General features: G+C 59.8%; 46 protein-coding genes and 2 pseudogenes (2 of these 48 cut by a window edge). 17 read left to right on the top strand and 31 right to left on the bottom strand.

Annotation, left to right across the window (positions count from 1 at the left end; all coding sequences use genetic code 11):
- Positions 1-121 carry the 5' portion of an EAL domain-containing protein gene (locus tag ACWXTG_RS03180; RefSeq protein WP_480221201.1) on the bottom strand. 2,303 nt of this gene lie to the left of the window's left edge, so only the first 121 of its 2,424 coding nucleotides appear in the window; its start codon is at positions 119-121; its stop codon lies beyond the left edge, outside the window.
- Between the two features lie 291 nt (positions 122-412).
- On the opposite strand from ACWXTG_RS03180, the gene ACWXTG_RS03175 reads away from it, so the two are divergent.
- Together ACWXTG_RS03175 and dapC are read left to right on the top strand one after the other, a co-directional pair.
- On the top strand, positions 413-1,507 hold the full coding sequence (locus tag ACWXTG_RS03175; RefSeq protein WP_407996580.1) for a PilT/PilU family type 4a pilus ATPase: 1,095 nt from the start codon (positions 413-415) through the stop codon (positions 1,505-1,507).
- 69 nt (positions 1,508-1,576) lie between these two features.
- Positions 1,577-2,767 carry a succinyldiaminopimelate transaminase gene (dapC, locus tag ACWXTG_RS03170; RefSeq protein WP_480220661.1) on the top strand — a complete coding sequence of 397 codons (1,191 nt, stop codon included), beginning with the start codon at positions 1,577-1,579 and terminating at the stop codon, positions 2,765-2,767.
- Here dapC and miaA read toward each other — a convergent pair.
- The 6 genes from miaA to tsaE form a co-directional block, all read right to left on the bottom strand.
- Positions 2,764-3,711: a tRNA (adenosine(37)-N6)-dimethylallyltransferase MiaA gene (gene miaA / locus ACWXTG_RS03165; RefSeq protein WP_309565216.1), complete on the bottom strand. Its 948-nt coding sequence runs from the start codon at positions 3,709-3,711 to the stop codon at positions 2,764-2,766. The genes dapC and miaA overlap by 4 nt on opposite strands.
- A gap of 39 nt (positions 3,712-3,750) precedes the next feature.
- Positions 3,751-5,598 (bottom strand): DNA mismatch repair endonuclease MutL, encoded by a 1,848-nt coding sequence (gene mutL / locus ACWXTG_RS03160; protein ID WP_480220660.1) that lies wholly within the window; start codon positions 5,596-5,598, stop codon positions 3,751-3,753.
- Positions 5,599-5,680: 82 nt separating this feature from the next.
- Complete coding sequence (locus ACWXTG_RS03155; protein ID WP_309565214.1) at positions 5,681-6,046, bottom strand: putative quinol monooxygenase; 366 nt, start codon at positions 6,044-6,046, stop codon at positions 5,681-5,683.
- 117 nt (positions 6,047-6,163) lie between these two features.
- Complete coding sequence (locus ACWXTG_RS03150) at positions 6,164-7,528, bottom strand: MBL fold metallo-hydrolase RNA specificity domain-containing protein (protein WP_480220659.1); 1,365 nt, start codon at positions 7,526-7,528, stop codon at positions 6,164-6,166.
- A gap of 2 nt (positions 7,529-7,530) precedes the next feature.
- Positions 7,531-8,817: an N-acetylmuramoyl-L-alanine amidase gene (locus ACWXTG_RS03145; protein ID WP_480221200.1), complete on the bottom strand. Its 1,287-nt coding sequence runs from the start codon at positions 8,815-8,817 to the stop codon at positions 7,531-7,533.
- Positions 8,818-8,834: 17 nt separating this feature from the next.
- Entirely contained in the window at positions 8,835-9,305 is a 471-nt protein-coding gene (gene tsaE / locus ACWXTG_RS03140; RefSeq protein WP_407994798.1) for a tRNA (adenosine(37)-N6)-threonylcarbamoyltransferase complex ATPase subunit type 1 TsaE, read from the bottom strand.
- Between tsaE and queG the strand changes: the two genes are divergently transcribed.
- The 5 genes from queG (at position 9,306) to ACWXTG_RS03115 (ending at position 14,295) form a co-directional block, all read left to right on the top strand.
- Positions 9,306-10,373 (top strand): tRNA epoxyqueuosine(34) reductase QueG, encoded by a 1,068-nt coding sequence (queG, locus tag ACWXTG_RS03135; RefSeq protein ID WP_480220658.1) that lies wholly within the window; start codon positions 9,306-9,308, stop codon positions 10,371-10,373. It begins immediately after the preceding gene.
- A 91-nt stretch (positions 10,374-10,464) separates the two neighbouring features.
- Positions 10,465-12,078: an ArnT family glycosyltransferase gene (locus ACWXTG_RS03130; protein ID WP_480220657.1), complete on the top strand. Its 1,614-nt coding sequence runs from the start codon at positions 10,465-10,467 to the stop codon at positions 12,076-12,078.
- Positions 12,079-12,111: 33 nt separating this feature from the next.
- Positions 12,112-13,083, top strand: coding sequence for a glycosyltransferase family 2 protein (locus ACWXTG_RS03125; RefSeq protein WP_480220656.1), 972 nt, complete (start codon positions 12,112-12,114; stop codon positions 13,081-13,083).
- Positions 13,080-13,475: a GtrA family protein gene (locus ACWXTG_RS03120; protein WP_407996570.1), complete on the top strand. Its 396-nt coding sequence runs from the start codon at positions 13,080-13,082 to the stop codon at positions 13,473-13,475. The genes ACWXTG_RS03125 and ACWXTG_RS03120 overlap by 4 nt, the downstream gene beginning before the upstream one ends.
- A 1-nt stretch (position 13,476) precedes the next feature.
- On the top strand, positions 13,477-14,295 hold the full coding sequence (locus ACWXTG_RS03115) for a ChbG/HpnK family deacetylase (RefSeq protein WP_480220655.1): 819 nt from the start codon (positions 13,477-13,479) through the stop codon (positions 14,293-14,295).
- 44 nt (positions 14,296-14,339) lie between these two features.
- Here the strand turns inward: ACWXTG_RS03115 and ACWXTG_RS03110 are convergent, their stop codons facing one another.
- Positions 14,340-14,864, bottom strand: coding sequence for a hypothetical protein (locus ACWXTG_RS03110; RefSeq protein WP_309565206.1), 525 nt, complete (start codon positions 14,862-14,864; stop codon positions 14,340-14,342).
- A 243-nt stretch (positions 14,865-15,107) separates the two neighbouring features.
- On the opposite strand from ACWXTG_RS03110, the gene ACWXTG_RS03105 reads away from it, so the two are divergent.
- Together ACWXTG_RS03105 and ACWXTG_RS03100 are read left to right on the top strand one after the other, a co-directional pair.
- Positions 15,108-16,715: a glycoside hydrolase family 17 protein gene (locus tag ACWXTG_RS03105; protein ID WP_480220654.1), complete on the top strand. Its 1,608-nt coding sequence runs from the start codon at positions 15,108-15,110 to the stop codon at positions 16,713-16,715.
- A gap of 42 nt (positions 16,716-16,757) precedes the next feature.
- Positions 16,758-19,334, top strand: coding sequence for a glycosyltransferase (locus ACWXTG_RS03100; protein ID WP_480220653.1), 2,577 nt, complete (start codon positions 16,758-16,760; stop codon positions 19,332-19,334).
- A gap of 90 nt (positions 19,335-19,424) precedes the next feature.
- Here ACWXTG_RS03100 and ACWXTG_RS03095 read toward each other — a convergent pair whose 3' ends face one another.
- From ACWXTG_RS03095 to glgC, 7 genes are all read right to left on the bottom strand, one after another.
- On the bottom strand, positions 19,425-21,899 hold the full coding sequence (locus ACWXTG_RS03095) for a TonB-dependent siderophore receptor (protein ID WP_480220652.1): 2,475 nt from the start codon (positions 21,897-21,899) through the stop codon (positions 19,425-19,427).
- 82 nt (positions 21,900-21,981) lie between these two features.
- Entirely contained in the window at positions 21,982-22,962 is a 981-nt protein-coding gene (locus ACWXTG_RS03090; protein ID WP_480220651.1) for a FecR domain-containing protein, read from the bottom strand.
- Positions 22,963-22,965: 3 nt separating this feature from the next.
- The gene (locus tag ACWXTG_RS03085; protein ID WP_480220650.1) at positions 22,966-23,478 is read right to left on the bottom strand and encodes a sigma-70 family RNA polymerase sigma factor; all 513 of its coding nucleotides are present in this window, start codon (positions 23,476-23,478) and stop codon (positions 22,966-22,968) included.
- 82 nt (positions 23,479-23,560) lie between these two features.
- The gene (locus tag ACWXTG_RS03080) at positions 23,561-24,475 is read right to left on the bottom strand and encodes an ROK family protein (RefSeq protein ID WP_480220649.1); all 915 of its coding nucleotides are present in this window, start codon (positions 24,473-24,475) and stop codon (positions 23,561-23,563) included.
- A 47-nt stretch (positions 24,476-24,522) separates the two neighbouring features.
- On the bottom strand, positions 24,523-26,547 hold the full coding sequence (locus tag ACWXTG_RS03075) for an alpha-amylase/4-alpha-glucanotransferase domain-containing protein (protein ID WP_480220648.1): 2,025 nt from the start codon (positions 26,545-26,547) through the stop codon (positions 24,523-24,525).
- Between the two features lie 32 nt (positions 26,548-26,579).
- Positions 26,580-28,328, bottom strand: coding sequence for a glycoside hydrolase family 57 protein (locus ACWXTG_RS03070; protein WP_480220647.1), 1,749 nt, complete (start codon positions 28,326-28,328; stop codon positions 26,580-26,582).
- Between the two features lie 59 nt (positions 28,329-28,387).
- Entirely contained in the window at positions 28,388-29,671 is a 1,284-nt protein-coding gene (glgC, locus tag ACWXTG_RS03065) for a glucose-1-phosphate adenylyltransferase (protein ID WP_309565197.1), read from the bottom strand.
- A gap of 195 nt (positions 29,672-29,866) precedes the next feature.
- On the opposite strand from glgC, the gene glgB reads away from it, so the two are divergent.
- The gene (glgB, locus tag ACWXTG_RS03060; protein ID WP_480221199.1) at positions 29,867-32,044 is read left to right on the top strand and encodes a 1,4-alpha-glucan branching protein GlgB; all 2,178 of its coding nucleotides are present in this window, start codon (positions 29,867-29,869) and stop codon (positions 32,042-32,044) included.
- Positions 32,045-32,248: 204 nt separating this feature from the next.
- Positions 32,249-32,620 carry a hypothetical protein gene (locus ACWXTG_RS03055; protein WP_309565196.1) on the top strand — a complete coding sequence of 124 codons (372 nt, stop codon included), beginning with the start codon at positions 32,249-32,251 and terminating at the stop codon, positions 32,618-32,620.
- On the opposite strand, the gene ACWXTG_RS03050 is transcribed toward ACWXTG_RS03055, so the two are convergent.
- A complete protein-coding gene (locus ACWXTG_RS03050; RefSeq protein ID WP_407994786.1) occupies positions 32,617-33,207 on the bottom strand; it encodes a LysE family translocator in 591 nt (196 codons plus the stop codon). The genes ACWXTG_RS03055 and ACWXTG_RS03050 overlap by 4 nt on opposite strands.
- 178 nt (positions 33,208-33,385) lie before the next feature.
- Between ACWXTG_RS03050 and ACWXTG_RS03045 the strand changes: the two genes are divergently transcribed.
- Entirely contained in the window at positions 33,386-34,147 is a 762-nt protein-coding gene (locus tag ACWXTG_RS03045) for a lipopolysaccharide kinase InaA family protein (RefSeq protein WP_480220646.1), read from the top strand.
- Between the two features lie 333 nt (positions 34,148-34,480).
- Positions 34,481-35,050: a manganese efflux pump MntP gene (locus ACWXTG_RS03040; RefSeq protein WP_480220645.1), complete on the top strand. Its 570-nt coding sequence runs from the start codon at positions 34,481-34,483 to the stop codon at positions 35,048-35,050.
- Here ACWXTG_RS03040 and ACWXTG_RS03035 read toward each other — a convergent pair.
- Complete coding sequence (locus tag ACWXTG_RS03035) at positions 35,047-35,682, bottom strand: TetR family transcriptional regulator (RefSeq protein WP_480220644.1); 636 nt, start codon at positions 35,680-35,682, stop codon at positions 35,047-35,049. The genes ACWXTG_RS03040 and ACWXTG_RS03035 overlap by 4 nt on opposite strands.
- 150 nt (positions 35,683-35,832) lie before the next feature.
- On the opposite strand from ACWXTG_RS03035, the gene ACWXTG_RS03030 reads away from it, so the two are divergent.
- The 4 genes from ACWXTG_RS03030 (at position 35,833) to ACWXTG_RS03015 (ending at position 42,879) form a co-directional block, all read left to right on the top strand.
- Entirely contained in the window at positions 35,833-36,984 is a 1,152-nt protein-coding gene (locus ACWXTG_RS03030) for a MexX/AxyX family multidrug efflux RND transporter periplasmic adaptor subunit (RefSeq protein ID WP_480220643.1), read from the top strand.
- 21 nt (positions 36,985-37,005) lie between these two features.
- Entirely contained in the window at positions 37,006-40,119 is a 3,114-nt protein-coding gene (locus tag ACWXTG_RS03025; protein WP_480220642.1) for a multidrug efflux RND transporter permease subunit, read from the top strand.
- Entirely contained in the window at positions 40,116-41,501 is a 1,386-nt protein-coding gene (locus ACWXTG_RS03020) for an efflux transporter outer membrane subunit (protein WP_480220641.1), read from the top strand. The genes ACWXTG_RS03025 and ACWXTG_RS03020 overlap by 4 nt, the downstream gene beginning before the upstream one ends.
- A 253-nt stretch (positions 41,502-41,754) precedes the next feature.
- Positions 41,755-42,879 (top strand): porin, encoded by a 1,125-nt coding sequence (locus tag ACWXTG_RS03015; RefSeq protein ID WP_480220640.1) that lies wholly within the window; start codon positions 41,755-41,757, stop codon positions 42,877-42,879.
- A 703-nt stretch (positions 42,880-43,582) separates the two neighbouring features.
- Here the strand turns inward: ACWXTG_RS03015 and ACWXTG_RS03010 are convergent.
- The 14 genes and pseudogenes from ACWXTG_RS03010 to ACWXTG_RS02945 form a co-directional block, all read right to left on the bottom strand.
- The gene (locus ACWXTG_RS03010) at positions 43,583-43,924 is read right to left on the bottom strand and encodes a hypothetical protein (RefSeq protein ID WP_480220639.1); all 342 of its coding nucleotides are present in this window, start codon (positions 43,922-43,924) and stop codon (positions 43,583-43,585) included.
- 47 nt (positions 43,925-43,971) lie between these two features.
- Positions 43,972-45,125 (bottom strand): IS3 family transposase gene (locus ACWXTG_RS03005; protein ID WP_480219770.1). Its coding sequence is split into 2 segments (ribosomal slippage): positions 43,972-44,891 and positions 44,891-45,125, totalling 1,155 coding nucleotides; the frame shifts between segments, so codons are not numbered across the junction.
- Positions 45,126-45,650: 525 nt separating this feature from the next.
- Positions 45,651-46,439: pseudogene (locus ACWXTG_RS03000) on the bottom strand (branched-chain amino acid ABC transporter permease); the annotation flags it as partial.
- 25 nt (positions 46,440-46,464) lie between these two features.
- The gene (locus ACWXTG_RS02995) at positions 46,465-47,238 is read right to left on the bottom strand and encodes an ABC transporter ATP-binding protein (protein WP_480221198.1); all 774 of its coding nucleotides are present in this window, start codon (positions 47,236-47,238) and stop codon (positions 46,465-46,467) included.
- Positions 47,238-48,380, bottom strand: a complete 1,143-nt coding sequence (locus tag ACWXTG_RS02990; protein ID WP_480220638.1) for an AMP-binding protein — start codon at positions 48,378-48,380, stop codon at positions 47,238-47,240. Before ACWXTG_RS02990 ends, ACWXTG_RS02995 begins: the two co-directional genes overlap by 1 nt.
- A 339-nt stretch (positions 48,381-48,719) precedes the next feature.
- Positions 48,720-49,820: pseudogene (gene sfnG, locus ACWXTG_RS02985) on the bottom strand (dimethylsulfone monooxygenase SfnG).
- A gap of 66 nt (positions 49,821-49,886) precedes the next feature.
- The gene (locus ACWXTG_RS02980) at positions 49,887-51,113 is read right to left on the bottom strand and encodes an acyl-CoA dehydrogenase family protein (RefSeq protein ID WP_480220637.1); all 1,227 of its coding nucleotides are present in this window, start codon (positions 51,111-51,113) and stop codon (positions 49,887-49,889) included.
- A gap of 43 nt (positions 51,114-51,156) precedes the next feature.
- Positions 51,157-51,936, bottom strand: coding sequence for an ABC transporter ATP-binding protein (locus ACWXTG_RS02975; protein ID WP_480220636.1), 780 nt, complete (start codon positions 51,934-51,936; stop codon positions 51,157-51,159).
- A gap of 1 nt (position 51,937) precedes the next feature.
- Positions 51,938-53,281, bottom strand: a complete 1,344-nt coding sequence (locus ACWXTG_RS02970) for an ABC transporter substrate-binding protein (protein ID WP_480220635.1) — start codon at positions 53,279-53,281, stop codon at positions 51,938-51,940.
- Between the two features lie 65 nt (positions 53,282-53,346).
- On the bottom strand, positions 53,347-54,684 hold the full coding sequence (locus ACWXTG_RS02965) for an ABC transporter substrate-binding protein (RefSeq protein WP_480220634.1): 1,338 nt from the start codon (positions 54,682-54,684) through the stop codon (positions 53,347-53,349).
- 32 nt (positions 54,685-54,716) lie between these two features.
- Complete coding sequence (locus ACWXTG_RS02960) at positions 54,717-55,805, bottom strand: branched-chain amino acid ABC transporter permease (protein WP_480220633.1); 1,089 nt, start codon at positions 55,803-55,805, stop codon at positions 54,717-54,719.
- Between the two features lie 2 nt (positions 55,806-55,807).
- The gene (locus tag ACWXTG_RS02955) at positions 55,808-56,689 is read right to left on the bottom strand and encodes a branched-chain amino acid ABC transporter permease (protein ID WP_457135863.1); all 882 of its coding nucleotides are present in this window, start codon (positions 56,687-56,689) and stop codon (positions 55,808-55,810) included.
- A 13-nt stretch (positions 56,690-56,702) separates the two neighbouring features.
- Positions 56,703-57,491, bottom strand: a complete 789-nt coding sequence (locus ACWXTG_RS02950; protein WP_480220632.1) for an ABC transporter ATP-binding protein — start codon at positions 57,489-57,491, stop codon at positions 56,703-56,705.
- On the bottom strand, positions 57,488-57,671 hold the 3' portion of the coding sequence (locus ACWXTG_RS02945) for an AMP-binding protein (RefSeq protein WP_480220631.1). 749 nt of this gene lie beyond the right edge of the window; 184 of the gene's 933 nt are visible here — the last part of the coding sequence; the start codon falls outside the window, past its right edge; its stop codon occupies positions 57,488-57,490. Before ACWXTG_RS02945 ends, ACWXTG_RS02950 begins: the two co-directional genes overlap by 4 nt.

The following is a 57,671-nucleotide window of genomic DNA, read 5'->3' as shown; positions in this document are numbered from 1 at the left end:
GCAGGAGTTCCTGGTCGTGGTCGCAAGGGAACGCCAGCACCACAGGCGACGCTCCCTGGGAGGCATGCGCTTCGGAGGCTGATTGCAAGGGGCTGTTCAAGAGTTTTATATAGAGCTGCATGGCCTGTTCATACGCAAAAGTGGGGAAATTCTGCATGAGGCAATGCAATCCTTATGCCAACGACATGACGTGATGATGCTTTTGTCCATTTTTTGCAGAACCGCCCTGTCATTCATGGAAATCTGGCCTGCAATCCTGTTTCGCCATGCCGGCCCCCCGCTCAATGCGGGGGGCATGCCAGGAATGGCGCCTTGAATTGGTGCGCGCGCCGGGCTGCGGTGCAATGGGCGCACCAGCATGGAGCCTGCGCCTTGTGATACAGTAGGCACAAACAAAAATCAGGAAAGCAACATGGCGGCAATCGACATCACCCCCATACTCAAGTTCATGGTCGAGAAAAACGGCTCCGACCTATTCTTCAGTACCGGCACCGCCATCCATATCGACATCGAAGGTCAGACCATCCCGATCAATGCCCAGGTCATGGCCCCGGGCATGGTGAAGGAAATTGCCTATGCCCTGATGTCGCCAGCCCAGCAAAAGGAATTCGAACAGACGCTGGAGATGAATTTTGCCCTCAGCCTGCATGGCCTTGGGCGCTTCCGCATCAATGTCTTCCGCCAGCGCGGCGAGGTGGCGATGGTGGTCCGCTATATCAAGCACATCATCCCCAGCCTGCAAAGCCTGGGGCTGCCTCCCGTATTGAACGAGCTCATCATGCGCCAGCGCGGACTGATCCTGGTGGTGGGTGCGACCGGCTCGGGAAAATCCACGACGCTTGCCTCCATGATCGACCATCGCAACGCCAGCCGCGATGGCCACATCCTGACACTGGAAGACCCGATCGAGTTTATCCACGACCATAAGAAATCCGTCGTGGACCAACGCGAAATCGGCATCGATACCCTGAGCTTCGAGAATGGCCTGAAGAACGCCATGCGGCAAGCGCCTGACGTCATCCTCATTGGCGAGATCCGCGACATGGAAACCATGAAGCACGCGATTTCGTATTCCGAGACCGGCCACCTCTGCCTGGCTACATTGCATGCCAACAACGCCAACCAAGCGCTCGAGCGCATCCTGTCGTTCTTCCCGCCGGACGGCAAGCAAGGCATACAGCTCAGCCTCTCGCTCAACCTGGCGGCGATCATTTCCCAGCGCCTGGTTCCCGGGATCAAGGCCAAGCGCGTCGTCGCCACGGAAGTGCTCATCAATACGCCCTACATTGCCGAGCTTATCCTCAAGTCCAAGCTGGAAGAGGTGAAGGAAGTCATGGCCAACAACCAGGACATCGGCATGCGCACCTTCGACCAGTCCCTGTTCGAGCTCTTCAGCCAAGGCGACATCTCGGAAGGCAATGCGCTGGCAAGCGCCGATTCGCGCAACGACTTGTCGCTCAAGATCAGGTTCACGAACGAAAGCGCGAAGGGGGAATTCGGCGCCTAGCGCCGGTGCGTACGGCTATTGCCCGCGCACAACTATTGCCAAAGAGCGTCAGGGTTTATAATGCTCCCCATGAATCCTGACCTCTACAAACTGCAGCCCTATCCTTTCCAGCGCCTGCGCGACCTGTTTGCAGGCACTGCTCCCAACCCGGAATACCAGCCGATCAATTTATCCATTGGCGAACCCAAGCATGCCACGCCGGCCTTGGTTTCCTCGGCGCTGGCCGACAACCTGGCCGGCCTTGCCACCTACCCCACCACGCTCGGCATTGCCAAGCTGCGCGAGGCGATTTCCAGCTGGATCGCGAAACGCTACCAGATCCCTGCACTGAACCCGGAGACTGAGATCATCCCGGTCAACGGCAGCCGCGAAGCCCTGTTCGCATTCGCGCAAACCGTGATCGACAGCAGCCTGCCGCAGCCCGTAGTGATCAGCCCCAATCCCTTCTACCAGATATACGAAGGCGCGGCATTGCTGGCGGGAGCGGAGCCCTATTTCCTCAACACCCTGCCCGGCAACGATTTCGGCATGGCGTTCGAAACCGTGCCGGAAAGCGTCCTGCAACGCACGCAGCTCGTGTACGTCTGCTCGCCCGGCAACCCATCCGGCAAGGTATTGAGCCTGGAGCAATGGAAAGAGATATTCGCCCTCTCCGACCGCTACGGCTTCGTGATCGCCGCTGACGAATGCTATTCGGAAATCTATTTCGACGAAACCGAGCCGCCCTTGGGGGCCTTGCAGGCCGCGCGCCTGCTCGGACGCGACTACAGCCGCCTGGTGGTGTTCAGCTCGCTATCCAAGCGCTCCAACGTGCCGGGCATGCGCTCGGGCTTCGTCGCGGGCGATGTGAAAATCCTCGAGAAATTCCTGCTCTACCGCACCTACCACGGCTGCGCCATGAATCCTGCCGTGCAGGCCGCCAGCGTCGCAGCCTGGCAGGACGAAGTGCACGTGGTGGAAAACCGCCGCCTGTATGCGGAGAAATTCGCCGCCGTCACGCCGGTATTGCAGGAGGTATTGGATGTGGAACTGCCGGACGCCGCCTTCTACCTCTGGGCCTATACCGGCCAATCGGATACGGACTTCGCGTTACGGCTATACCGCGACTATAACGTCACGGTTCTGCCGGGCAGTTTCCTCGCGCGCGAGGCGCACGGCGTCAACCCCGGGCATGGCTTCATCCGCATTGCGCTGGTCGCGTCACTGGCTGAATGCATGGAAGCCGCCGAGCGCATCCGCCAGCTAGCGAAGTCCTCCTAGACTGCCGACAGGAACTCGCTGATCGCGCGATGCGCCTGGCCGTACAAGTCCGGCGCCAGGCAGTCCAGCATCAAAGTGTCGTCCATGCCGCGCAGCCAAGTGAGCTGGCGCTTGGCAAGCTGGCGCGTGGCGGCGATGCCCTGCGCTTTCCACCCATCGTGGTCAATATTGCCCGCGATATATTCCAGCGTCTGCCGGTAGCCCACGCAGCGCATGGAGGTCATGTCCGGGCGCAGGCCTGGGTATTTTTTCAACAGCCCCTGCACTTCCTCCAGCAAGCCGCCCTGTATCATGGCAGTGAAGCGATCGGCAATCCGCGCATGCAGCACGGAGCGGTCAGAGGGCTGCAGGGCGATCTTGAGCAGGCGGTAAGGCAGGGTTTCGGCAGCCTGCTGCCGGTGCAGGGCCGTCATGGTCTGCCCCGTCAACCGGTATACTTCCAGCGCGCGCTGTATGCGTTGCGAATCCGCAGGCTGCAAGCGCGCGGCGGTTTCCGGGTCAATGGAGGCAAGCTTCGCATGCATGCCAGGCCAGCCGATTTGCTCCGCTTCCCTGTCCAGTTCGGCGCGTATGTCAGCATCCGCCTCAGGCAAACCACCCAGGCCTTGCTGCAAGGCGCGGAAGTACAGCATGGTACCGCCGACCAGCAACGGCACCTTGCCCCTGGCGGTAATCTCCGCCATCAGGCGCAAGGCATCAGCGCGGAACTGCGCGGCCGAATACACCTGCATGGGGTCGATCACATCGATCAAGTGATGAGGCGCCTGCTGCAGTATGTCCGCCTCCGGCTTAGCCGTACCTATGTCCATATCCTGGTAAACCAGGGCCGAATCGACGCTGATGATTTCCAGCGGCATGGATTGCACCAGCTCCACCGCGAGGCCGGTTTTGCCGCTGGCAGTCGGCCCCATGAGGAAGATGGCGGGAGGATGGGAAACGGGCATGCTCAATGCGGTACTTATGAACTTAATAAACGCAGCAAGCTATTTGCCGCGCATGAACATCTTGTCCAGCTCGCCCATGGTCATCTGGAACCAGGTGGGCCGGCCATGGTTGCACTGCCCGGACCGCTCGGTAGCCTCCATGTCGCGCAACAGCGCGTTCATTTCGGGAATGGTGAGGATACGGTTGGCCCTTACCGCGGCATGGCAGGCCATGGTACCGAGCAGTTCATTGCGGCGCTCGGTGAACGCGCGGCTGGCGCCGTATTGCCGCAAGTCCGCCAGCACGTCTCTCGCAAGAGCGACTGCATCGGCATCCTTGAGCATGACCGGGATGGCACGCACTGCCAGCGTCGCCGGCGACAGCACGGCAATGTCGAATCCAAGCTGGGCCAGGCCATTGTCAGCAAGCGACTGCTGCTCCTGTACGGTCGCAACCTCCAGCCGGTCGGCATGAAAACTCACTGGCAGCAACAAGGGCTGCATGGCGACACGGCTGGCATCCAGCGCATTCTTGAGTTTTTCGTACATGATGCGCTCGTGCGCGGCATGCATGTCCACGACGATCAGCCCCAGCTTGTTCTGGGCGAGGATATAAACGCCATGGATCTGCGCCACGGCGAATCCCAGCGGGAAATCTTCCGCTTCAGCCCCGGCTTGGACCGTAGCGGCCAAAGGAGACGGCTGCGACGCGCCGTCGCCATCAACGGCCAGCTCTGCAACGGGCGTTGCCTGTTGCTGCAAATCGCCGAACAGGGTTTGGTAAAAATGGCTGGAAGCCTCGTTGGCACGAAGGTCGATATTGCTCTGGAAGCGCGGATAGCTGGCCACAGGCGTCGACTCCGCCGTTTGCCCGCCGGCTGTGGGAGGGGCAATGCCAGGGACCAGGGAGCCGGGAAGCCCCACAGGCGTTGCCAGTGACTTATTGAGCGCGTGGAAAATGAAACGGTGCACCGACTGTCCGTCGCGAAAGCGCACCTCGGTCTTGCTCGGATGGACGTTGACGTCCACCAGGGCCGGGTCGAGCTCGAGAAAGAGAACGAATGCCGGGTGGCGGTCATGATGCAGCACATCCTGGTAAGCCTGTCGTATGGCATGGCTGATCAGTTTGTCGCGCACGAAACGCCCGTTGACGTAGACATACTGCGTATCACGCGCATGGCGCGAGAAAGTGGGCTTCGCGGCCATGCCCCAAAGCCTGAGCCCGGCGGCCGATTCGTCGAGGTAAAACGCCTCGGAGGCAAAATCCCGGCCCAGGATATCCTCGAACCGCTTCTCTGCGTTGCCTGCGGCAAGCCTGGCGACGGCACGGCCGTTATGCTGCAGGAGCATATTCACATCCGGACGCGACAGCGCCACGCGGCGGAACGCTTCTTCGCAATGGCCGAACTCGGTGTTTTCAGTCTTGAGGAATTTGCGCCGCGCGGGCGTATTGAAATACAGGTCCTGGATATCGACGATGGTGCCGGCATCCAGTGCCGCGGGCTCGATATCTGTCAGAAAGGAGCCTTCGGAAGCAATGCGCCAGGCATGCTTTTCATCTGGGTGGCAACTGGTGATCTGGGTACGGGAAATCGCGGCGATGCTCGCCAGGGCCTCGCCGCGGAAGCCCAGACTGGCGACGCATTCAAGGTCTTCCAGGCTGGCAATCTTGCTGGTGGCGTGGCGGGTCAATGCCAGGCGCAGCTCGTCGTGCGCGATGCCCCCGCCGTTGTCTGTGACCTTGATCTGCTTGATGCCGCCCGACTGCAATGCCACGGCAATATCGCTGCTGCCTGCATCCAGGCTGTTTTCCAGGATTTCCTTGAGCGCGGACGCTGGCCGCTCGACCACTTCGCCCGCGGCGATCTGGCTGATTAACTGGTCTGGTAATAGCTTGATGGACGGCATACTGGGATGAGGCAGGCTTCAAGGACAATCAAGCTGCCTATTCTACCCCGGCATGCCCGTGCCAGGCTAATGTCTCAACCGTTCAAAGGCCGTCGATGAAGCGTAATCCGTATTTCTTGACGTCGGTATCGCCCACCACTTCCGTCTCCAGGCCGACTTTCTGCGCGAGCAGATCGACCGGCACGAACTCGGGAGGACGCACCAGCAGGTCGTCCGACACCTGGCGCAGCGCCTCCACCGCCTTGCCCTGCAAATGGGCATCGCGGCCGTACTGGCTACTGAAGGTGTCGAAAATCACATAAATGTTTTCCGCCGCCTTGAAGGCATACCAGGTCTTGGTTTCATCCTCTTCCTTGACCACGGGCAGGGTTTTTTTCAGAAAAATTTCAAGCTCTTGCCGCTTTTCCGGGCGTGCTTCCAACTTGATGTACAGCGCATATTTACTCATTGCATCGTTCCTCGGTTACCGCATTCACGTACTTTTGGTACGCACCTTTTGTGCCAGCCTGGGTTTGCCGGCTAGGGCCTGTCGTGCCGCTGGTCGGTGGACCCGGCAGCAAAGCCCCTATTTGCCATTGAGTTCCACGGTTTGCAAATACTCGGGAACCATGACATTCCATTGCTTTTCCTCTTCTATCCTGTGTCTGAGTGCATCCGCGGCGACAGGTTCACCGTGCACGATAAAGGTCTGCTTCGGCGGATGCGGGCATTGCGACAGCCATTGCATGATCTCCTGATAGTCGGCATGCGCGGACAGGTTGTCTATCGAAGCTACCTCGGCGCGCATCGGCACGTACTCGCCATGGATCTTGACGCTTTCCGCCCCGTCGAGCAGCGCCGCGCCCCGGGTCCCGGCCGCCTGGAACCCGGCGAACAGCACGGTATTGCGCGGGTCGGGACCTAGCGCCTTGAGGTGGTGCACCACGCGCCCGCCGGAAGCCATGCCGCTGGCGGCCAGGATGATGGCAGGTTCCCGCAATTCGTTCAAGGACATCGACTCCTCGATGGTGCTCACTACCTTGGCGACCTTCGCCAGCTCCCGGCACTGCGCCGCATTGAGCTTGTGCTGGGCATGGTGGGTAAGGAAAATCAGCGTCGCATCCACCGCCATCGGGCTGTTCAGGTAAACCGGGAGGTCGGGGATCAGCCCCTCCTGCTTGATCTTGTGTATGTAGTACAGCACTTCCTGCGCCCGCCCGACGGCAAACACGGGCACCAGCACAATGCCGCCGCGCTTGGCGGTACGGTTGATGACCTCTGCCAACTGGGTTTCGGGCGCGGCTTTCTCGTGCAGCCGGTTGCCATAGGTGGATTCCACCACGAGGTAGTCCGCCGCCTCGGGCGGCGTGGGCGCATAAAGCAACGGGTCTTCCATGCGCCCGAGGTCGCCCGAGAACAGGACGGAGGTCTGCTCGTCCTTCAGCAGCACCGTGCACGCGCCGAGGATATGTCCCGCAAGCTGTAGCTTGACGGTGATACCGTCCAGGATTTCGGTATCTTGTCCCAAAGGTATGGCAACCAGGTGCTCCAATGCCGCCTCGGCGTCTTCCTTGGTGTAGAGCGGCAAGGCCGGCTTGTGCTTGGAATAGCCGCGCTTGTTGGCGTAGCGCGCCTCCTCCTCCTGCAGGTGGGCCGAGTCGCGCAGCAACAGCTGGCACAGCGACAAAGTGACTTCGCTGCAATAGACCTTGCCGCGGAAGCCTTGCTTGACCAGCAGCGGCAGGTAACCCGTATGGTCGATGTGCGCATGGGTCAACACCACCGCGTCTATCGTCGCCGGGTCGACCGGCAGCCTGGCCCAGTTCTTCAGGCGCAGCACCTTCAATCCCTGGAACAATCCGCAATCGACCAGAATGCGGCGGTTGCCGCTGGTCACGAGGTGCTTGGAGCCTGTCACTGTCCCGGCGGCGCCAAGAAAACTGATTTGCATGTTTATTTTTCTACTATTCTGGTTTTGGCCAAGGGCGGGTTCGCCGCGAAATATTTCTTGATTCCCGAGAGGATGGAGCTCACCAGCTTGTCCTGGTGCGCGCCGTCGTTGAGCTTGCGCTCTTCCTCGGGGTTGGTGATGAAGGCGGTTTCGACCAGGATGGAGGGAATATCCGGGGACTTCAGCACCGCGAACCCGGCCTGCTCGACATGGCGCTTGTGCAGGGTGTTGATGGTGCCCATATGGTCCAGCACCAGCTTGCCGAGCTTGAGGCTGTCGTTGATGGTGGCGGTCTGAGAGAGATCGAGCAAGGTGCGGGCCAGGTTGGGGTCCTTGACGCCCAGGCTCACCCCGCCGATCAGGTCGGATTCGTTCTCGCGCTGCGCCAGCAGCCGCGCCATGGCGCTGGTCGCGCCTGTCTCCGACAATGCGAATACCGAGGAGCCGCGCGCTTGCGCGCTCAATGCCGCATCGGCGTGGATGGAGACGAACAAGTCCGCCTGCATTTTCCTCGCCTTGACGACGCGGCCGTGCAAGGGAATAAAGTAATCGCCGTCGCGCGTCAGCACGCCGCGCATATTGGGCTCGGCGTCGATCGCGGTTTTCAGCTTCTTCGCAATCGCCAGCGTCACGTTTTTCTCGTAAGAACCCTTGGCGCCCTTGGCGCCTGGGTCTTCGCCGCCATGGCCGGCATCGATGGCAATGGTGAGTATGCGCGCATCGGGCTTTTTATTGCTCGGAGGCGCGACCACCGCGGCTGGCTTGTCGGCGGAAGGCGAGCCGGGCGCGACGTCGGGAGTGACATCGGCGATAGCCGGGGGGGATTCCGGGGCCACCTGCAGTTCGGGCAAGGGCGCCTGCGCATTCTCTGGCTTGCCGCGCTGCTCCAGCATAGCCATCAAGGGGTCCTGGGCCGGGTAAATGTCCAGCACCAGCCTGTCCTTGTATTCGCCGGCGGGAGGCAAGATGAAGACCTGCGGCTTGATTTCCGCCTTGAGGTCGACCACGATGCGGACGGTGCCGGGCTTGAAGTTGCCCACGCGCACCTGGCGGATATAGGGATCGTTCGGGTTGATTTTCTCGCCCAGGCCCTTGAGCACGGCGCCAAGCTCGACATTGTCCAGGTCCAGCACCAGGCGTTCGGGGTCTTTCAGCATGACCATGCTATGGCTGACCGGTTTGCTGGTTTCCAGCGTGATACGCGTGTAGTCCTCGGCAGGCCAAACCCGTGCCGCAGAAACCTGGATGACGTCGGCAGCGTAGACAGGCAACAGGCCCAGGGCGAACATCCACCCCAGCAGGCAAGCTAGGAAATAAGGTCGAGTTTTGTGAGGCATTGCTTTCCTGAATCAGTATTGGCGCTTGCTATTACCCGCCGGCCCTGCCCTTCGGGCTGGAGGCGGATATCGATGTCAGGCGCAGGCAACAGCTCCTGGGCCTTCTCCGGCCATTCGACCAGGCATAGGGACTCCGGGTTGAAATAATCTCTGAATCCGGCAGCGTCCCACTCTTCCGGATCAACAAACCTGTACAAATCAAAGTGATATAAGTTTAATCTAGAAACCGTATAAGGTTCAACCAATGTATAGGTGGGGCTCTTGACCTTGCCTTCGTGGCCGAGCGCGCGCAGTATGCCGCGCACCAGCGTGGTCTTGCCTGCGCCCAGGTCTCCATGCAGGTAGATATTGATCCCGGGCGTCAGCACCTGGGCGAGCTTGGCGCCCAATGCCAACGTCGCTGCCTCATCGGCCAAGGCCAGTGTAAAATTCTCACTCATATGTCTCAAACTTTAAACAACTGGGAATCCCTCGCGGCGGATATCAAGCGCTGGGGGCTGGAGCTGGGGTTCGGACAGGTCGGCATTACCGATACCGATCTGTCGGCCGCCGAGCCGCGCCACAGGGAATGGATCGCCCAAGGTTTCCATGGTGCCATGGATTATATGGCAAAACATGGAGAGAAACGCACCCGGCCCGCGGAATTGGTGCCGGGCACCATCAGCATCATTTCCGCACGCATGGATTACATGCCGCCAAAAGCGCGCGACAGCGAAGAAGTCATGCAGAACTCCGGCCTGGCTTTCATTTCACGCTACACGCTGGGGCGCGACTATCATAAAGTGTTGCGCAACCGCCTACAGAAGCTCAGCGACATGATCGCGCAACAGGTGGGCGAGTTCGGCTACCGCGTGTTCACCGACAGCGCGCCGGTGCTGGAGGTCGAGCTGGCGCAGAAGGCCGGCCTGGGCTGGCGCGGCAAGCACACCCTGTTGCTGTCGAGGAATGCCGGCTCGTGGTTCTTTCTCGGCGAAATCTACACCGACCTGCCTTTGCCCGTAGACGAGCCCATATCCGGCCATTGCGGCAAGTGCACCGCCTGCATCGACGTCTGCCCGACGCAGGCGATCGTCGCGCCTTACCAGGTGGACGCGAGGCGCTGTATCTCCTACCTCACAATCGAGCTCAAGGACAGCATTCCCGAGCATTTGCGGCCGCTGATCGGCAATCGCGTGTACGGCTGCGACGATTGTCAACTGACTTGCCCCTGGAATCGTTTTGCCCAGGTGACGCAGCAAGCTGATTTCCAGGTTCGCCACGGCCTGGACAACATCAGCCTGGTGGAGCTGTTCAAATGGGACGAAGCCACTTTCAAGGAGAAAATGGCGGGTAGCGCCATCTACCGCATCGGCCATGTCCAATGGCTGCGCAATATCGCGGTGGGGCTGGGCAACGCCGCCACGACGCCCGAGGTGGTCGAGGCGCTGGAGCAACGGCGCAACGACCCTTCTGAACTGGTCCGTGAACACGTGGCCTGGGCGTTGAACCGGCATGGAATCCAGCGATAAAACCACGACTGAAATTTATTTATTCGACCGTAATAAAAAAATCCGGCCCGATTGTATAATCGCCGCTCCAAAATCCGATAAAGACCGGCACATGTTCACGCCTCTCGTGTTTCGCCGCTTGAGCCTAGCGCTGTTTGCAGCCCTGGGCCTTTTTATTGCCTTCACTTTCTTCCAGTATGGCATCAGCAACGACGAAGAGGTTCAGCATATCTATGGCCGCCTGCTGCTTGACTTCTATAGCTCCGGTTTCACCGACAGGTCCGCATTCGAATACCGCAACCTCTTCCTCTACGGCGGCCTATTCGACCTGATCGCCGCCTTGCTCGAGCGCATCCTGCCGATCTGGGTATGGGACATGCGGCACCTGCTGTCCGCCCTGTTCGGCCTCGCCGGGATTGTCGCGGCCTATAAGATCGCGCGGCGGCTGGGCGGCGAGCGCGCCGGCTTTTTCACGGTATTGCTGCTCGCCATTACGGGCGCCTGGTCCGGCGCGATGTTCACCCATACCAAGGATGTGCCTTTCGCCGCCTGCATGGCCTGGGCCCTGTATTACACCATGCTGGTCGTGGAAAAGCTGCCGCGCCCGCCGCTCAAGCTGTCGGTCAAGCTCGGCATCGCGGTCGGTTGCGCGCTGGGGCTGCGCATCGGCGGCGCATTTGCCGTGATCTACCTGTTTTTGCTGCTGGGCCTGGCCGGGTTGGTCAATGCGACAGGCTGGAAAGCCCGCCTGCGCTACTGGGTGAATAGCGCGATCCGCCTGGTGCCTGCCGGCATTACCGCCTTTATTCTCATGGCGGTTTTCTGGCCCTGGGGCGTGATGTCGCCAGACCACCCCCTACTGGCAGCCAAGTCGTTCTCGCATTTTGCATTCAATATGCTCACTATCATGGACGGCAGGGTTATGCCGATAGGTGACGTGCCGCGCTATTACCTGCCCGCCTACCTGCTGGTACGCCTGCCTGAAGTCTTTCTGCTCGGGCTGGTTGGCCTGGTGGCGGTCGCGGCACTGCACCTGGACAAGCTGTCCGCCCATCGCGGCAAGCTCCTCCCTTGGCTGGCGGTGCTCATCGCGGCGCTGTTCCCGATCGCGTTCAATGTCATCGACAAGCCTGCGCTCTACAACGGCATCCGGCATTTCACCTTTGTCGTGCCGCCGATCGCGGTATTGGCAGGCTTGGGGCTCTCCTTGAGCTGGGATGCACTGCACAGATGGCCGCGCATACGCCGGGGGCTAGGCATTGCCTACGCCGCGCTATGCCTGTTGACGGTGACTACGCTATGGCGCCTGCATCCCTATGAATATATCTACTACAACAACCTGGCCGGCACCATGACCGAGGCGGAAGAGGAATGGGAAGGCGATTACTGGTCCAGCAGCCTGCGCGAGGCGGCCGACATATTGGAAGAGAAAATATCGTCCAAGCCCAAGCGCGACGCCGACGGCAATATCGTGCCCTACCTGGTCGCAGTCTGCGCCGAGAACATCCAGGGAACCGCCTACCTGGACCAACGCTTCAGCGTCACCAGGAATTGGGAAGCGGCGGATTTCTACCTTTCCACGACCAACATGGAATGCGACGATGTCATGAAAGGCATCATCATCGGCGAGGTTGAGCGCATGGGCGTCGTCCTCGCGGTGGTCAAGGACAGGCGCCAGCTCCTGGCACACCAGCGCAAGCCCCGCATTCCGGGCAGCGCACATTGAACCCAACTGCCGTTGAAACGCGAGGGCGTATTGATGACAACAGATCGTAGCCAATCCAATCCCCACATCAGCGTGATCGTACCCGCCTTCAACGAAGCGGCGGCGATCACATCTACCGTCGAGAACATTGCCAACCAGCTCGCCATCCTGACCCCGCATTGGGACATCGTCGTCATCGACGACGGCAGCCGCGACAAGACCGCCGACATCGTGCGCGGCCTGCCAGCGTATTTGCGCACCACGCTGGTACGCTTCTCGCGCAATTTCGGCAAGGAGTACGCGATTACCGCCGGGCTGGAGTATGCCGGCGGCGATATTGTGATCTGCATGGATGCCGACGGCCAGCATTCCTCCGCCCTGGTCGGCGACATGCTGGAAAAATGGCGCGAAGGGTATGACATGGTGTATGCCGTGCGCCAGGACCGGCATGTCGAATCGGGCTTCAAGCGCTGGGGCTCCAAGGTGTTCTATGAAATCATGACCCTGGGCGAGCGCATCACCATTCCGCGCGATGCCGGGGATTTCCGCCTCATGAACCGCAATGTGGTGGACGCGCTGCGCAACCTGCCCGAGCGCAACCGCTTCATGAAGGGGATGTACGCCTGGGTCGGCTACAAATCCATCGGCATTCCCTATACCCCGCTCCCGCGCAGCCACGGCGTCAGCACCTTTTCCCGCCTCAAGCTCATGCAGCTGGCCTGGACCGGCATCACCAGCTTCTCGGTCATCCCGTTGCGCCTGGCGAGCGCGGTCGGCGGATTGCTGGCATTGCTGGCCTTCATTTACGGCATCTGGGTGATCCTGGAAAAAATGTTCTTCCACGAATCCATCCCGGGCTGGCCCACCGTGGTGGCAAGCCTGATGTTCTTCTCAGGGGTGCAATTGCTGTTCATCGGCATCCTCGGCGAATACATCGCACGCATTTACGACGAGGTGAAGGGACGCCCTCCCTACATCGTCGCCGAAGTCTCCGCCGCTTACCAGAGCGAGCCGCCGCAGCCATGAGCGCCCGCGCGGACGCCAGGTCGGTCTCGTGGTTCACCATTGTCGGCGCCGCCGCCGCGCTGGTGCACTACCTCAGCGCGATTGTCCTCGAAGGCTGGCTGGCGTTCAGCCCCGGCCTGGCAAACTTCCTCGCCTTCCTGCTGGCTTTCCCGGTGAGTTATATCGGCCATCATGCCTTGTCGTTTGCCGGCAGCGGCAATACGCACGGATACGCCCTGCCCCGCTTCCTGCTGGTGGCCTGCGCCGGGTTTGCCGGCAACCAGCTCCTGCTGCTGAGCCTGCTGCGCTTCAGCCAGCTTCCCTTCTGGCTGGCCTTGGCGGCCGTGATGGTGGTCGTGGCCGCATCGACGTACCTGCTGAGCCGTTTCTGGGCGTTCAAGAAAGGAGCTTGAAATGGCCATCCCTTTGATCATCAGCGCGGACGATTATGCCCAGGGGCCGGCCATCGACCACGGCATCCTGGAGCTTATCCGCATGGGACGCCTCACCGCCACCTCATGTCTGAGCCTCAGCCCGCGCTGGCGTGAAGCAGCCGCAGCCCTCACCCCTGAGATCAGCCAACAGGCCGACATCGGCCTGCACCTGGATTTCACCACTTATTCCCGGCCCGTGCGGCATCCGCATCCGCAATTGGTCATGCGCAGCTTGCTGGGAAGACTGGACCGTCAGCAGCTAAAGGCCACGATCGCGCAGCAACTGGACGTTTTCGAGCGGGAAATGAACAGCGCCCCGGATTATGTCGATGGCCACCAACATGTGCACCAGCTACCGCAGGTGCGCGACGCATTACTGGACGAGCTGCAATCCCGCTATGCCGGGAAACTGCCGTGGATCAGGGTTTCGCATCCCGCGCATGACGGCGTGAAAGGCTGGGTGATCTCGGCTCTGGGAAGCCGGGCGATGCGCAGGCAGGCATTGAGCCGCGGGTTTGCCGTTACCGACACCTTGTTGGGCATCTATGCGTTTGATAGCAGCGCGGCCACTTACCAAAAGCAGCTGAGGAGATGGCTTGCCATGGCAGGCAAGGAAATCGGGGAGGGACGCCTGTGCGCCCTGATGTGCCATCCCGGACTGGCTGGCACGGACGGCACGGACCCGATCCGGCAGGCCCGCCCAATTGAATATGAAGTGTTTTCCGGCCCCGGCTTTGCCGGAATGCTGCAGGAGTTGGACGTCCGGCCGGCAAAAGCCAGCCAATTGTTCGCTCGCTGATACCGCATGCTGATAATGAAACAGGCCCTTTCGGGCCTGTTTCATTATTGTGGCTTGCTGCTGCGCGGCGCTGTCGCTGCGGGTTTGGGAGGCGTTTTTTCCTGGCTCTTCTTCTCCAGGGCTTCCTTTTCCTCGGGGGTCAGCACCTTCATGACGCACTCTTCGGTACCGTAGCTGCCGCCGCTGTCGTCGGGCTCGAAGTATTCCTTGCGGAAGCTCCACCTGTCCTTGCCTACCTTCTTGATCGTGGCGAGGCCGGTGCTGTGATCCACGTTGTTCTTCTTGTCGCGGATATTGAAACTGATTGCCATGCGGTTGCCGATGACCACCGCCTGGCCATGGTAGACCGTGGAGTTCACGGTTTCGGTTTCATAGTAATAGGCGCCGAACTTGCCATGGCTGCTGACGCGGTTGAGGCGCAATGCAACCACGAGGTCGTAAGCGCCAATGGAGGAGTTTTCCCCCTTGCATTCGTAAAGGCCGGTGTAGTTGACGCCGGTAAACGCTGGTTTTGCTTGAGCCAGGCCGGAAAAAGCCAGCATGGCCGAAACGATTATTACTTTTTTCATCCGAAGGACTCTGATTCTTGTGGCAATAGCGGGCTATTGTAACGCGTATATATGTCATCTCTGCAAGCCCGGGCAAATATTTCCTGCCAGGCCGGTGCAACCAATCCCATGCTGGACAGGTCTCAAACAGGCTGCCTTTTTGTATTTGCTGGCGAGGTGCTTTAATATAGTCCGTCGCAAAATAGCTGACCGAACGCGGCTTTCGCGACTCTCCAACAATACCAACATAAATTCATACAAAACATGCTAAAAACTGCTGCCTTGTGGCGATACAGTATCTTCAACCTCCTGTTAATTGCATTGTTGGCGCACTGGTTCTGGCAGCAAAACCAGCCGGTTGCATTGCCTGACCCTGAACTGCCGGCCAACGGCAAGCTCAACTGCGTTTCCTACGCGCCTTATTACGGCAAGGGAGAAACCCCTTTCATCGCCACCACAGTGGCTGACAAGTCCAGGATAGAACGCGATTTGCGCCTGCTCTCGGAACGTTTCGACTGCGTACGCACCTATTCCGTCAAGCAGGGCCTGGACTATGTTCCCGAAGCCGCGTCCAAACTCGGCATGAAGGTATTGCTGGGCGCATGGATAGGTTACGTCAAGCTCGAGAACGACAAGGAGGTTGAGCTGGCGATCGAGCTGGCGAACCGTTATCCCGACACGGTCAAGGGCCTGATCATCGGCAACGAGGTGCTGCTGCGCAAGGAACAGACCGAGGATGTCATGCTCGCCTACCTGCAGCAGGCCCAGGCAAGCACCGAAGTCCCTGTCACCTATGCCGACGTCTGGGAATTCTGGCTCAAGCATCCCCGCCTGGAGCAGGCCGTGGACTATATCACCGTGCACGTCCTGCCCTACTGGGAGGACGACCCGCAGAGCATAGACAATGCGATCCCTCATGCAGAGTTCGTCATGGAGACCATGGGCAAGACCTTCTCCAAGCCTTTGTTCATCGGCGAGACCGGATGGCCGTCGGTCGGCAAGCACCGCAACGCCTCGGTGCCCAGCCTGGTCAACCAGGCATCCTACCTGCGCCAATTCGTGCAGACTGCGCACGACAAGGACTGGAACTACAACCTGATCGAGGCCATCGACCAGCCATGGAAACGCGACCTTGAAGGCACTGTCGGCGGTTACTGGGGCCTTTACGATACCGGCCTGGAGAGCAAGTTCGAATTCAAGGGGCCGGTAGCGGAGCGCCGCGACGGCATCCAGCCATTGATCTGGGCCCTGACCGGCTTAGCGGTATTCGTCATCCTCACCCTGGCGCGCAAGGAGCGCAGGCTGCCCGCCCTGCTGGCGATGGGCTCGCTTGGCATCCTGACCGGGGCCACCGCGTACGTACAGTGGGGCTACCTGGTTGCCGCCAGCCGGGACACGATGGAGTGGATCGTGCTGGCCGGCATCAGCTTGGCCGGCATCGTTGCCCTGCTCAACTTACCCGCCTTGATCGCGCGCGGGCAAAACAAGCTGGCGCATAGCCTGTTGTTCGTGCTCGTGCTCGCCGGCATGGTCACCAGCTTCCTGCTGATCCCGAAAATGAGCTTCATCCCGCGCGATATCGAACTGCACCCGATGATCGGCTACGTCATCTATACGATAGACGGCCGCTACCGCAATTTCCCGCTGGCGCTTTACGCCCTGCCGGCATTGCAATACGCCATCGGCCTGGCCTTGCTGGGATTGCTGCATCGCACCACGTTCGGCCGCTATCGCAAGCTCAACATCATCGCGCTGGCGACAGCATTGATTTGCCTGATCTTGGAACCGTTGAACACGCACGCACTCTTATGGCTAGGCGTGGTCGCCTTGCTCGCATATGCGAGCTGGCCGCGCAAGGGAGCCAGGGTTTGAGGGGGCGTCTGGCGCCAATAGTAAAAAACCAAAGACAACGATATGAAATTCATCAATAAATACAGCAAAGCCCTGATCATTGCATTGGCAGTCACCCTGCTGCATTTCGGCATTTGGGAGATCATCAACCGGGCGTTGCCGCTGATTGACGCGCCGCCCATCGTGAACGGCTTCGCCTACAGCGGCTACCAAATCGGACAAAGCCCCCAGGAACGTAAATATCCCAGCACCACGGAGATATTGAAAGACCTGGAGCTCATGAAGAAGTACACCAACCGCATCCGTATCTACGGCGCGCTGGAAAATCCCGAAACCACCGCCCTTGCCGCCAGACTGGGACTCAAGGTGACAGCGGGAGCGTGGCTGGGCCCCGAGCATGAGGACAATCAGCGCGAACTGGAAGCCTTGCTGGCAAGGACGGCGGTATATCCCAATATCGAACGCATCATCGTTGGCAACGAGGCCATCCTGCGCGCCGACCTCACCGTCGACGAAATGATCGCCTACCTGGAAGAAGCGCGCCGCACCTCGCGCGTGCCGGTCTCCACCGCGGAGCCATGGCACGTCTGGCTGCGCTATCCCCAGCTGGTCAAGCACGTAGACTTCATCACGGTGCACCTGCTGCCCTACCATGAGGGGCTGCCTGCCGAGAAAGCCGTGGATTACGCGCTGGAACGGTATCAGGAGCTGATCGACAAATATCCGCGCAAGAAGATCGTCATCGGTGAAATCGGCTGGCCGAGCAAAGGCCCCACCATCGATGCCTCCGTCGCCTCCAACGTCAACCAAGCCCGTTTCGTGCGCGAGTTCCTCGCCAAGACCGCTTTCGAACCTTACGACTACTATCTCATGGAGGCCATAGACCAGCCATGGAAGGTGAAGATCGAGGGCTGGGCCGGGGCTTACTGGGGCATGTTCGATGCGGAGCGCCAGGAGAAGTACTCCCTACACGGCGCCGTGCCCAAGGACTTGCGCTGGGTGTCCAAGGCATTATGGGGCTCGCTGCTTGCCTTCATTCCCATCCTCATCATTGCAGTGCGGTTCCGTACTTGGGGCACAGGGGCGCAGATTTCCCTGGCAATCCTGCTTCAGGCTTGCATCACCGTGCTCGTGGTCACCTGGAACCTGCCGGGAGACTACTACTATTCGCTGCGCGACATGATCATCCTGGTCGCCTTGATTCTTGCACTGCTCATGACCACAGCGGTGCTGATGACCTATGCCGTGGAGTTCAGCGAAGTCATGTTCAAGGGCTACTGGATCAGGGGCTACAAGCCCGCCGTTCCGGTGCCTGCGGAGCAGGAAGCCTTTGTTTCCATCCACCTCGCCTGCTACAACGAACCGCCCGAGATGGTAATCGCCACCATTGAAAGCCTGGCGCAGCTCGATTACACCAATTACGAAGTGCTGGTGATCGACAACAACACCAAGGACGAAAGCAAGTGGAAGCCGGTCGAGGAGTACATGTCCAGGCTGCCGGACAACTTCAAGTTCTACCACTTGCCGCAATGGCCCGGCTTCAAGGCCGGCGCGCTCAACTTCGCGCTGCAGGAGACCGACCCGCGTGCTGAGGTGGTGGGCGTGGTCGATGCAGATTACGTCGTCACCCGCGACTGGCTTGCAGTGCTCATCCCGCACTTCTCGGATCAGGGCGTGGCCGTGGTGCAGGCGCCTCAGGCGCACCGCGAATTCGAGAACAACTTCTTCCGCCGCATGAGCAACTGGGAGTTCGAGGGTTTCTTCCGTATCGGCATGCACCATCGCCATGAGCGCAATGCCCTCATCCAGCACGGCACCATGACGCTGGTGCGCCGCAAGGCCCTGGTCGATCTCGGCGGCTGGTCCGAGTGGTGCATCTGCGAGGATACGGAACTTGGCCTGCGCCTGCTGGAAGGCGGCTACGAGCTACGCTATATCGACCGCGTGTTCGGCCGCGGCCTCACGCCTGCCAACTTCGAGGCCTTGAAGTCACAGCGTTTCCGCTGGGCCTTCGGCGCCATGCAGATCCTCAAGCACCACCTGCCCAAGCTGCTGGGCAGGTCCACGCTCAGCTTTGGCCAGCGCTACCACTTCCTGACCGGCTGGCTGGGCTGGCTGGGCGACGGACTGCAACTGATCTTCACCATGAGCTCGATCGGCTGGACCCTGGCCATGCTGGCCTTCCCCAAGTCGTTCAGCCTGCCGGTCTCCATCATGCTGACGCCGGTGCTGTGCTTCCTGGTGGTCAAGGGCGCGTTGGGCCCCATCCTCTACCGCAAGACCATGGACTGCAAATGGTCCGACATCTTCGGCGCGTCGCTGGCCGGCCTCGGCCTTTCCCATACGATCGCGCGCGGCATCATGATGGGCCTGATTCAGAAACGCGGCGTGTTCAAGACCACCAACAAGGGCAAGGCCGTCAAGGGCAGCATCTTCGGGCTGCTCACGCCTATCCGCGAGGAAGTCCTGCTATTGCTGGCATTGATCGTTTCCGCCGGCGCGATGCTCTACGCCCGCGGCTTCAGCAACCTCGATGCGCAGCTGTGGGTCACCATGCTGACCTTGCAATCCCTGCCCTACTGGAGCACGCTGGCTTGCCAGATCATTGCGCAACTGCCTGATAGCAAGCCTAAAGAGTAATTTCCGGAAAGCAAAATCTCGGCAAACAAAAACGGCTATGGAATCCATAGCCGTTTTTTTATTGGTAAAACCTAAACTAGACAAGCTGCGTCAGAAATCCACGGTAGCCGACATCAGCAGCATGCGCGGCGTGCCTATGCTCAACCCCATGGAGCCGGAAGCGGCGGCAGCCGATGTCCAGTACTGGCGGTCAAACAGGTTCTCGATGTTTGCCCGCAGGGTCAATGGCTGGCCATAGGCGGTGGTGGCATAGCGCGCGCCGATATCGAAGCGCGTCCACGCCGGGATTTTGCGCGTATTGGTCGCGTCGTAATACTGCGAGCTGCTGTAGATGGTTCGCGCGACCAGCGTCAACCCCTCCGCGAACGGCGTATCCCATTCCCAATTCAGGTTGAAGTTTGCCCTGGAGGTGCCGAAAATGCGGTTGCCGTCATTGGCGCCGCCTATGCTCCTGACCATTTCACTATCCAGCAGCATCAGGCCGCCGAGCAGGCGGTGATGCGCGACCGGTTCGCCGAAGATATTCAACTCCAGGCCCCGGTTGCGCTGCTTGCCGTTGATGCCGTACACCTGCCCGATCGCATACGCGGTGGGCTGCTCCAGCTGGAAGATGCTGACGGTGCCGGCAAAGCTGCCGAAATCGAGCTTGGTGCCGATCTCAAGCTGCTTGGACTTCACCGGCTCCAGCATGCCGCCTGCATTGAGGCAAGCCTGCCCGTTGCATCCGTTGGCGGTCGTCGGGATGATATCTCCCTGACGCAAACTTTCGATGTAGCTGCCGAACAGTGATAGCTGCCTGGTCGGACGGACGACAAAGGCTGCGACTGGCGTGAGGGTTTTCTCGTTGTAGCGGCGATCGGTATCAAAATTGTGCGAATTGATATGCTGGGAGCGCGCGCCAATCACCAACTGCAGCTTGTCATCCCACAAGCTCAAGTTGTCCACCAGCGCGATGCTGCCGAGATCGCTGGTATTGGTCTTGCTGATGTCGTCAGACAAGCCGCTGGTATCCGGCTTGGGCACGGCTGCCGGGAAATAGATGTTGGACGCGACGCGGGGCAGTCTGTGATCGAGGTTGCCGTACTCCATGCGATAACGGTTTCCGCTCAGTGTGACGGCATGCTTGACCGGGCCGGTTTCGAAGGTGCCGCGCACACCGACCTCCAGCGAGCGCACGCGCTCGTAGCGGCTGAATAGGCGCGCCTCCACGCTGGTATTGAAATCACCATTGCTGGTCACGGAAGGATTGACGCGAAGGAACTCGTAATCGCCCTGGCGCGCGCCGGCGGCCGCATAAACTGTCCACCGGGAACTGATGTCGTATTCGCCGCGCACCGCGCTGTAATTGTCCTTGGTATTGGTGTAGGTCCAGGCCGGCTCGAAATTCCTGTCGATGCGCTTGGCGTCTGGAACGGCCGCAGTCCCTGCCAGCGTCACGCGCTCAGGAGGCGCGTTGATATTCAGCCGCTGGCGCCCGATATCCAGCGACAGCCGCAAGGCATCGCCGCGATAATCCAAGGCAAGCGCGCCGGTCGACTGCTCGCGCGCCTGGTGGTCGAAAGCCATTTCCCCCGGGTCCTGGTACACGCCGTTGAAACGGATGCCAAACGCATTGTCCGGGCCGAAACGCCTTGCCATGTCCATATGCCCGCCGAATTGCGACTCGCTCGCGTAGGTGCCTGTGAACTGGGTGACGTCCTTGTCCCCTGCCCGCTTAGGCACGATATTGATCATGCCGCCGGCACCGCCGCCGCTGGGGATCATGCCGTTGAGCATACCGCTTGCGCCCTTGAGCACTTCCACGCGTTCCGCGGTCTCCGCCGCCACTGCGTAGGTCGGCAGGATCCCGAACAGTCCATTGAACGCCACATCGCTGTTCATGAAGGTCACGCCGCGGATGGAGAACTGGTCAAAGCGCCCGCCGCGTGGGTTGCCGTTGCGCACCGAGGGGTCGTTATCGATCACGTCGGAAATCGTCGCCGCCTGCTTGTTCTGGATCATACTGCTGGTATACGCCGTGATATTGAACGGCGTATCCATGAAGTCACGGTTGCCCAGTATGCCGACCCTGCCGCCGGTAGCCACCTGTCCGCCGCTGTATGCGGGCAGCAACGCATCCGCAGATTCATTCTGCCTTGCCGCGTTGACCTTGACCTCGGGCAAGCTGCCTCCCTGCTGCAGCTGCGCGTTCAGCAACCTTCTCAGCCCCCATGCGCCATTGTCGCGCGCGACGTGGTCGAGGCCGGTGCCTTGCAGCAGCTTGCTCAGCGCCTGCTTGACCGTATAGCTCCCTTGCAAGCCGCTGCTTTGCTTGCCTGCGACGAGTTCGGGCTCGAACGAAAGCAATATGCCCGCTTGCTGGGCGAATTCGGCCAGGGCATTTTCCAGGGTGCCTGCCGACACCTGGTACTGCTGCTGGCTTTCGGCCGCTGGCGTTTGCGCATTGGCTGCCTGCGGGGGCAATACAGCGCCGAGCGACAATGCCACAAAGGCACCGCAGAGGGCCTGCCTGAGCTTGTTGGATGGAAATGAAGCGGGTGCTTGATCCCGCATTGGGTATGTCATGGTCAGGTCCTTGTCAAAATGGAGTGATTCACCTGACATACCGAAGCAGGAATCAAAAACTACAATCTTCGACGAAAATTTTTCAGCTTGAAGGCGGTACTGCGGGCCCGACATATGTCCAATAGAACCATGAGCGCCTGACGGCAAACCCCAGCGTGTCTGAAACGGCTTCCAACGCCTTGTCGATGTCATTCAGTGGGAATACGCCGGAAATACGCACTTCAGCAACCTCGGGAGCGCACTTGATCGCGCCGTGACGGTACCGCTCCAGCTCTTTCAGCAATGCGCCGAGCGGCATATTGCGCGCAACGACCACGCCATTGATCCAGGCGATGCTGTCCGCATTGGCCGCTTGCACAACGCCTAGGTATTGGCGTGTAAAGAATAAAGCCTGGCCTGCCGGCACGGTCGCCTTCCCGCCTGCGGCCGCAACCTCGACCGCCCCTTCGAATACGCTGACCATAATGCCGTCTTCCTGCTCCCGCAGCAGGAAGCGCGTACCAAGGGCACGTACGCGGCCGTGCCCGGTATCGACGATAAAGGGACGATCGGACGAACCATGCCCATGCCCGGTAGTGAACAGAATTTCACCGCGATAGAAGCGTAGCAAACGCAGATTGGCGTCATAATCGACGTCCAGCGCGCTGGCGGTATTCAGGCGGATGTCGCTGCCATCGCTCAGTGCCAATTGCCGGGTTTCTCCCAAACCGGTAGCGTAATCCGCCAGCAGCGGGCGCCAAGGCAGCTTCTGGTAGCCGAGGCCGAATAAGCCGGCCGTCCCGCCTGCCAGCACGACGAGCTTGAGCGCCTGGCGGCGCTGCATCATGGCCTTGATGCGTTGCTGGGTCCCGCCTTCGTCATGTAGCGTGGCATGCGCGACCTTCGGCGGGATCTGCTGCACCTGCTGGTTGACCGCGCCCAGCCGGTCCCAGGCCGTCTGATGCTGCGTATCCGCCTGGCGCCAGCGCATGCAGGCATCGTAATCTTCGGCGCTAGCCTGGCCGGATTGCAGCAGCACCATCCAGCGGATGGCTTCTTCGACGACATTCGGGGCGGGATTCATGGCCTAGGCGGGATAAGCCGCGGCATAGCAGGCAGCGTAAGCCCGCAACATGTATTGCTGCACGGAACTGACGGATACCTCGAGCCGCTCGGCGATTTCTGCATAACTCAAGCCATCTATCCTGGAAAGCAGGAAAGCCTTGCGCACATTGCCTGGCAATTCAGCCAGCATGCGGTCCACGGCCAGCACCGCCTCCAATGCCAACGCCTGCGCCTCTGGCGACGGCGCCGATGCTTCCGGCAGGCTGGCCAATGCGTCCTGGAATGCCTGCTCGAGCGCAGACCTACGGTAGTGGTCCACCACCAGGCCCTTGGCGATCAGGGTCAGCAATGCCTTGGCCTCATCGACGTAGAGCTTTTCACACGCAGTCAATACGCGGGTGAAGGTATCCTGAGCAAGGTCAGCCGCATTGTGCGGGCAGCCGAGATGCCGGTATAGCCATTTCACCAGCCAAGGATGGTGTTCGGCATACAGCTGGCCGATCAGGGCCAGGCTCAATGCCTCTGGGTTTTTCATGTGCGGGATCGGGTTAAAAAATGCGAATTATTATTATTCTAAGATAGTTCTGTCCGGCAAGATAGGGCGATGGATATCCGCCCTACACTAGGTGGGCTGCACCGATAATCCCTGCCTGGTCGCTGCTGCCGGATGCCTTGATGTCGATCTTGCCCTTGAGCACGGGAATCGAATCCTGGTCGAGCTGGGCATGCATCGCAGGAGCAAAATACGGCCAAGCCTGGCTCATGCCGCCCCCGATCAGTACCAGTTGCGGGTCCAGGATCTTGGCTATATGGGCGATGGCCCGTCCCAGGTGCTGTCCGGCCAGGACGTAAGCCTCCAGGGCAGCGGCATCGCCCTGGGCCGCCCTGTCTGCAATGTCGCGGGCGGAGAGTGTCTCTCCCGTCGCAAGCGCATAACTCGTAATGACCCCTGGCGCGGCGGCATATTGCTCCAGGCAGCCATGGTTGCCGCAGCCACATTTGCGCCCGCCAGGTTCCGTGATGATGTGCCCGACCTCCATGGCGATGCCATGCTCGCCTGGATAAGGCCTGGCGGCATGGATCAACCCGCCGCCTACCCCTGTGCCGAGGCCGATATAGACCATGCTGCGGGGTGCGGCTTCGAGCAACATGAACTCGCCCAATGCTGCCACCAGCGCATCGTTTTCCATCTTGACCGGCAGGCCGACCAGCCGGGACAGCTCGCCGGCGATATCCACGTTGCGCAAGCCAGGCAGGTTGGGCGACTGCATGACGTAGCCCGACTGCGGATCGATGAAGCCGGGAAAACCCATACCGATAGCGCCAACACCGGGGTACAGTTTGATCGCCTGCTGCAATGCGGAAAGGCTGATCCGGAGGATTTCCTGCAAGGCAATAGCAGGCGCATGCTGTTTGCAGATGGATGAGAAGTCCGCAGGAAACCTTTGTTCGTGAATGACTTTCCTGTCTTGCACCACCCCCACCCTGAGGTTGGTGCCGCCGATGTCCACACCCAAGCTCAATTTAGCCATGACCGCCTGAACTCATTCCGATAATTAAAATTAATAAAATCCAATAACTATTTGTTTTTAATTATTTCAACACTCAATTCGATTCCGGAAGCAAGCTGGTCCAGCTGCCACTCCAGTATGATCGTCACCGCCTGCATGATTTTTTCAAACCCGGCTTCCGACTGGGATACGGAAAAATGCGGATAGCTGAAATAGCTGGCCGGAGCGCTGCTGTGCAGGTGCACGGCGCCGCCCAGCACGTCGTCATCCAGGAACAGTTCCTGCCAGTCGTCCAGACTGAGGGGCTGCCCGAAGCCGCCCAGGATATGTCCTTGGCGGAAACGCCCGGCTGGCCCATCGCAGCTCGGCATGGCCAGGTTGATCTCGACCCGCAGCCTGCCCGTCGCCCCGGCCACATCCAGGGCCTGGTACGCTACCCGCAACGCATTGCGCTCGAGCTTATACTGTTTGCGCAGAAAAGCCGCATTACCGCCTGGCAACCACCCGGAAAACCCGGCCTTGGCAGCGCTGTCCTGACGGTATCGAATCGGGATGTTGGCGCCACTGTCCAGCCAGCTGTCGTGGAACAAGGCCTTGCGATAGGCGTCGGTCTCCAGGTCGCCGGGCAGGATTTCATGCTTGGCACCCATTTGCTCGTGCGGGTTGGCAATCCCCCCGCCCTGATGGTGATGTTCCGGCGCGGCATGGATCTTGCGATGGTAGTGTTCGGCCTGCCGGGTCAGCGTATCGCCAAAGTTATGGTTAAGCGCATAGCTGTCAAGCTCGACAATCGCCGCTGTTTCATCCAGCTTGACCACCGCCTGCAGCAAGCCATTCTGGACGAAAAGCTCGTCATGGCCGTCGAGGTCGATGTCCAGCACCTGCCCAGCCTGGCGTTTATCGACCTGATCCAGTAACGCTTCCAGCCTGATCAGCGCATGGTAGACCGCGCGCCGCAAGTGCGGCAGATACAAGCCGCCGAACAGGCCATGCCAATAGGCATCGTTCGCCTGCGCCTCATACAGGACCTTCAGCATCTCGGCCGTCTGCAAGGCCGGTTCCAGGCTGTGGTAGCGCCGGGAAAGGCCCAGCATGCGCTTGTGCATCCAATTGGACTCGGGATAGCGCATAAGGAAGTTGCGCCAGATGCCGCCCCGGACGAACGGCTTGGTGATGTCGTAGCGCTGGTGCTGCCGCTCCTGCGCCACCAGGTCGGCGTAATGGTGCGCCGCAGGCACGGGCAAGGACCATTCGTTCATCTCGATGTAGGAAGTGGTGGGCAGGTAGACCACGCCCTTCGTCCGCGCCTGCTGATGATAGTCGTTATAGCGCATGGGCTTGATCACTTCGGAATTGAGCACGCCTTCGACAAATTGGCGCAGCCATCCGCGTTCGTATACCCATTGATAGGTTTCAGGCCAGATACCGAATTTCTCGATGTCATCGAAATACACCGCGGCAGGCTGCCCTTCTTCCTCTTGGCCTGCCAGGCTTTCAAGGTAGCGCACCACCTCGTCGGCAGGCGAGAACGGCACGCGGTAGCGCAATGCTTCCGAAATGGGGAACAGGTCGACATGGCGATTATCCTCCTCCGTCGTGTAAAACCCGCTCAATGCGCCGGCATCCTTGCCCGCGCACATGAAGTGGTAGTCATCCACGGTAACATACCTGATGCCGGCATCCGCCAGCGCCGGCACGACGCCCGATTCCCAGACCCGCTCCGTCAGCCATGCGCCCTGCGGCGCCTCGCCCAGCTCGCGCCGGAGAAAATGCGACAAGGTGTTGATCTGGCCAATCCGGTCCTGCACCGGGATGGAAGCCAGCACAGGCTCCGTAAAGCCAGCGCCGAACAACTCCGCCTGCCCGCGCTCCACCATCTTCCGCAACAACGCCATGTCTTCGGGAAAATGCTTGAGCATGTATTCCAGCAGCCACCCGCTGAGATGGATGGAGAAATGGAATGCCGGATATTCGTGCATCACCCTTAGGAACGGCCCATAGCACCTCGCATGGGCGTCGTCCAGCACGCTCTCGAAATTGCCTACCGGCTGGTGGGCATGCACGCCAAGCAACAACGCAACAGTTCTAGCCAATTCCTGCTCCCGTTCTATGGGTTAATTGAGTGTTAAATCGACGATTCCACGGCCTGGCCGCGGCGCATGGTGCCGGCATTGGCTGCCGTGGCGTCTGCCGAGCCGCTGCTGATGGCCTGTCCCACGCTTTCCGGCGCCTCCAGCTTGAGCAGGCTGTAGAGGTTGGCAAGGTTGCGGCGGAACAATTGGTCGAAGCTGCTCACGCTCAATGCCGAGTTGTAGTCGCCGAACCACCAGAACCAGTCCGATCCCTCGCAGATCGCCAATTGCCTGCTTGCGGCCTCGGCCTCGGCCTCGCTCAGCTTCCCTTCCTGCATCACGGCGTCGAATGCCTCCTTGGCTTCGCACAGCAGGTCCCAGCCCCGGTTCTTGTCGGTACTGCCTATCCAGGTGCTGAAGCTGCCGTAGACCCAGCTGCCCGCCGCTATTGCCGGCAATTCGCCCATCGGCAGGCGGGAACCGGGTTTGAGAGATTGGGCAGCCAACTCGCTCGGCGTGACCATGATGATGTTTTCGTGCCGGCTTAACGCCGCATAGAGCTGGCTCAGGAAGTAGTAGCCATTGTAGGGATAGTATTCCCAGGCATTTTCGCCGTCGAGAATGATGCTGACCACGGGCGACTGATCGCTAGTGTTCTGGGCATGGATATGTTCAAGGCTGCCGATAAAATCCGCCACGGCGTTATCCGCATGCTGGTTGGCATATTCGAACCCGATCTTGTCCGACAGGTGGTCGTCGCGGAAAAAGCAGATGATGTGGTCCTTGCCATTGCTGACGCGGTAAGGCTTGTAGAGGTATTCATGGCGCGGCGGCAGTTCGCTGGCGTCGAATGACTTGTACAAGCTGTTGGCCAGCACTCCTTCGCCTGTCGCGGCCCACTGCACGCCGTGCTCGGCCAGCAAGGTCAGCGCCTCGTGCGACACTGCGCCTTCCGCGGGCCACATGCCGATGGGCGGTTTACCGAACCGGCGCCGGTGCGAAGCCTGCGCCTCCTCGATATGAACCTTGGCACGCTGCTTGCCGTTCGGATAGTGCTGACTATGCGGCAATGGCGCGTATGGCATGGCGTCGCGCGTGGAACGGAAGTCCAGCAGCAACGGCAGAATGGGATGGTAATGCGGCGTGGTGGAAATCTCGACCTGCCCTGCCGACTCAAGCGCGCGATAACGCGGGATCAGGTTGCGGATCAGGTCGGCAATCACATTGAACAGGGTTTGCCTGTCCTCCAGGGTGAACTGGCTGCCCTTGCTCATGAGCACCTGCACTTCCGGGTGGCTGCGCCTCACGCTCTCCCCGGTCCAGGCCAGGTGATACCAGACGATCAGGTCGGCCATGTATTGGCCCGACAGGTAATTGAACATGCTCTTGCCGTACGGCTCGAGTTTGACGTACATGTTGTAAAGGCACTGGTAATGCTGGAATGGCGCGAGCATTTTTTCATGGTGGCCCTTGAAGCAGCTGTGCAGGATCAGGCAGCGCTCATCCTGCGTCAGTGTCTTCATATCCTGCTTGGAAAGCAGCGCCAGCAACGGGTCGCGGATGTCGCCGCTGTCGAACTGGTCGACATAATCCTCAAGCTGGTCCAGCAGCACCGGCACGAAGTTGAAGCTCACCCGCGCATCCGGATTGTTTTCCAGGTGGTAAGCCATGTCGGTGTAATCCTTGACGGCGTGCAGGTAAGTCCATGGCAGCACGTATTCGCCGCTGAGGATATCGCGGTAATCCGGCTGGTGCATGTGCCAATACAAATTGAGGTACAGTTTTGGAAGCGATGCAGTCATATCTACCTTTACCTGAATAAAGCGTTGATCATGCTGCCCGATCTGCGCCGGGTTGAAAGTCAGCGTATATAGTGCAGGTTCTGCCCCAGCATGTCGGGCGTCACCAGCACCACGCCTTGCTCCGAGACATGAAAGCGCTTGCGGTCCAGCTCCAGGTTGACGCCTATCTCCATGCCGTCCGGTATGCGTGCACCGTTATCCACCACGACGCGCCGCAATGTCACATGCCGTCCGATATCGACCTTGGGCAGGATCACGGACTGCTCGATGCTGCTGTAGCTATTCACCCTGACATCTGAAAACAGCACGGAGTTTCTGACGCTGGCCCCGCTGACGATGCAACCGCCCGAAATCAGCGAATCTGTCGCCTGCCCGCGGCGCTCCTCATTGTCGAATACGAACTTGGCGGGCGGCAGTTGCTCCTGGTAAGTCCAGATCGGCCATTGCCTGTCATAGAGGTTCAGCTCGGGGACGACCTTGGTCAACTCCATGTTTGCTTCCCAATAAGCATCTACCGTACCAACGTCACGCCAGTAATAGTTGCCGTCGGCCGCGCCTACGCAGCTGTCGGTGAAGCGATGGGCATACACGCGGTACTTCTTGATCAGGTAGGGAATGATGTCATGCCCAAAATCGTGCGAGGACTTCGGGTCGTCCGCATCGCGGATCAACTGCTCGTAAAGAAAAGCCGCGTTGAATACATAGATCCCCATACTCGCCAGCGCATGGTCGGGATCTTCCGGCAGGCTGGTCGGGTTGGCGGGCTTTTCCTCGAAGTCCACCACCCTGTCGTTCTCATCCACCCCCATGACGCCGAAAGCGCTGGCCTCCTTGAGCGGGACATTGATGCAGGCAACCGTCATGTCCGCCTTGTTGCGCACATGGGCGGCCAGCATCTGGCCGTAATCCATCTTGTACACATGGTCGCCGGCGAGAATCAGGACGAATTCGGCGCTGGTCTGGCGCAAAATATCCAAATTCTGGAACACGGCGTCGGCGGTTCCCTTGTACCATTCCTCCTGTATGCGCTGCTGCGCCGGCAGCAGCTCGACGAACTCGTTGAACTCGCCGCGCAGGAACCCCCAGCCGCGCTGGATATGCTGGATCAGCGTGTGCGCCTTGTACTGGGTGACCACCCCGATGCGGCGCACGCCGGAATTGATGCAGTTGGATAACGGGAAATCAATGATGCGGAACTTGCCGCCGAACGGCACTGCCGGCTTGGCCGTCCAGTTGGTCAAGTCCCTGAGGCGGCTGCCTTTGCCTCCGGCGAGGATGAGGGCTACCGTATTCTTGGTCAAGGTGCTGACAAAACGAGAAGAACTCAATTCATGCTGCTGCATTTTTGCCCCTCCTGATTTATAGTTTGGTCATATATCTTGTAACAACAGAGTGCGAACCGGGCCTATTCGCAATAGTCTTACTCTGTAGAACCATTATAGGCACGAAGTTTCCTACTAAGCTATAGGCAATTGACTGGAAAAGCGCTTCCCGCCTAGTTGTTCGGGAACTTACCATCTACAGAACACTGGGAACTTATTTTGACGAAACCAAAGCAAGACCCTCAATTCACCCATATCCTTAATGCCCGCCATCATGATCCTTTCGCGTATCTTGGCCTGCACCAGGACGGCAAGGAGTACGTCCAGCGCATATTCCAGCCGTTCGCAGAAAAAGCCTGGCTGCAAACCGCAACCGGCTGGGAGCCGCTGCAGCGCAGCCATGAGGCCGGCCTGTTCGAGTGGAAAGGCGGCACGCCGCCGCCCGTGCCGTGCCGCATCAGGCTGGAGGAAGAAGGACGCAACTGGGAAACCTATGACGCCTACTCATTCTGGACCGCCCTGTCGCCGGATGAGCTGTACCTGTTCGGCGAAGGCAGGCTGAAACAGGCTTATCGCACTTTCGGGGCCCATCTTTGCGAACAACAAGGCGTGCACGGGGTGCGCTTCGTGGTGTGGGCGCCCAACGCGGAACGCGTCAGCGTTGTCGGCAGCTTCAACCACTGGGATGGCCGCATACACCAGATGCGCGTGCACGGCAGCAGCGGCGTATGGGAAATCTTCATCCCCGGGCTGACCAGCAGCGACCTGTACAAGTTCGAGATCCGCAACCGCCACAGCGGCCAGATCCTGACCAAGACCGACCCCTATGGCTTCAGCTTTGAACAACGGCCCGGCACGGCAGCCAAAGTCACGGCAAACGGCCATTACGCCTGGCAGGATGCGCAGTGGCTGGAGAAACGCGCCCAGGCCGACTGGCTGCATGCGCCCTTCAATTGCTACGAGGTCCACCTTGGCTCATGGCGCCGCAATGCTGATGGCGAATTCCTGACCTATCGCGAGCTCGCACACCAACTCGTGCCCTACGTGCAGGAAATGGGCTACACCCATATCGAGCTGCTGCCCATTTCCGAGCACCCGCTCAATGAATCATGGGGCTACCAGACAACGGGATATTTCGCCGTCACCAACCGGTTCGGCAGCCCGGATGACCTGCGCTACCTCATCGACCATTGCCACCAGGCCGGCATCGGCGTCCTCCTGGACTGGGTTCCGGGCCACTTCCCCAAGGACGATTGGGCATTGGCGCGGTTCGACGGCTCGGCACTGTTCGAGCACGAGGATCCGCGGCTGGGCGAACACCAGGACTGGGGCACATACATCTTCAACTATGGCCGCAACGAGGTGCGCAACTTCCTGCTGGCCAGCGCGTATTACTGGCTGGCGGAGTTCCACATTGACGGGCTGCGGGTGGACGCCGTGGCGTCCATGCTCTACCTCGACTACTCCCGCAAGGCAGGCGAATGGCTGCCGAACCGGCATGGCGGGCGTGAGAACCTGGAAGCCATCGATTTCCTCAAACAGCTCAACATCATGGTGCATGAGGATTTCCCGGGCGCATTGACGGTGGCGGAAGAGTCGACCTCCTGGCCCATGATTTCACGCCCTGTTTACCTTGGCGGGCTGGGCTTTTCCATGAAATGGAACATGGGATGGATGAATGACACGCTCTCCTATATGGAGCACGATCCCATCCACCGGCGCTTCCACCACGACAAACTGACGTTCGGCCAGCTCTATGCCTATAGTGAGAACTTCGTCCTGCCCTTCTCGCACGATGAGGTCGTTCATGGCAAGCGGTCCCTGCTGGACAAGATGCCAGGGGATGCCTGGCAGAAGTTCGCCAATCTGCGCCTGCTCGTCACTTACCAAATGACGCTTTCCGGCAAGAAGCTCAACTTCATGGGCAACGAACTGGCCCAGGGACGCGAATGGAACGTCAACAGCAGCCTGGATTGGCAACTGCTTGATTCGCACTGGCACCAGGGCGTGCAGCGCCTGAACCGGGACTTATCCAACCTGTACCGCCAACTGCCTGCCCTGCATGACCTCGATTTCGATTCCCACGGGTTCGAATGGGTGGACTGCAGCGATAGCGACCAATCCATCATCAACTACTTGCGCCGGGCGCGGGACGGCAGTTTTGTGCTGGTGCTGCTCAACTTCACCCCTGTTCTGCGCAGCGGCTACCGTGTCGGCGTACCCCAGGCCGGGCATTACCGGGAAATCTTCAATAGCGATGCCGAATATTACGGTGGAAGCAACCAGGGCAACGGCAACGGCCTGCAGACCGAAGCACAGCCATGGATGGGTCGCCCGCAATCCCTCGTCGTCACCATTCCGCCCTTAGGGGGCGTCATTATTCAGCCAGGCTAACCTGCATAGAGCAACTGACAAAACGCTGTGAAGCGATGCTGGCCAGGCGGTCTGCCGCAGGCGGCGCAAATGGCACGGCAAAGTAGAGCAACAGTTTTGTCAACCGCGCTCTTAATGCCGAGCTTAAATATCTCTCTCGAGCACGTCCGTGAACGTGCTTGAAATGATATATTCACGCATTGCCATTGACCTTCTCCCCCCCAGATGAGTGAATACAGTGCCCTGGCCAGGCGATATGTTTATTCAAGCTTCTTCGTGTTGCTTGTTGGCTATGTTTTTCCGATGCTCGCTTTATTCATGACGGATATCGCCGACGATCCGTATGTGTTTTTCACGGGTTTAGGTTTCATGATCTTGTGCACGGCGGTTTCCATGGGCATGAATTTCATCACCGACCGCTACATCTTTGATATCAAATCGTTAAAAAAGGAAGACAAAAGCCAATTCCGGCTACGTTTCCTCAAACGCCACCATCACCTGTTGCGCTTGCACCAGGCGACGGACTTCCTGAGCATCATGAACCTTTTGCTCAGCCCCGTCCTCTTCTACTACGTATCGCATCTCCATGGCCTTTAGCTGGCCAGGATAGGATAAATCGACGCAAGTAAGAGCAGCGCAGTGGCCCAGTTGAACGTCCGCATCCTGCCCGGCTGGGAAAGGATGCGGCGCAGCCCCACGCCGAATCCAGCCCATGCGCCAACGCAAGGGAAGTTCACTAGCATGAACACCACGCTCAAGGCCGCGACATCAGCCATGCTCGATGGATGCGGCAAATACGCAGTCAATGCAGCGACGGCCATGACCCATGCTTTAGGATTGACCCACTGAAACGCAGCGGCCTGCAGAAAACTGAATGGTTTTCCCAGCGTTTTTGTCGTGCCGTTCACCTCAGCCGTTGGAGCCGTCGCAATCTTGAGCGCAAGCCAGCAGAGGTAAGTAGCGCCCACATACTTCATCAATGCATGCAGGAAAGGATAACGCTCGAACAGGCTTTGCGCGCCCAAACCGATGAGCAAGACCATCAGGCCGAACCCGATGCTGATGCCCAGCAGATGCGGTAACGACCGCCTGAAGCCGTAGTTCAAGCCCGATGACATGATCATCAGGTTATTCGGGCCTGGCGTAATCGAGGACACCGTCGCAAACACGATCAAGCTCAGCATCAATTCCAACGAAAAATGAAACATGTTCAATACGCGCCGTCTATAACTGTTGTATTTATGTCAGCATAGTTGCATTTTTCACAAAAAACTTCACTTCCCGCTCCCCTTCCTAGCACTGATTTACTAAATTTATAAGTAGCATTGATGAAATATTGATGACAACACCAATTAGCCACTTATGCCATATCGCAAGCCTGCCGCTACTCCTGAATTGGATTTCGAGTCCCTCTGGAATTATGCTGGAGAATGGTTTGAAGCGCCCAACCGACACCGCCAGGGATGGAGCGGCGTCAACCGCATCCTGTGCAGGGATGCGGACGGGAACGGCCCGTTTTACGCTTTCCTCAAGCGCCAGCACAACTTCATGCGCAGGACATGGCGCCACCCGTGGCAAGGAGTATCCACCTTTTACTGCGAATACCAGAACCTGCTCCACCTTTCCCGGCGAGGCGTCCCGGTGCCGGCGCCGCTTTTCTTCTCCGAAAAAAAGGAAGGGAACGACGTCAATGCCGTGCTGCTCACGGCCGAACTGGTCGGCTTTTATCCGTTGGATCGGCTCGCTGCCGGGATTTTCAATGTTAACGCCAGCATTGCAAAGCAACGAAAACTCGTAGCATCCGTAGCGCATACGGTGACGAAACTGCACACGGCACGCTTCCAGCACCGCGCCCTCTACCCCAAGCATATTTTCGTCAAGGAAACACCCGGCGGCAATTTCGAGAGCATGCTGATTGATTTGGAGAAGGCGCGCATCAAGCTGCTACCGGTGCTACGCACCTTGCAGGACCTCGCCACGCTCAATCGCGACCTCATGCACCTGAGCCGCACGACCCGCTTGTATTTTCTCAAGCAATACTATGGCGTCGATAAGCTCAATACGCCGATGAAATGGATCGCCAGGCAGATCCAGGCGCGTTCCGAGCGCAAAAAGAAAAGCTAAGCTATTGGCGTTTCAAAGCGCAATCCACATCAGCCTCGGAACGGTTTCGGCCACATATGCAATCCAGGCCGGAATCGCGCGGGCAGACTCATGCGCGGCATCTGAAGCCCGGGACAAAAGCCTGCAAAGCTTCGTCAGCCTAGATGATTTATAGTAAAATGCGCTTATCTTTAGGGAGTAGCCTGCTTCTTTCCGAAGCGCCCGCATCAACATAATCGGCTTCTGTCGTGGTGCGGGTAGCCATTCTGGTTGGCGAGACTAATGGATGCCAGTACGTTCCGGTTGGGCGGTCTGGCGGCCATTTGATCGCGCCCAACCCCACGCAATGAATCCATGAATATCGTTTCTATCCTTTTTCTGGCATTGGCCATGTCGGCCGATGCGTTTGCCGCTGCAATCGGCAAGGGTGCGATGCTGCATCGGCCGCGCCTGCTGGAGGCTTTGCGCACAGGCCTGATTTTTGGCGTCATCGAGGCGATTACTCCGTTGGTCGGCTGGAGTTTGGGGCGCGTAGCCGCCGATTACATCACGGCCTGGGATCACTGGATCGCCTTCAGCATCCTCTTCATCCTGGGCATACGGATGATCTGGTCGGGCCTGACACCCGAAGGCGAAGTGGTCGAAAAGCCCCGCAGCCATTCCTTCATGCTGCTGGCGATGACGGCGCTGGGCACCAGCATCGATGCGATGAGCGTCGGCGTCAGCCTGGCCTTCCTGGATGTCGATATCGTGCCGGTGGCGTTTGCAATTGGCATCGTGACCTGCATCATGGTGAGCGCAGGCGTCATGCTGGGCCGCGTGCTCGGCTCGGCCTCGAAGCATACGGTGGAAATCATCGGCGGGTTGATCCTGCTCGGGATCGGCAGCCTGATTCTTTACAAGCACTTGTACGGCGCAGGCTAGCCCGCTGCCTTCTTCCGCAGTTCGGGCGCCGTCTTGAATGCTGTAAAGCCAGCCCGGTACAGCGTCTCGGCCACTTGCCAGCGATCCTGCTTGACGCGGTTTGTCCAGAACAGGGTGCTGTAGATGCCGTCGAACAAAGAGAACAGGTAGAGGTTGGCAAGCGTGACGTCGATGTCATCAGGCAATTCGCCGCTGGCAACCGCTTCGCGGATCAAATTCTCCGCATCCGCCTGGCACTGCATTTCCCAGCGGTCGCGGATTTCCAGCAAAGGCAAGTTGTCTTCGTTGGTATCGCACTGCACGTAGAGTATCTGCAATACGCGCTGCACCGAGCCTGGCTCGCCGCAGAGCTTGAGAAAATATATACCTTCCTCGTAAAGCGTTTCCAACGCGGACATTGCCGGTTTGCGCTCTGGCGTGGCAGCTAGGGCCAATGCCCGCTCGCACATGGCGATCGCCAACTCGATCTTGTTTTCGAAATGCCCGTAAACCGCTCCGCGCGACACCCCCGCCGCATCAGCGATATCGGCCATGGTGGCATAACTGATGCCGCGCTCGAGAATGACCCGTTCAGCGGCATCCAGAATGCTGGAGCGCGTCCGCAGGGAGTCTTCTTTCGTTTTTCTAGCCACAGGCACTCCATTTAACACTAGCTATGCATTCCGGCATTATAACCAAAATTTAATTAATCAGTCATGATTGATTATGATATAGTGCATGAAAATTTAAACGCTGAATCAATTCCAGCTACCATTCCATCTTACTCTTCATTGAGCACGCCTATGTCATCAGGATTATTTGGACGCAGCACGCCATGGCTGCTCGCGTCATTCATGCTTGGCCTCACCGCCTGCAGCCAGGAACAACAAGCAGAAAATGCTGATATTCCGGAAGTCGAAGTGTACGTCACCCGCATCGCTGCGACACCGATCGAAGCCTCCATACCCGGCCGTTTGGAGGCCTATCGCCAGGCGGAAGTACGCGCTCGTGTTGCGGGCATCGTCACCGAGCGCTTATACCAGGAAGGCCAGGAGGTGAAGAAAGGCACGCCCTTGTTCCTGATCAACCCCGAGCTATTGACTGCCGCACGCGACCAGGCGGCCGGCACTCTGGCAAGCGCGGAAGCCAACCACCGCAATGCGCTGGACAAACTCGAACGCTACCGCGACCTTGCCAGCGACCACTCCGTGAGCGAGCGCGACTACCAGGCGGCAGCGGCAGAGGAATTGCAGGCCAAGGCGCAAGTGCTGACAGCCAAGGCGCAACTGGACAAGGCCAGGTTGGATCTTGGGTACGCCAGGGTCGCCTCCCCGATCGACGGGCGCGCGCGCCGGGCCATGGTCACCGAAGGAGCCCTGGTGGGGCTTGACTCCCCCACTCCCCTCACCACGGTTGAGCAGATCGACCCGATCTACGTCAATTTCTCGCAGCCGGCGACAGAAGTCATGGCGTTGCAGCGCGCCATCAAGAGCGGCAAGATGAAAGGCATGGCGCAAAACAGCATCGAGGTGAAACTGGTATTCCCGGACGGGTCTGAATATGCGCACCCCGGCAAGCTGTTCTTCTCCGACCTGGCCGTGGACAGCAATACCGATACCGTGGCCATGCGCGCCTTGTTCATCAACCCGGAGCGCGAATTGCTGCCGGGCGCTTATGTGCAGGTCAAACTGAAACAGGCAGAAAACCCTTCATCCGTCCTCGTGCCGCGCGACGCCCTGATCCGCACGGCGGAGTCGAGCACCGTCATGGTCGTGGACGAGCAGGAGCAAGTGCAAGCCATCCCCGTCCAAGCGCCTGCGATGCTGGACGGACTTTGGGTCATCACCAGCGGCCTCAAGGGCGGCGAGCGCGTGATCGTCACCAACCCGGCCATGATGGCACCCGGTGCCAAGGTCAAGGTGCGTGACGGCGAAAAAACCGCCGGCCGGCCTTAATTACTGATGGATTGAGAGTTCATGGCTCGATTTTTTATTGAACGCCCGGTCTTCGCCTGGGTGATTTCCCTGCTGATCATCCTGGCTGGCCTGCTGGCCATCCGCGGATTGCCTATCGCGCAATACCCCGACATTGCACCGCCCGTGGTGAATATTGCCGCCAGCTATCCCGGCGCTTCGGCAAAAGTCATCGAGGAATCGGTCACCGCCATCATCGAACGCGAGATGAATGGCGCCCCCGGCCTGATGTACATTTCAGCAACCAGCAGCCCGGGCACCGCCTCCCTCAGCCTGACTTTCCGCCAGGGCACCAACGCGGACCTGGCGGCGGTGGAAGTGCAGAACCGCCTGAAGACGGTGGAGGCACGCCTGCCGGAAGTGGTGCGCCGCAACGGCATTTTCATCGAGAAATCCGCCGACAGCATCCAACTGATCGTTTCCCTCACTTCCGAAGGCAACCGCCTGACCGAGGTCGAGCTGGGCGAGCTTGCCTCGGCCAATGTGCTGCAGGCCCTGCGCCGGGTGGAAGGCGTCGGCAAGGTGCAGTTGTGGAGCCCGGAATATGCGATGCGCATCTGGCCCGACCCTGCCAAATTGACGGCGATGAACCTCACGGCTTCCGATGTCTCTTCCGCGATCCGCAGCCACAATGCCCGCGTCACGGTGGGCGACCTGGGGAACCGGGCGGTACCCGACCATGCGCCCATCAGCGCCAATGTCATTTCCGACAGCGCCCTGACGACGCCGGAAGACTTCGAGCGCATCCCGCTGCGCACCAAGGCCGACGGCGCGGCCATCCTGCTCAAGGATGTCGCGCGGGTCGAATATGGCGGCAGCGATTACTCCTTCGTCTCCCGGGTCAATGGCAACAATGCAGCCGGCATGGCCGTCAAGATGGCGCCCGGCTCCAATGCCGTCGCCACGGTCAAGCGCATCCGCGCCACCATGGACGAACTGGTGCGCTACCTGCCGGCAGGCGTGGAATACCAGATTCCCTACGACACCTCGGCCTTCGTCGAAATCTCGATCGAGAAAGTGGTCAGCACTTTGTTCGAGGCCATCGTGCTGGTGTTCCTGGTCATGTTCCTGTTCATGCAGAACCTGCGCGCCACCTTGATCCCCACCATCGTGGTGCCGATCGCGCTGCTGGGCACCTTTGCCGTGATGTATGCGGCGGGCTTTTCCATCAACGTACTGACCATGTTCGGCATGGTGCTGGCGATCGGCATCGTGGTGGACGACGCCATTGTGGTGGTGGAAAACGTCGAGCGCATCATGGCAGAGGAAGGCCTTTCCCCCTTCCATGCCACGATCAAGGCCATGCGCCAGATCAGCGGCGCGATTATCGGCATTACGGTAGTACTGGTTTCCGTATTCGTTCCTATGGCGTTCTTCAGCGGCGCGGTAGGCAACATCTACCGCCAGTTCTCGATGTCGCTGGCGGTATCCATCGCATTCTCGGCATTTTTGGCGCTCTCGCTGACCCCGGCCCTGTGCGCTACGTTACTGAAACCGATTGCGCAGAATCACCATGAAAAACGCGGCTTCTTCGGCTGGTTCAACCGGGCCTTCGCCGCCCTCACCGGCCGTTATCAGAAACGCGTCGCCGGCATCATCAAGCGCCCGCTGCGCTGGCTGCTCGTGTACGGAACCATCATCGCGGTCGTGGCCTTCATATTCGTGCGCCTGCCGACTGCGTTCCTGCCCGACGAGGACCAGGGCGATTTCATGATCACGGTATTGCTGCCTGCAGGCGCCACCATGCATGAAACCATGGACACATTGGCGCAAATCGCACATTACCTGAACGAGAACGAGCCGGTGAAATACGTCTACGAAGTCGGCGGCTTCAGCTTCTACGGCACCGGCTCCAACAGCGGCATGATCTTCGCCACCCTCAAGGACTGGAAAGAGCGCAAGGATGCCGAGCATCACGTCAAGGCGATCGTAGACCGCGTCAACATGCAGTTCATGGGCCTGAAGAACACCATGGTCTTCGCGATCAACACTCCGCCCCTGCCCGAGCTGGGCTCCTCCAATGGCTTTGACCTGCGGCTGCAAGACCGCGGTTCGGCAGGCTACCAGGCATTCCTGGCGGCCAAGGACCAGCTGATGGCCCAAGGCATGCAGAGCCCGGTGCTGACCAACCTCATGTTCGCCGGCCTGCCCGAGGCAGCCCTGGTGAGCCTGGATATAGACCGGCGCAAGGCCGAGACGCTGGGCGTGAGCATGGATGAAATCAACGTCACGCTCGCCTCCATGTTCGGCTCCGACTATATCGGCGACTTCATGCACGGCAACCAGGTGCGCCGCGTCGTCATGCAGGCCGACGGCAAGGACAGGCTGGAGCTCGAGGACATCCGCAAGCTCAGGGTGCGCAGCAGCAACGGCAACCTGGTGCCCTTGTCCTCGCTCGTGAATCTCGAATGGATATCTGGCCCGCCGCAGCTCACGCGCTACAACGGCTACCCATCCTTCACCATCAACGGCAGCGCCGCCCCCGGCTACAGCAGCGGCGACGCCATGCAGGCGATTGAAAACATCGCGCGCAGCCTGCCCCGCACCATCGGCTACGACTGGTCTGGCCAATCGCTGGAGGAACGAAGCTCGGGAGCACAGGCGCCCTTGCTGTTCGGCCTGTCGGTGCTGATCGTCTTCCTTGCATTGGCGGCATTGTATGAAAGCTGGCTGATTCCATTGGCCGTAATCCTGGTGGTGCCATTGGGCGTGCTCGGCGCGCTGCTGGGCGTGACCTTGCGCGAAATGCCCAACGATATCTACTTCAAGGTCGGCCTGATCGCGACCATCGGCCTTTCCGCCAAGAATGCGATCCTGATCGTGGAAGTCGCCAAGGACCTTTATGCCGACGGCATGGGCCTGCTCGAGGCGACGCTGGAGGCTGCCCGCCTGCGTTTGCGCCCTATCGTGATGACGTCGCTCGCCTTCGGCGTAGGGGTGTTGCCGCTGGCGATTGCAACGGGCGCCGCCTCAGGCGCGCAGTCTGCGATCGGCACCAGCGTGCTGGGCGGCATCATCACCGCCACCCTGCTCGCCATCTTCCTCGTCCCCTTGTTTTTTGCCGTGATCGGCCGCTACATCAAGCGCCCGCAGCACCATGTGCAGGAGCCTGCATGAACACTCCGTTGAAACCCGCCGCCGTCGCCATCAGCCTGCTATTGGGCGCCTGCTCGCTCAATCCGCCATACAGCAGGCCGGAAGCCCCGATCCCGGCGCAATATCCCGCAGCCGGGAGCAAGGCCGCATCACAGCCCGCAAGCTGGCAGGAGTACTTTACCGACCCCGAGCTGCAGCGCTTGATCAATATTGCGCTGGCCAACAACCGCGACTTGCGCATCACCGCACTGCGCATCGAGGAAGCCCGGGCCCAGTACGGCATCCAGCGCGCAGACCGCCTGCCCTCCATCGACGCCACCGCGAGTTACGAGCGCAGCAAGATGATCTTTGCCCGCGGCCAGTCTTTCGATGTCGATATGTATCGCGTGGGAGTCGGCATCAGTGGCTTCGAACTGGACTTTTTCGGCAGGGTCAAGAGCCTGGCCGCCGCCGCGCTGGAAGACTACTTCGCCACGCAGGAAGCCCAGCAGACCGCGCGCACCAGCCTGATCGCCGAGGTTGCCGCGTCCTATATCAATGTCCGCGCCCTGGCCGAGCGCCTGGCCCTGGCGAAGGAGACCGAGAACGCGCGCAACCTGGCGTACTCGCGCATCCTGCGCCGCCAGCAGGCAGGCCTGGACAACGCTCTGGACCTCAAGACCGCGGAAATGCAGCTGGAAACCGCCCAGGCCAGCATTGCCGCCTTGCAGCGCGAATATGCCCAGGCAGTGAACTCGCTGCAATTGTTGGCCGGACAGCCGGGGCTCGCCCTTGCGGCGGCGCACGGGTCGCTGGACCAGCAGAAATTCAGCCCCTTGCCGGCAGGCCTGCCTTCCAGCCTGTTGGAAAGGCGTCCCGACATCCGCGCGGCGGAACACAAGCTGAAGGCGGCCAATGCCAACATCGGCGCGGCCAGGGCGGCTTTCTTCCCGCGCATCCAGCTCACCACCAATATCGGCCTGGTCAATGAACACCTGACCAACCTGTTCTCCGGCAGCAGCGACAAGGCCTGGGCCTTCAATCCGCAACTGACCCTGCCCATATTCAACTATGGCCGCAACCAATCCAACCTTGACCTTGCCCGCGTGCGCAAGGAAATCACCATCGTGGAATACGAAAAAGCGATCCAGACCGCATTCAGCGAAGTCTCGGATGTACTGCTAAGCCGTGAACAGATCGAGGCGCAGATCGCCTCGCAAACGCGGGTGGCCAATGCAGACCGCGAACGCTTGCGCCTGGCGATACGCCGTTACGACAAGGGTATTGCCAATTACCTGGAATTGCTCGATGCACAACGCAGCCTGTTCGACTCGGAGCAACAGCTAGTCCAGCTCAAGCAATTGGCCCTGACGAACAGCATCAACCTGTTCAAGGCGCTGGGCGGCGAATGGCAGCCTTCCTGAGAAACCGCCCCTGCCAACAAAACATGGCTGGCATTTCTGCGATAGACGCCTGCTGGCAGGCCAGCATGCATTCCTCATCCTGCTTTTTCATCAGCAATACATCACTTTAAGTTTATATTTTAAATTGTTGAAATAAAAAATAATTAAACCCAGGCACACTAAATGCCTATACACCCTGTAGCGCAGGTCAGGCTTGCAACCGCAGTTGCCGCCCCTGCCGAATCTTCCATTCATCTTTCAGGGTGTATACAACATGACAACAGCCAGTTTTCAATACCGACCGAAGGTATTGCCCGCACTGCTCAGCCTGGGCGTGCTCTCCGCGCCTGCCTATGCAGACCCAACTTTTGCCCGCAACGACGATCAGTTCATCAATATCGGGGTTGCGGCCCGTGCCAGTTTCCGCTCCCAACAGGACGCCGCGCCCAACGGCAAGGACAGGTCGAACGACTTCGATATCGAAAGCGCGCGTCTCTATACCAACGGCAAGCTGCATAAATACGTTTCCTTCGAACTCAATACCGAAAAGGACGCCAATGACGACATCAAGCTGCTGGACGGACGCATCGGGCTGGAGCTGAACGAGCATTTCAATATCTTCATCGGCCGCTTCCTGCCGCCGGCCAGCCGCGCTTCCGCATCTGCGCCCTACTATCCTCCTACATTCGATTGGTTATTCTCGGAGCAGGCGCCAAGCAAATTCGCAGGCCGCGACAACGGGGCCTCCGTCTGGGGCGTGCTGCTGAACCAGAAGCTCAAGTACCATGTCGGCGCATTCGAAGGCCGCAGCGGCTCCAACACCTCCAACCAGTCGGATAATTTATCTTTTGCAGGCAGGCTTTCCTACAACTTCTGGGACCCAGAGCCTGGCTTCTACAATATCGCCATGTACGACGGCGCCAAGGACATACTCGCGATTGGCGCTTCCTACCGCTACCAGAAGGATGGCGCCGGCACGCAGGCCAATCCTGGAGATTACCGCTACTGGAACATCGACGGCCGCCTGGAAAAAGCCATTGCCGGCGGCGCCGTGATCGGCGCGGAAGGTTCGTACTACCGTTATGATAACGACAATACTCTGGACCCCGAGATTGCCAAGGGCAAGGGCTTTTTCTTCACGGGAAGCTATATGTTCCCCCAGGAAATCGGCATCGGGAAAATCCAGCCTAAGTTCGTCTATGAACGCTTCGAGAACGACGACACCAACGCCGTAGCCCTAGCCGGGCTGGAACGCAAGCGCTACGACCTGGGCTTCAGCTACCTCATCAACGGCAGCAATGTGCGCATCGACACCTACTACTACAAGGAAACCCGCAACCAGGGCCAGCCCGATTTCAACGGCATCGCCGTGCGCTTCCATATTGCACACTTTTTCTAACAGGCTGCTTATGGCATAAACGGCGGAGTATTAAAGTTCTGCCGTTTTTTATGTTTATCCAAGGCTAATCAGGGCTATATCGTGTCGCCCGATACCTTTCTATATCAGGCTGCCCGCTATACAGGCAGTCGATAAAAGCGCTGCGCTCAAACCAGAAAACTTCCATATCCCATAAGCAAAAAGAATAACGCGTGGGATCTTCCACCCAAACCTCTTGCTGCTTTACCGACACAGAAGTAAACAACTCATTATCGTTACCCCACCATGCCAGGATCAAATAATCCAAGTCCGCACCATCATGGAAAATCGCAAAAGCTGGCGTAGTTTTCCAATCAATCTAACGAGCGGCCTTCACCTCAGCAAGCCGCGGCAAATAAGCCGTATGCTCCACGACTCCATCATGTGCAGCAATGGTGTATAGCTTGATGCCATCGGCATCTATCCATGCCTGACGGCTTTCTATTGTTCTTGGTTTGTACATCCCATCATTATAAAACCTCTACTAAACGTACATTGCGTTAGATGTAGCATCCCCCATATATACGTTATGCAAAACATATCAGTAATGAAAATATTTCTAGAAAATCACAGCAGGCGGAGTTCGACCTGTCCTACATTGACTGAGCTATTCCATATTTGCTCTGCATAACGTCTGAATTAAGGCCTGCTGTGAAGCAACATCAACTTGAATAAATTGTTAGACCTATATAAGTGCATATAAGTAGCTGGCAAGCATACTTCCTGCCACGCCAAGAAAGAAACTGATTGCCCTGTTTAGCCAGACTTCAAATTTTTTTGGTTTTGACAATGTTCGAAGTAACGCAACTGTGGTTTCTCGATCTAGTTGACCTATTGCAATTATCGCTTTTATACCTTCGGATTCTGCGCGAATAATTTCCAGCTCCTTACGTGCTACCTCTACTTCATTAGTAAGCTGATTGTGCAAAGCAGCAAGCGGAGCTGCACGCTCATATACAGAAAGCTCCAGCTCTCGCTTTTCCCTGTAAGAATTGTAGTAAGCATCAGTCAAAACGCTCAGTGCCATGATCACAAGTGAAACAAACGGCACAGGAGTTTGAATCGGCCAGTCTTTTATAGACAGTTTGTTGCCTCAGAAAAGTATTGCCGTTCGTAGTTTACTGGGGAAAGGTTCGCGGCGTGACTATGCCGACGAATCGGGTTGTAGAACATTTCGATGTAGTCAAAGATATCCTGGCGTGCCAGCTCCCTGGTGGGATAAATTCTGCGCCTGATGCGTTCGCGCTTGAGCAACTGAAAAAAGCTTTCTGCGACAGCGTTGTCATGGCAGTTTCCGCGTCGGCTCATGCTGGGTTGTAAATTATGGGAAGCCAGAAAGGCGGCCCATTCGTAGCTGGTAAATTGGCTCCCCTGGTCAGAATGCACCATCACGCTTTGTTTGGGTTTGCGCCGCCAGACCGCTGCCAATAATGCTTGTAGAACCACGTCTTTACTCATGCGGGCATCCATCGACCATCCGACTACCTGGCGCGAGAACAGGTCGACAACCACAGCCAGATAGAGCCAGCCTTCATGCGTGCGGATGTAGGTAATATCAGTTACCCATGCGATATTGGGCGCGGCCACATTAAATTGACGGTCCAGGATGTTGGCCGCCACGTTATGCACGGCACCACTATGGAATCCGGGACGGCGACGATAGCCAACCTGGGCACGCCAGCCACGGCTACGCATCAACCGCGCGACACGATGCCGGCTACAGGATTCTCCCAGGGCCAGCAAGTCGTGGTGCACTTTACGATACCCGTACACTCGGCCACTCTCAAGCCAGGAGGGCTTCATCAGCTCCAGCAAGCGCAGGTCTTCATGATGGCGCTGGCTATAGGGATTGCGCCTCCAGGCGTAATAGCCGCTGGGGTGAACCTCGAGCACTTTACAGAGCCTGCGCACGGGATATTGAGTCGCATATTGCTCAATGAACGCGTACTTTATCCGGACTCCTTGGCAAAGTACGCGGCGGCTTTTTTTAATATGTCGCGCTCTTCGGTCAGACGTTTTACCTCAGCACGCAGGCGTCGAAGCTCAGCGGCCTCACTGCAATCTTGCTCACGCTGCGGTGCCGACTTGCTGTACCGCTTGACCCATGCATACAGGCTGTGGGTCGATACACCAAGCCGCTTGGCCACATCGGCCACCGGACGCTGGTGCTCGGTGATTTGTTTCACCGCTTCGAGTTTGAATTCTTCTGTAAATCGGACCGTGCTCATAATGCTCTCCTCTGTGAGTATTATGAGGCTAAAAAGTGTCTATTAAACTCTGGCCGATTCAGTTAATGGAATATTCCTAGCGTTAGCCAAGCTAGGAATCACTATAGCAACTCCAACTAATACCACCAAAGTGATGATGTCTCGTTTACGAAATGATAACGACACCATGAATTGTAATGCCTAACTATATTTAAACAGTCTCATCGTATTTGATGAGTTGGAGCTAAGTCAACGCAGTTATCCATCAATCCATACAGATTTAAACTGTAGAAGCTTTGCAAGGATCAAAGTAAACAATGATTTTTCTGATTTGCATATAAAACATCGGCCTCCCGCAAGTAACGGGAGGCCGATTTTATTTGAAGCTTAAGATTCCTTTGAGCAATCGCGCGGCGTAATGCCTTTCTCCTTGGCATACTTATGCGACGATTCCTCGATGATCGGGCGCAACAGTTTGCGGTCGGCCTGCACCCAATCCGAGATCACTTTCCATTGCTTGCCGTCCCATTGCTGGAAGCGCACTGCGCCGCCGCCGATCACCGGCCCCAGGTACACCTCGGCGAGCTTTTCCGACGCGCCGATGATGAGGCCGCCGATAATCGCCCCGCCTATCGAGGTGAAGCCGCCGATGATCAGCACCGGCAATGCCTTGAGCACCACCAGCGACAGGGAGAACTGCACGCCCAGGCGCGCGCCCCAGAGCAATCCGGCCACCAGGCCGACGAACCCCGCCACCGCCCAGACGATCATCCAGATGCGCTGCAGCCTCACGCCCACCGAGAGCGCCGCCACCTGGTCATCGGCCACCGCACGCAGCGAAATGCCTATCCTGGTCTTGTTGAACAGCAGGGACAGCACCAACACCAATACGCCGGCCGTCGCCGCGGCAAACAGGTCGAACTGCGACAGCAGCAGCCCGCCGATCTCGAGCGGCTCATCGCTGATGCCCAGTTCCAGGCCATGCACCTGCGCGCCCCAGAGGAATTGCGCCAACCCCTCGATGATGTAGCTCAGGCCCAGCGTCGCCATGAACAGCGTGATCGGCGGCCGGTTCACCAACGGGCGCAGCACGACACGCTCGATGCCCCAGGCCAGCAGGATCATGATGAGCAAGGTCGCGGCAAAGCACGCCCAGAACGGCACGCCGCGCTCCAGCAGGCTGACGAAGGTCAGCGCGGCAAACAGTACCATCGCGCCCTGGGCGAAGTTGAATACGCCCGATGCCTTGTAGATGAGCACGAAGCCGATCGCCACCAGGGAATACATCAGCCCTGCCAGCAATCCCCCTGCCAGAACTTCAAGGAAAAATTCCATTATTTCATTTCCTTATTATTCATTCTTAATGCTTTACGCCAAGATATGCGGCGATCACTTCCGGGTTGTTGCGTACTTCGTCCGGCGTGCCGTCCCCCACCTTGCGGCCGTAATCGAGCACGACGACGTGGTCCGACAGGTTCATCACCACGCCGATGTCATGCTCGATGAGCACGATGGTGGTGCCGAACTCGCGCTGGGTATCGAGGATGAAGCGGCTCATCTCGGCCTTTTCCTCGCTGTTCATGCCCGCCATGGGCTCGTCGAGCAGCAACAGGCTGGGCTCCGCTGCCAGCGCCCGCGCCAGCTCCACCCTTTTCTGCAATCCATAAGACAAAGTACCGACGATGCTGTTGCGCCACTGGTTGATATGCAGGAAATCAATGACCTCCTCCGCCCTCCTCCGTTGCACGGCTTCATCGGCGGATGCCCGGCCGATGCCGAGCACCTGCTCCGCCCAGCTGCTTTTGACCTTGAGGTTGCGTCCGGTCAGTACGTTATCGAGCACGCTCATACCCTTGAACAAGGCAATGTTCTGGAACGTGCGCGCAATGCCCTGCAGCGCCGCCTGGTGCGACCGCATCCTGCGGTAGCTTGCGCCGTTGAAGCCGATCAGGCCTTCGTCCGCCTGGTACACGCCATTGATGACGTTGAGCAAGGAGCTCTTGCCCGCGCCGTTGGGACCGATCAATGCGCAGATTTCCCCCCGGGCCACGGCAAAGCTGATGTCGGTGATCGCCTTGACGCCCTTGAACGAAAGCGAAATGCCCTGCAACTCGAGCAATGGAACGGATGCCATCACGATGCCCTCTTGATGCCGTCGGCCCCGGACTCGGGCGACGGCACCTGCCGCGTCGTGGTGGTCGGCAAGGTACGCCAGTTGGCGACCTTGTCCCAGGTGTGGATATGGATGTCCAGGCTCTTGAAGAACTGCAGCGACTCCTGCGCCAAGGCGGGGCCGATCAGCAGCGGCACGCGGATGCGCGAGAAGCCGATGACGTCGCGCAAGGGGCGCTTCACCAGCCAATACCCGAGGAAACGCTGCAAGATGGAGCCGTCCGGCCGCAAGGCGTAGGTGACGAACCTGCCCAGCAGGCTGTCAGGCAGCGGCAGCCTGGCCCTGACCATGGATTCCAGCCTTTGGTAGGTGTCGCGGGTGCCGACCACCAGCGTCGGCCCTAGCTCGCGCCTGTCGGCGTCCCGCGTCAGGATGTTTTCGGGGAAATTGAGCGTGAAGCCTGCCGTCAGCCATGGCGACAGCAAATAGCGCAAATGGCCGCTGGTGGCGAAAACGCGCGCGGCGAACGCTTCTTCATGGCAGCCGAGCCGTTCGGCAAACACCAGTTGCCGCCCCTCTTCCAGCAATTCGTCGTGGCGGAAGTGCTCCACCTGCACATGGCGTCCCCCGTTCACGCGGTAAAGCGCAAACGCGGACTGCTCAGCCTCCGCCACCGGCGCCCTCGGCACCGCTCCGGCTGCCGACAGCAAGGCACGATACTGCCGCAGCGCGCTCTGCGCATGTTCCTCCAGGCCGCGCGCCTCGGCATAGATCACCTGCACGCCGGGCTGACTGCTGGCCAGGGTCTGTTCCACCTGCTGCTGCCCTTCGGCGAATACGAATGCAGGGGCGAGATGCGTGAGCAGCAAGGCCAGCGTGCCGTCTTCGAGCGAAGGGTCCAGCGGCGCGGCAATCCCGCCCAGCCATTGCGCCGCGATCGACAGCAGCAATGCCTCTCGCCGGGGATGGGTCAGCAATACCAGCGTGTCGCCGCGCCCGAACCCGAGCTTGTGCAGGGCATCGACCAACTGCGCGACCTCGCCGTGCAGGTCTTTCCAGCGCTGCTCGTGCCAGATGCCCAGTTGCTTGTGATGCAACGCGACCCGTCCGGGCTGGATGGCGGAGTGATGGGTCAACCAGTGAGGTAAGGTATTGCCTGCCATATGATCTCCATTGTTTATAGGTCTGCATTCAAGCATCCGCGCTTAGAGCCTGTTTACGACCTTTTCATAGGGCACGCATGGCTTCAAAACGTGTCCGGTCAAGACGCAGTCCGCAGGTAATGCTCATTGCCTTGCCAAGGATTGCAACGCGGAACGGGCGCGTTTTGGGGCCATGCCCTTCGGGTTGCCCCGGCAGAGCAGCCGCTGCTACGTTGCAAATCCTCGCCGGGCAATGAGCACGTCTGCGGTTTGCGCCTTGCTTCGACTACCCTGCCGGGGCAACGTGCCCTATGAAAAGGTCGTAAACAGGCTCTTAAAGCAGCCTGAATGCCAAACCGCCTATGCGGCCAGGGCCACCTGTTTCTGCTCCAGCTCGCGCACGAGCGGCAGCACTTTCTCGCCAAAATACACCACTTCCTCCTGGAAATGCAGGAACGCCGACAATACCAGGTCCACGCCGATGGCCTTGAGCGCGACGATGCGCTCGGCGATCTGTTGCGGCGTGCCGATCAGGTTGGTCTTGAAGCCGTCGTTGTACTGCACCAGGTCCTCGAAGGTGGACTTGGCCCAATTGCCTTCGCCTTCCGGGCTGGCCTTGCCCGCCTGCTTCACCGCGTCGCCGAAGGCGTTCACGGCTTCCGGGTCGGCCTTGTCGATGATTTCCTGCAGCACGGCCCTAGCCTCCTCCTCCGTGTCGCGCGCGATGATGAAAGCATTCACGCCGATCTTGACCTTGTGGTCGTTGGCGGCGGCCTTGGCCTTGATGTCGTCTATCTGCGCCTTGATGCCCTCCACGGTGTTGCCGTTGGTAAAGTACCAGTCCGATACGCGCGAAGCCATGTCGCGCGCGGCGCGAGAGCTGCCGCCCTGAAAGATTTCAGGGTGCGGGTTCTGGTTGTATGGCTTGGGTTTCAACGTGTAGTCGTGGAAGCGGTAGAAGTCGCCGTTGAAGCTGAAGCTGTCCGTGGTCCAGATGCCCTTGAGCGCGCGGATGAACTCCTCCGAGCGGCGGTAGCGCTCGTCATGCTCCAGTCACGGCTCGCCAATCGCCTGGAATTCGCCCTTGAACCAGCCGGAGACGATATTGACCGCAACGCGCCCCTTGGTGAGCTGGTCTATGGTTGCCAGCTGCTTGGCCGCCACGGCAGGGTTCCACGGCCCAGGCAGGATGGCGGCGATCACCTTGAGCCTGGTGGTGGCCGCCAGCAAGGCGTGCGAGAAGGAGACCGGCTCGTGCTGGAACTCGGCGCCATAGCCCGCCGTAAAGCGGATCTGGCTCAAGGCGTAGTCGAAGCCGTTCTGCTCCGCAAGCTGGGCCAGCTTGATGTTGTAGTCCAGGTCCCAGCCCGTGCGCTGCTCGACCTTACTCACTACCAGCCCGCCGCTGACGTTGGGCACCCAATAGGCGAACTTGATATTTTCCTTGCTGCCTTCACTCATGATTCATCCTTTCAATAATGGTACGAACACCTGCCTTGCAGGCCATAAACTCTTCAATCATGCGCATCACGCCACGCCAATGCGCCACTGATACGGCGGCAAGGTGCCGTTGACGGCAAAATCGCCGACAATGCGGTCCTTGTAGATGCGCGGGTTGTGCGAGGCTAGCGTGCGCGCGTTGCGCCAGAAACGGTCCAGCGCGGATTCCCTGAACGTGGCCGAAGCGCCGAGGGCGTCGAACAGGATGGTGGCGCTGTGCAGGATCAATGAAATGACGGTGCCCTGCGCCTGGCTGACTTCCAGCTCGGCTATCGCATTGGCGCTGTCTTCCGCCTCGGTGTCATGCCGGAAGCGCGTGTCGTAGGCGCGTTGCAGGGCTGCGGCGTTCTGCAGCACGACGGCGCCGGCGGCGTAGGCCGCGCCGCGCAACTGGCCGATCACCTGCAGTATTTGCGGGTCGTGGCGCGCCAGCGGCGTATTGGCATGGCTGAAATTGCGTTTGCGGCGACGCACGGCAAGCGCGGCCTCGTCGCTCAGCCTGCGGCCGATGCCGGCAAGGGCCGCCAGGTGGAAGAGCTGGTAGAAGCCGGTGGCGTAGCGGCATCCCTCCTCCGCCAGGTTCACGTTGGCCGCCTCGACGCGCGCATTCTTGAAATGGACCGTGCCGCTGGCCGTGAGCCTTTGGCCGAAACCGTCCCAGTCGTCCTCGATATGCACGCCGGGATCGTCCCGGCGCACCAGCACGGAAGCGGAGGCGTCGTCGTCATTGATGCAACCGACCTCGATCCAGTTGGCGTAAAGCGAACCGGTGGTATAGAACTTGACGCCGTTCAGCAGGTAATGGTCGCCGTTCCTGCTCACCCTGGTGGCGAACAAGCCTTGCGGCGCATCGCCCGGCTCGGTCCAGGCCGGACCTGCGAACACCTTCTCACCGCTGATGCGCGCCAGCCAATGCTCGCGGAACGCGACGTCATGCGAGTTCAGAACATTCTCCACAAAGCCGGCATGGCCGCGCACGGCCTGCACAAGGTTGGAATCGGCCTGGGCCAGCTCGACCAGCAGGTTGAAATATTCCGGCAGGCTCACGCCCTGGCCGCCGTATTCCTCGGGTACCCGCAACGCCATGAACCCGGCCTCGCGCAGCCATTCCAGCTCCGCGAACGGCAGCTCACGCTGCAACTCGCGCTCCACGGCGCCTTGGGCGATCCTGTCGAAAATGGGGCGGTATTGCGCGGTGATCGCTTCGTAGCGTTCGCTCGGCCCAGCGCCCCATGCTTGTGAAATCTGTGTCATTGCTCTATTTCCATCCTCATATTCATTGGTGCTGCGTATTGCTTCATTGCTTTTTGCCCAGATAGGCGTCCTGCAAGGCGTTGTTCCGCAACAGCTCCTGCGCCGTACCGGACAGCACCACGCGGCCGGTTTCCAGCACGTAGCCGTAATGCGCATGCTTGAGCGCCACCGGGATGTTCTGCTCGGCTACCAGGAAGCTGACGCCCTCTTTTTCATTGAGCTGGCTGACGATCTCGAAAATTTCCTGCACGATCAGGGGTGCCAGCCCCATGGAAGGTTCGTCGAGCAGCACCAGAGAGGGGTTGGTCATCAGGGCGCGGCCGATCGCCACCATCTGCTGCTCGCCGCCCGAGGTATACCCGGCCTGCACCTTGCGCTTTTCCTTCAGGCGCGGGAACCAGGCATAGATACGCTCCAGCCCGCCCTGCAAGGTCTGCCTGCTGGGGCGCCTGACAAAGCCGCCGCTGCGCAGGTTCTCCTCTACCGTCAGGTGCGGAAAGACATGGCGGCCTTCCAGCACATGGACGATGCCCTGCTGCACCAGCAGGTTGGGCGGCGTCTGCGTGCTGGCCTGGCCCTTGAAGTGAATGCCGCCCCGGCTGATGGTGGCGCGGTCGGCGCGCACCAGGCCCGAAATCGCCTTGAGCGTGGTGCTCTTGCCCGCGCCGTTGGCGCCGAGCAAGGCGATGATGCCGCCCTGGGGCACGGCCAGCGATACGCCGCTGACAGCCAGGATCGCGCCGTCGTAGATGACCTCGATGTCGTCCACGCGCAGCAGAGCCTCTGTGCTAGGATTGGCCTGGGGAACGGAAACGGCGCTCATCTCACGACTCCTTCCCGCATTCGCGCGGCGTGATGCCCTTTTGCTTGGCATAAGCGGCCGACTTGGTCTTGATCAGCGGCCACAGCAGTTCGCGGTCGGCCTGAATCCAGTCGCTGACCAGCTTCCATTTGCTGCCGTCCCACTGCTGCACCCGCACAGCGCCCCCGCCTTCATGGTCGGCGCATGAGAGCTTGAAGTGCTGCAACAGGCCTTTGAAGCCGTTTTCCTTGAGGCGCGCATCGTCGATATTCAGGTGTTCCAGGCCCCACTGCCCTTCTTCGCCGGTGATCGGCCGCTTGCCGAATTTGGCCTGGGCCGCACGCACCGCCTCGACGCCAATCACCGCATTGACCAGGCCCGAGTTGTAGTAGACGCTGCCGAAGTTCCTGGTATCGCGCAGATCGCTCTTGCCCGCATCGATGATGTGCTTTTTCAGGCGCTTGTGGATTTCGAAGCCGGTGCCGGCAGGGTAAGGCGTCAGCGCCAGATAGCCCTTGGCGGCGGCGCCGGCCGGGATGACGTCCTCCTCGGAGCTGGCCCAGACATCGCCGATGATGCGGTTGGCCGGGATGCCGAAACGAGCGGCGGTCTTGATCGCCACCGGCGAGGAGACGCCCCAGGTGCGGATGAACACCCAGTCAGGCTTGGCCTGGCGTATCTGTCGCCATTGGGCCGACTGCTCGTTGCCAGGGTCGGCAAACGGCACCTGGATGTCCTGGAAACCGTATTTTTCGGCCAGCAGCTTGAGCGGCTCTATGGTTTCGCGGCCGTAGGCCGAATCATGGTACAGGGTGACGATCTTCTTGCCCTTGAGCTTGTCGAGCCCGCCTTCCTGCTGCGCGATGTAGTTGACCAGCGCGGAAGCCTCGCTGTAGAAGGTCAGCAGCACCGGGAAAATATACGGGAACACCGTGCCGTCCGCCGCCTCGGTACGGCCGTAGGCCATGGTGATCTGCGGAATCTTGTCGGCCAGTGCGCGGTCGGACAAGGCATAGGCGGCCGGGGCGCCGTTCGGGTAATAAGTCGCGACCGGGGCGCCGTTCAGCCCCTTCTTCGCGCGCTCGTAGCATTCCACGCCCTTTTCCGCGGTCCACTCGGTCTCGCACTCCTGCCAGACAATCTTGACGCCGTTGATGCCGCCTTCCACCTCGTTGATGTAGCGGTAGTAATCGATGATCCCGGCCCATATCTGCACCCCAGCCGAGGCATAAGGCCCCACCCGGTAGCTGGCGATGGGCTGGAACTGCTTGCCGGCGTCGGGGCCGGGCGTAGTGGTCACGGCCTGGGCCGTGGCGGATATCCCCAATGCCAGGACCAATACGGTCATGGCGCGCGTGATCGTCATAGTGATGTGCTCTCCAAGTCAATAAATAAAATCGTGGGTTGCTTCAGCATCAGTGCCGTTCGGCATCAGTGTTCCTTGGCCGGGCCGCGGCGGGCGATGCCCTTCTCCTTGGCATAGGCCGCGGATTTCGCCTCGATCAGCGGGCGCAGGGTCTTGCGGTCCGCCTGTATCCAATCGGTCTTCAACTGCCACTGCTTGCCGTCCCATTGCTGGATGCGCGCCGCGCCGCCGCCCTCGTGGTCGTACGGGGTGATATTGAGCGGCTGCAACAGACCGTGGAAACCGATCTGCTTGAGGCGCGCATCGTCGATCGCCAGGTGCTCGAAGGCCCAGCGCCCCTCCTCGCCGTTCAACGGGCGCTTGCCGAACTTCTTGTAGCCAGTGCGCAGCGCTTCCACCGCCAGTGCGGCATTGACGAGGCCGATGTTGTAGTACACGGCGCCGAAGAATTTCTTGTCGCGCAGGTCGCTCTTGCCGGTATCGAGGATGTGCTTCTTCAAGCGCTGGTGAATCTCGAAACCGGCGCCGCCGGGATAAGGCGCGAGCGCCTGGTAGCCCTTGGCTGCCGTACCGGCCGGGATCACGTCGGCCTCGGAACCGGCCCAGACGTCGCCGATGATGCGGTCGACCGGAATGCCGAAACGCGCGGCGGTCTTGATCGCCACCGGGGTCGACACGCCCCAGGTGCGCAGGAACACCCAGTCAGGCTTGATCTCGCGCACGCGGCGCCATTGCGGCGATTGCTCGTTGCCGGGGTCGGCCACCGGGATCTGGATGTTCTCGAAGCCGTATTTCTCCGCCAGCAGCTTGATCGCGGCCTGCGTCTCGCGCCCGTAGGCGGAATCGTGGTAGACCGTCACGATCTTCTTGCCCTTAAGCTTGTTCAGCCCGCCTTCCTTCTGCGCGATGTAGTTGATGCCGGTGGAAGCCTGGCTGTAGTAGTTGAACAGCAACGGGAATGCGTAGGGGAACACCGTGCCGTCGGTCGATTCGGTACGCCCGCCCGCCGGGTCGATCAGGGGAATCTTGTCCGCCGCAGCCTTCTCGATCAGCGCATAGGAAGCCGGCGTGCTGTGCGTGAAGAAGAATGCCAGCGGAGAGCCGTGCTTGCCCTTCTTCACGCGCTCGTAGACCTCCACGGTGCGGTCGGGGCTCCACTCGGTCTCGAACTCCTCGTAATTGATCTTGACGCCCTCGATGCCGCCTTCGACTTCGTTGATATAGCGGAAATAATCCAGCGTGCCCGCCCACCACAAGGTGCCGCTGGAGGCATAGGGGCCGACGCGGTAGGTCGGCAGCGGCACGTACTGCTCCGCAGCGCTGCCCACTGCCGGGACAGCGAGGCCGAGCACGGCCGACATGGTCAATGCTGCAATGGTATTGAGGAAGAATGGAGACTTCATATGGTTTAAACCCCTTGAAAACATGGTGCAAATCAAAAACGCAACGGCCACACCGACAACCTGCCGCGCAGGTTGCTGAGCAAGCGCGCAATGCCTTCCGGCTCCTTGATCAGGAACCAGATGATCAGGCTGCCGAAAATGACCTTCTGGATGTTCTGCAGCAGCCCGGCGTCCAGCTTCCCCGCGAACAACGACTGGGAAATGAAGTCCAGCGCCAGCGGCAGGAGGCTGATGAAGGCTGCGCCGATGAAGCTGCCGCTGATGCTGCCCAGCCCGCCGATAATGATGATGAACAGGATCTGGAACGACCTTTGCAGGCCGAAGCTCTGCACCCCGGCCGAACCGAGATAGGCGAATACCCACAATGCCCCTGCGATGCCGAGATAGAAGGAGCTGACGGCAAAAGCGAGGATCTTGCTGCGGTTGACACGGATGCCGATCACCGCGGCGGCGGTATCCATGTCGCGGATCGCCATCCAGTTGCGCCCGGTCTGCCCGCGCACCAGGTTGACGGCAAGCCAGGTCAGCAATGCCACCAGTCCGAGCACCAGGTAATACTTGGTGAGCGGGCTGGCGATCTCCCAGCCCAGGATTTCCAGCCGCGGCGACGAAATCGTGGCGGACGAACTGTAGTTGTAGAACCATGGAAACTTCACGAATACCCATTCCAGGAAGAACTGCGCAGCCAGGCTGGTCACCATCAGGTAGAAGCCCTTGATCTTGGCGCTGGGCAGTCCGAAGAACAGCCCCACCAGCGCCGCCACCAGGCCGCCAAGGAAAATCGCGACCAGGAAAGGCAGGTCGAGATGGATGAGGAACGCATAGGTGGCGAAAGCCCCCACCGCCATGAAGCCGCCCGATCCCAGCGAGGTCTGCCCGGCATAGCCGGTGAGCAGGTTGAGCCCCAGCCCGGCCAGCGAGAGGATCAGGAACGGGATGATGACGGCATTGAGCCAGTAGTCGCTGCCCACCAACGGCACGGCGGCGAATGCGAACAGCAGCAGGAGCAAGGCATAGGGCGGTTTGCTGTCCTTGAGCAGCACTGGCGCCCAGTGGCGGGAATGCGTCAATAAAGGGGTATCGCTCATGGTGTCGCCTTTTCGATTCAATAGCCCGCTCATGCTCACACCCGCTCGATCGCGCGTTCGCCGAAGATGCCCGCAGGACGCACGAACAGGAACGCCAATGCCAGGAAATAGGCGAACCAGCCGGTGATGCCGCCGCCGATATGGGGGCCGATATAGGCTTCCGCCAGGTTTTCCGCGGCGCCGACGATCAGCCCGCCTGCGATGGCGCCGCCAATGGAAGTGAAGCCGCCGATGATGAGCACGGGCAATGCCTTGAGCACCACCAGCGACAAGGCGAACTGCACTCCTTGGCGCGCGCCCCAGAGCATGCCCGCCACCAGCCCGGTGATGCCTGCGACCGTCCAGACGATCTGCCAGATGCGGTTGAGGTTGATGCCGACCGACAGCGCCGCGCGCGTATCGTCGGCCACTGCGCGCAGCGAGATGCCGATGCGGGTCTTGTTGAACAGCAACGCCAGCAGCGAGACCAGCAGCACGGCAGTGATGGCCGCCACCAGGTCGAACTTGCTGATGAGCAGGTCGCCGACGAATACCGGCACATCGTCTATGCCGAGGTCCAGCTCGTGGACATTGGCGCCCATCGCGCCTTGCGCCAGGCCTTCGACCACGTAGGAAAGCCCCAGCGTCGCCATGAACAACGTCATCGGGCTGCGGTTGGTCAACGGCCGCAGCACCACGCGCTCGATCAGTACCGACGATACGACCAGCATCGCCAGGGTTGCCAACAGGGCCAGCGCGAACGGCACGCCGGCTTCATATACCGTGACGAAGAACAAGGCCGAGAACAGCAGGATGGAACCCTGGGCGAAGTTGAACACGCCGCTGGCCTTGTAGATCAACACGAAGCCGATCGCCACCAGCGAATACATGGTGCCGGCCAGCAGGCCGCCGATCAGCGTTTCGAGGAAAAGCATCATGCGCGCGCCCTCCTCAATGCACCGAGCCGAGGTAGGCGGCAATCACGTCGGGGTTGGCCTGCACTTCGGCCGGCGTGCCGTCGCCCACCTTGCGGCCGTAGTCGAGCACCACCACATGGTCGGACAGGTTCATGATCACGCCAACGTCGTGCTCGATCAGCACGACCGTGATCCCGAGGTCGCGGTTGATGTCGTTGATGAAGCGGCTCATCTCCTGCTTTTCCTCGGCGTTCATGCCCGCCATGGGTTCGTCCAGCAACAGCAGCCTGGGGGACGACACCAATGCCCGGCCCAGCTCCACGCGTTTCTGCAGGCCGTAGGCCAGGCTGCCCACCAGGGTGTGGCGGTGCAGTTGCAACTCGAGGAACTCGAGCACCGCCTCGCTTCTCTGCAGGAAATCCGCCGCCTCGCGCCGTGCGCGCGGCAGGCTGAGCGCTTGCTCGATGAAACTGGAGCGGCCGTGGCGCGACAAGCCGCTGAGGATGTTGTCCAGCACGCTCATCCTCTTGAACAAGGCATTGTTCTGGAAAGTGCGCCCGATGCCGCGCCGGGCGGCCTGGAACGGATGCAGCCTGCGGAAGTGCTCGTTGTCGAAATGGATTTCGCCGCTATCGGGAACGTATACCCCGTTCAGGACGTTGAGCAGCGAACTCTTGCCCGCTCCGTTCGGCCCGATCAACGCGCAGATTTCGCCGCGTTGCACCGAGAACGACAGGCTGGTGATCGCCTTCACGCCTTGGAAGGACAACGAGATGTCCTTCACGTCGAGGATGACGTCGCCGCTGTTGACGATATGCATCATGACGCAGCTCCCGCCGGAGCATTGGCACCCGCATCAGCCGGTAGCCCGTGCAGGCGCGATATGCGTCCTGCCAGCCACCTGGCAATCGGTGTCGCGGCCGCCTGGCCGGCCAGTTGCCGTTGCCAGCTGCCATGCGGCGGCAACCGCTCTTCCAGCTCGGCCTGCACCTGAATTTTTCTC

The organism is Methylobacillus sp. DLP286, assembly GCF_056636515.1.
The sequence above is the reverse complement of the archived record's forward strand: the minus strand, read 5'-3'. Positions and strand labels throughout refer to the sequence as shown.

Coding starts and splice junctions, on each gene's coding strand:
- ACWXTG_RS03175 (WP_407996580.1), top strand. CDS start 413: ATGGCGGCAATCGACATCACCCCCATACTCAAGTTCATGGTCGAGAAA.
- dapC (WP_480220661.1), top strand. CDS start 1,577: ATGAATCCTGACCTCTACAAACTGCAGCCCTATCCTTTCCAGCGCCTG.
- miaA (WP_309565216.1), bottom strand. CDS start 3,711: ATGCCCGTTTCCCATCCTCCCGCCATCTTCCTCATGGGGCCGACTGCC.
- mutL (WP_480220660.1), bottom strand. CDS start 5,598: ATGCCGTCCATCAAGCTATTACCAGACCAGTTAATCAGCCAGATCGCC.
- ACWXTG_RS03155 (WP_309565214.1), bottom strand. CDS start 6,046: ATGAGTAAATATGCGCTGTACATCAAGTTGGAAGCACGCCCGGAAAAG.
- ACWXTG_RS03150 (WP_480220659.1), bottom strand. CDS start 7,528: ATGCAAATCAGTTTTCTTGGCGCCGCCGGGACAGTGACAGGCTCCAAG.
- ACWXTG_RS03145 (WP_480221200.1), bottom strand. CDS start 8,817: ATGTTCGCCCTGGGCCTGTTGCCTGTCTACGCTGCCGACGTCATCCAG.
- tsaE (WP_407994798.1), bottom strand. CDS start 9,305: ATGAGTGAGAATTTTACACTGGCCTTGGCCGATGAGGCAGCGACGTTG.
- queG (WP_480220658.1), top strand. CDS start 9,306: ATGTCTCAAACTTTAAACAACTGGGAATCCCTCGCGGCGGATATCAAG.
- ACWXTG_RS03130 (WP_480220657.1), top strand. CDS start 10,465: ATGTTCACGCCTCTCGTGTTTCGCCGCTTGAGCCTAGCGCTGTTTGCA.
- ACWXTG_RS03125 (WP_480220656.1), top strand. CDS start 12,112: ATGACAACAGATCGTAGCCAATCCAATCCCCACATCAGCGTGATCGTA.
- ACWXTG_RS03120 (WP_407996570.1), top strand. CDS start 13,080: ATGAGCGCCCGCGCGGACGCCAGGTCGGTCTCGTGGTTCACCATTGTC.
- ACWXTG_RS03115 (WP_480220655.1), top strand. CDS start 13,477: ATGGCCATCCCTTTGATCATCAGCGCGGACGATTATGCCCAGGGGCCG.
- ACWXTG_RS03110 (WP_309565206.1), bottom strand. CDS start 14,864: ATGAAAAAAGTAATAATCGTTTCGGCCATGCTGGCTTTTTCCGGCCTG.
- ACWXTG_RS03105 (WP_480220654.1), top strand. CDS start 15,108: ATGCTAAAAACTGCTGCCTTGTGGCGATACAGTATCTTCAACCTCCTG.
- ACWXTG_RS03100 (WP_480220653.1), top strand. CDS start 16,758: ATGAAATTCATCAATAAATACAGCAAAGCCCTGATCATTGCATTGGCA.
- ACWXTG_RS03095 (WP_480220652.1), bottom strand. CDS start 21,899: ATGACATACCCAATGCGGGATCAAGCACCCGCTTCATTTCCATCCAAC.
- ACWXTG_RS03090 (WP_480220651.1), bottom strand. CDS start 22,962: ATGAATCCCGCCCCGAATGTCGTCGAAGAAGCCATCCGCTGGATGGTG.
- ACWXTG_RS03085 (WP_480220650.1), bottom strand. CDS start 23,478: ATGAAAAACCCAGAGGCATTGAGCCTGGCCCTGATCGGCCAGCTGTAT.
- ACWXTG_RS03080 (WP_480220649.1), bottom strand. CDS start 24,475: ATGGCTAAATTGAGCTTGGGTGTGGACATCGGCGGCACCAACCTCAGG.
- ACWXTG_RS03070 (WP_480220647.1), bottom strand. CDS start 28,328: ATGACTGCATCGCTTCCAAAACTGTACCTCAATTTGTATTGGCACATG.
- glgC (WP_309565197.1), bottom strand. CDS start 29,671: ATGCAGCAGCATGAATTGAGTTCTTCTCGTTTTGTCAGCACCTTGACC.
- ACWXTG_RS03055 (WP_309565196.1), top strand. CDS start 32,249: ATGAGTGAATACAGTGCCCTGGCCAGGCGATATGTTTATTCAAGCTTC.
- ACWXTG_RS03050 (WP_407994786.1), bottom strand. CDS start 33,207: ATGCTGAGCTTGATCGTGTTTGCGACGGTGTCCTCGATTACGCCAGGC.
- ACWXTG_RS03045 (WP_480220646.1), top strand. CDS start 33,386: ATGCCATATCGCAAGCCTGCCGCTACTCCTGAATTGGATTTCGAGTCC.
- ACWXTG_RS03040 (WP_480220645.1), top strand. CDS start 34,481: ATGAATATCGTTTCTATCCTTTTTCTGGCATTGGCCATGTCGGCCGAT.
- ACWXTG_RS03030 (WP_480220643.1), top strand. CDS start 35,833: ATGTCATCAGGATTATTTGGACGCAGCACGCCATGGCTGCTCGCGTCA.
- ACWXTG_RS03025 (WP_480220642.1), top strand. CDS start 37,006: ATGGCTCGATTTTTTATTGAACGCCCGGTCTTCGCCTGGGTGATTTCC.
- ACWXTG_RS03020 (WP_480220641.1), top strand. CDS start 40,116: ATGAACACTCCGTTGAAACCCGCCGCCGTCGCCATCAGCCTGCTATTG.
- ACWXTG_RS03015 (WP_480220640.1), top strand. CDS start 41,755: ATGACAACAGCCAGTTTTCAATACCGACCGAAGGTATTGCCCGCACTG.
- ACWXTG_RS03010 (WP_480220639.1), bottom strand. CDS start 43,924: ATGGCACTGAGCGTTTTGACTGATGCTTACTACAATTCTTACAGGGAA.
- ACWXTG_RS02995 (WP_480221198.1), bottom strand. CDS start 47,238: ATGGCATCCGTTCCATTGCTCGAGTTGCAGGGCATTTCGCTTTCGTTC.
- ACWXTG_RS02990 (WP_480220638.1), bottom strand. CDS start 48,380: ATGGCAGGCAATACCTTACCTCACTGGTTGACCCATCACTCCGCCATC.
- ACWXTG_RS02980 (WP_480220637.1), bottom strand. CDS start 51,113: ATGACACAGATTTCACAAGCATGGGGCGCTGGGCCGAGCGAACGCTAC.
- ACWXTG_RS02975 (WP_480220636.1), bottom strand. CDS start 51,936: ATGAGCGCCGTTTCCGTTCCCCAGGCCAATCCTAGCACAGAGGCTCTG.
- ACWXTG_RS02970 (WP_480220635.1), bottom strand. CDS start 53,281: ATGACGATCACGCGCGCCATGACCGTATTGGTCCTGGCATTGGGGATA.
- ACWXTG_RS02965 (WP_480220634.1), bottom strand. CDS start 54,684: ATGAAGTCTCCATTCTTCCTCAATACCATTGCAGCATTGACCATGTCG.
- ACWXTG_RS02960 (WP_480220633.1), bottom strand. CDS start 55,805: ATGAGCGGGCTATTGAATCGAAAAGGCGACACCATGAGCGATACCCCT.
- ACWXTG_RS02955 (WP_457135863.1), bottom strand. CDS start 56,689: ATGATGCTTTTCCTCGAAACGCTGATCGGCGGCCTGCTGGCCGGCACC.
- ACWXTG_RS02950 (WP_480220632.1), bottom strand. CDS start 57,491: ATGATGCATATCGTCAACAGCGGCGACGTCATCCTCGACGTGAAGGAC.